Here is a 57,671-nt window from a genome sequence, read left to right on the forward strand (position 1 = left end):
ATCTGCAGCAGTTGACACACAAACATCTCGCCATAACGTCGGCTCCACAATTTCTATCGCCTGCATCTGATTGGCCTGCTGTAAATGATAAAAAGCAGATGTGGGTGACAACAATACCCCATGCCCATCCACCACATAGCGCAGTGTCGTCATTAATTGACCAAAAGCCGGCTTGTGGGGCAACTTAATACCCGTTTTCTCCTCATATTGACTCAAAACATATCCAAGCGAATCACGAGGGCCTGTGACAATCACTTCATGGTGGGCCAGCTCTGAAAATGTAATAGTTTTTGCTCCACTCAATTTTTTATATGATGCCACTTTGGGATCACAACCAACTGCAAGAAACAGCTTTTCTCGAAACAGCTTTATTTGACGTATTTGACTTATATCTGACCCATCAGGCGATGAAATAGCTATATCTATTTCCCCTGATTGCAGTTGATTGGATAAGTTGTAAGACAGCCCAGCATGAAGATCTAACGTAATTTTAGGATAACGTTGCTCGACTAGTGCCAATAATGGCACCGAAATAATATTGCCAATTGGCTGTGTCATTCCAATTGATAAAACACCCGAGGGTTCATGTTCAAACTGATGCACATCGCATTTTGCTTGTTCCATTTGACGCATAATCGATTCTGCATGGGCGAGAAAAATCTGCCCACTCTGCGTCAACACCACACCACGAAAGCTACGATCAAATAAATTAGTACCAAGTTCATGCTCTAAGTTTTCAAGCTGCAAACTAATACTAGGTTGGGCAACATCTAATGCTCTTGCCGCTGCTGCGATGCTATTAAGCTCGGCTGTTTTTAGGAAAAAGGTGAGCTGCTTACTATTCATAATTATTATGGATACATAAAAAGTATTGAGCTATACCATATTTATTTTTGTTTTTTATAGCCAGTTTTTTATTTAGCCTATCAACAAAATAACAACACAAAGAGAGAAGTCATGTCTTCAACAAAGCGATATTTTGAAAAACCTAGTCGATTTAGTGATGCAGAATGGCAAGCTAGACTTGACCTAGCCGCCATGTATCGAATCTTTGCCTACCTAAAATGGGATGAATCCATTTATAACCATATTTCATTGCGAGTACCTGGCGAAGATGCACACTATTTGATTAATCCTTTTGGTTTACATTACAGCGAGATCACCGCTTCCAATTTGGTTAAGGTCGACCTAAAAGGCAATATCGTTGGTCATTCAGATTGGCCGATTAACCCTGCTGGCTTTACCTTTCACAGCGCGATTCATGACAAAGTAGAAGGCGCACATTGCGTTATGCACGTCCACACTACGCCTACTTTAGCTGTTTGCTGTTTAGAAGAAGGGATTTCTTACAGCAATTTCTACTCGGCGCAAATTTACAACAAAGTGGCTTACCATGACTTCGAAGGCATAACACTACACATGGATGAAGGCCAGCGCATTCTTGACAGTGCAGATGGCAAACCTATTTTAATGCTAAGAAACCACGGCCCTGTCGTCATGGGCACAACATTAGCTCAAGCGTTCGCTCTAATGTGGTTAGTCAATCGAGCTTGCGAAGTACAAATGGCGACCATGTCGATGGGGAAAGTAAGAGAAATCCCTGAAGAAATCTGCAACAAATGCACTGCGGACTCTCTACCATTAGACCCCAAATACGGTGCTGGTGAAGACGTATTTGCCGCGATGAAACGTATTATTGAAAAACAGGATCCTTCCTATAAACAGTAAATACCATTCCCACAACTAGTCTTATTATTTGATGTGCCAGTAAATTTAATAAATATCGATAGCGTTCCGTTTTTTACAATACTCATTTACATAATTCTCTTTGAATGAAGGGGGTTACAAATCTTGTAAAAACACACTGGAGCAATCGATGAATAATAAGAAAAATACTATCGTAGCCGCCGCAGTTGCGGCTCTTTCTCTCATTACTAGTAATACTGTAATGGCCCATGGAGGATCCCCCAACTATATAAAAATAGAGGACTCTCTCAAAAATTCTGGCGCCTCTTTTTTCTACGACAAAACAGCAAAAGAAGTGCATATTGCATTAGAAAAAGTGCATGCCTGTATTAAAGTTGGTGCAATGGAAGCCGAAGTAAATGGCAAAAAAATCCACCTTGATGCTCCTATCAAACTTGAGCATGGTAATCTTTTAGTAGAGAGTGGATTTGCTAATGATCTCTTTGAAGAATATGTTCCTCAAACTATTTCTATCAGTGATGCCAAACACCCTTTAGATCCCTTATCTCAAGCAGAAATCACCTTAACTCAGCAAACCGTCCAAGCTTCTAAATACTTCCGCAGCAATCTACGCTTTACTGAAATAAAATTAGCAGAGCCTGAAAAAAACAAAGTGTGGGCGTGGTCATTTGGACAGAAGGAAGACTTTCAGCGTCTGGCGAACTTTACGATTTTAGATGGTAAACAAGTCATTGAAGGCACCATCAATTTAGAAACAAAAATTGTCACTCGCTGGCAGCCAATCAAAGATGTTCACGGAATGGTGATCTTGGACGACTTTGTCGCTGCCCAAGAAATTATTGAAGGCAGTAAAGAGTATGCTGATGCACTTAAAAAACGAGGTATCAGTAATGTTAAGGAAGTCGTTGCAACACCGTTAACCGTCGGCTTTTTTGATGGGGAAGATGGGCTAAAAGAAGACGATCGCCTATTAAAAATAGTTTCTTATTTAGACATTGGTGATGGCAATTTTTGGGCCCATCCTATTGAAGGCCTAGTTGCTGTTGTTAACCTCGAAACCAAATCCATTGAAAAAATTGAAGACAGCGGCGTCATACCTGTTCCAATGAAGCCAAACCCTTATGATGGACGAGATCATAAAAATAAGGCATCCGTAAAACCAATTGCCATTTCAGAACCTAAAGGTACTAATTACAAAATTTCTGGCAACACTATCCATTGGCAAAACTGGGATTTCCACCTAAAACTTGATCCACGTGTTGGCCCTGTTCTCTCTACGATGACGTACAACGACCAAGGCACCAAACGTAAAATCATGTACGAAGGCTCCCTTGGCGGAATGATTGTCCCCTACGGTGACCCTGATATTGGTTGGTATTTTAAAGCGTACCTAGATTCAGGCGATTACGGTATGGGAGGACTTACTTCTCCTCTTGAGTTGGGTACTGACGTTCCACCTAATGCCAAATTATTACCAGCAACCTTAGCTGATAACAGCGGTGCACCTTATACGATCCCTAATGCCATCGCGATATTCGAGCGCTATGCTGGCCCAGAATACAAACATAATGAAATGCTAGGAAGCGGAGCAGGAAATCAAAGCCGTGCGCGCAGAGAGCTTGTGGTTCGCTGGGTAAGTACCATCGGCAACTACGACTACATGTTTGATTGGGTATTGCTAGCAAATGGTACGATCAAACTAGACGTTGGTGCATCGGGTATTGAAGCCGTGAAAGGTGTGAAAACCAAAACCATGCACGATGCTACCGCTAAAGATGACACTCGTTACGGCACTCTGATTGATCACAATATTGTGGGCACTACGCACCAGCACATCTATAACTTCCGTTTAGATCTAGATGTTGACGGTGAGAAAAACTCCTTGGTAGAGCTTAACCCTGCGGTTGAAAAAAATACTTCTGGAGGTCCACGTAAAAGCGTTATGGTCGTGAATCAGCATACCGTGAAAGACGAGCAAGAAGCGTCTCAAAAGTTCGATCCATCCACTATTCGCTTGATGAGCAATGCAAACAAAGAAAACCGTATGGGCAACCCTGTTTCCTACCAAATCATTCCATTTGCTGGGGGAACTCATCCTATCGCCAAAGGTGCTCTCTTTAGCAAGGATGAATGGATATTCAAACGCGTAAACTTTATGGATAAGCAAATTTGGGTCACCAATTACAAACCTGAAGAACGTTTCCCAGAAGGTACTTACCCTAACCGTGCTAAAACAGATACCGGTCTGAAGGTGTTCATTGAAGACAATGAGTCTATTGAAAATAAAGATAACGTATTATGGATAACAACAGGGGCGACACACATAGCTCGTGCAGAAGAGTGGCCAATAATGCCAACTGAGTACGTGCACGCCATGCTCAAACCATGGAACTTCTTTGATCAAACACCAACACTTAATCTGCCAGCAGAAACAATGGAAAAATAGAAATATATCAAAGTAGGGGCGAATAAGAGCGATTTAACAGCTTGTTCGCCTTTTCCTTCTTGATATTTGAGCAATGTTAAAAAAGTGACAGCTGAAATCACAAAGCTAATGGAGTGTAGAATTATATAAACTCACCATTCAAACTAACGTTTAAGTAGGATGTATTAAGTCATCTAGGTAAAGAGCTGGGGTTAGTAAAAAAGAATCATTATTATCTAGCGATCTTTTCTTGATGAGTCACTAGGAAAGGTATTGGCTGTTTGATACTCAGCCAATACCCTACTAATAAATAACTACTTAATAAGGTCAGAAGCATCGTTTCTAGTAAGATTAATATCAAGCATTTTCTCCAAAAAACAACTTGGCGTCATCTGAGTAAAAAATTTAAAATCTTTAATTAAATGAGAATCATCATAGTATGAAAAACCCATAAAATCTGTGTGATTATTTTTTTGAAAACTTTCACCATATAAAACATCACTAATAATATTTTGAAAGCGAACAATGCGACTATATTGCTTTGGCGACATACCAATACTTTTATTGAACTTCTTTCTAAGCAATCGCTCACTTATCCCTATATCATTTGAAATATCTGTAATTCTCTTTGTTCCGTGGCTGTTTATAATTTTATCTATACAATAATCAATCAAATCTACTTTGTAGCCATCTAGCGCACCAGATTCTTTCAGCCAGTTTTCTAAAATTTTAATGCGAGAAGAAAAGCTAACAGCCAACGTTAAATCATCTAATAAACATGAATCGTCTTTAATAACCGCGCCCAATGGAATACCAAGATTTATTATTTCAGCATAAGGTATAAAAGATAATCTTCGGCTAACAGAAGTTGAAATACGAATGCCACAGTACATTTTTTCTTGCTGATAATTAATAGTCGTTGGTGTAATGACAGATCCCCAAAGGATGGCAGATTGGCACCCATCATCACAACAAAACTGAAAATCAGCACAACCGTCTGCAATAACAATAGTTTCGTTAAAAACAGAAGTGCTAAATTGATAGTAAAGAACTGAAATATTGGAGTAATGAACAATACGTTCATTATAATTATTAAAGTCTAGTGCAAAACAATATTGAGCAGGAATCGAATGGTGGGCTTTCATATAAACCTCTTTTTTTAATAGTAGACTCCTTTCTAATGTTGAATAAAAAGCCATTATCAATATTGATAATGGCTTTTTGATATCATCCGCAAAACATCTAGGTGTTACTGACTTAATTCGCTTACATTTTTTCTAAAGTAAGCAAGTGCTGCTTTTGCATCCACTTTACGATCAGATACAGAGTCAATCCACGCCTGATCTATTCCCTCTTCTAATTTGTCCATATCTTTTACGATAGCATCATCTTTAGAAAGATAGACCACGTTCACACCGTTCGCTTTTGCCTCCAAGATGCCGTCTTGATCTTCTTTACCCCAAGCTGCGCCAGCGAGTCTTGAAAGCTTTTCACCTGATACACTCATGATAGCGTCTTGGTCTTTTTTGCTAAGACTGTCTAGCGTATCTGGGTTCATCACAATACTAAATGCGGTGGTATAAAGCCCTTTAGGGAACAAAATAAGGTCAGTCGTCACTTCATTTAATCGCAAGGTCTTTTGCTGCGAAGCCGGTAAAAATGTGCCATCTACCACACCTTGCTGCATCATTTCATAAGATTTAGGTGCAGGAGCAGAAACGGGTGTCACTTCTAAACGTTCAGCAAGAGTATTCACCAAACCACCACCAATACGCATTTTTTTACCTTTTAAATCGTCTAACGATTTGACTGGAAAGTTGGTATTCAACTGACCTGGACCATGTACAAACAAGGCAAGCAATTCAAGACCTCTGAATTCTTGGTCTGCTTTGAAGAATTTTTCATAGGTATGCCACAGCGCCACAGAACCAACTTCTGCATCGGTTATTTCACCTGGGATTTCAGCCACACTGGCTAACTTAAATCGACCTGGCAAATAAGCGTTAACACTAAAACCTACATCATATACACCATCTTCTACGGCATCGAAAATCGTTTTAGGATCACCAGTATAGTTTTCGATAACCACTTCAACACGGCCCTCAGTCGCCTTTTCAACCCACTGCTTCCAAGTTGGCCAAACAATTGAGTTTTGCGAACTCGTTGGCGGTAACCAAGTAGCAACATGTAAAGTCGTCTCTGCAGCTGAAGCCAGTCCGGATGCTAAAATTGATGTACCGCAAACTGCCCAAAGTAGATTTTTTTTAACACTAATCATATTTATTATTCCTATAGTTTATGATTTACATTGATAAAAAATTAGCTCTCTCATAACAATGACTTTATATAAAATCAGTAAAAACCTCATAATTATGTAAAGTCAAAAACACCCTAACCATCAATAAAACACATTTTAAAAATCATTAGTCATATAAAAAATTAGGCAAAAACATCGATACAGGAACGATAAACACAATGATCAAAAGTCGAATAATATCCACACACCAAAACGGTGTAACACCTTTAAAAATAGTGCCCGCTTTTACATCTTTTAATACCGCACTTAATACAAAGACATTCATCCCGACCGGCGGGGTTATTAAGCTAATCTCCGTCACGACGACAACAACAATGCCAAACCAAACAAGGTCGAAGCCCAAGCTAGACACAAGAGGATAAAAAACCGGCACTGTCAGTAGCAACATGGAAAGACTTTCGAACACCATTCCAAGAATGATATAAATGGCGAGGATAACCATAATCACCAGCATAGGACTTAATTCCAAGGCCGTGACAAAACTCAATAAGGCGTCAGGCAAACCAGCTCGGGTAATAAAGTCCGAAAAGATAAACGCCCCGATCACAACACAAAACAACATGGCAGACGTTCGCGCTGTATCCACTAAGGTCTCAACGATTCCTCCAAAGCTCAGACTATGCCGAGCCAAACCAATAATTAGTGCTCCACCTGCACCAATACCAGCCGCTTCAGTCGGTGTAAATACACCTAAATAAATACCGCCCATCACAATAGTGAAAAGCAATAAAACGCCCCAAATACTCTTTAGAGCAACCATTCGTTCTTTAAAACCCATTCGCTCCCCAGCAGGGCCCGCCTTAGGGTTTCGCCATACAACGTAACGAACAGCACACATATAAAGAAAAATGCCCAACATCCCAGGAATAAAGCCAGCCGCAAATAACTCACGAATACTGGTTTGTGTTAGCAAGCCATAAATAACCAGAATAACGCTAGGAGGAATCAAGATGCCCAGTGTTCCACCTGCAGCGATAGATGCCGTTGCCAGACTATCCGCATAACCAAACTTACGCATTGGTGGCATAGCCACTTTTGCCATGGTTGCAGAAGTGGCCAAACTAGAACCACAAATAGCCGAAAAGCCACCACAAGCTAAGACTGTCGACATAGCTAGTCCACCTTTTCGATGCCCTAAAAAAGCATAAGAGGCGTTATATAATTCCTGAGATAAACCAGAACGAGTCACTAAATTCCCCATCAGAATGAACAAGGGAATCACTGATAAATTGTAGTCTTGTACTGTTCCTATCACCCGACTGGACGCCAGTGTCAGCGCTGAAGTCCAACGAAAAGACAGTACATTATCAAAACTTAGACCCTGCAAAATAGCAAAACCTAAAAAGCCAACCACTCCCATTGCAAAAGCGATCGGCATACGAATGATCAGAATTAAAAACAACAGAACGGCAAAGCCGATTAATACAACTGACATGCTACTCTCCAAACTGCTGTGATTCGTTATTGCCTTTCAGTACGCGATACGCACCGTAAGTCAACATACAAGCTGCCGTGATCCAGCTCATAATGGCGATATATTCGGTTAAATATCCAGTTGGTATTTTTAAATACTCGCTAACTTCTCCACGACGCAGAGAGCGCTCAGCCAATTCATAAATACGAATGGCTAAGAAATAAAACGAAGAAGAGATAATAAATACTGAAAATATTCCAAGAACTTTAACGATACGACTGCCTAAAATATGATCCAGCAAATCCACAACCACATGACTACCACGCCATGTAATCAACGGCATTTGAGCAAAAACCATAATAGCCAAGCCCATTTGAGTCAGTTCAAAGGCACCATTAATAGAATTATTAAACAGATAACGGCCCACCACATCCACACAAGTAAGTGCCATCAACAAAAACAAAACCGTTGCAGAAATCCCTTCTAATACCAAACCAACCCAGCGATAGAGGTTTGGTTCTGGGTAATTTTTATCAATCCAGTCTCTTATCGACATAACAACTCCTAAATTCTTTTATTGTTTTAAACTAGGTAAAATGCGCAAGACTTGAAAAAGGGAGAATAACTCCCCCTTGTAATAATCAATCAAATTGCTTTTTAACTAAAGTTAAAATGTCGTAACTGGCAACTAATTCATCATGCTGGTTAGTAACTTGAACGTCCCAAACCACCACACCTTGAGGTTCGCCTTTCGGACTTAACTTGCCTTGGTCAATTTTGCGTTTGCAGGTTAAACGCGCGCGAATGGTGTCTCCAATTGGAACTGGAGTGATAAAGCGCAAGGTATCCAAGCCATAATTTGCCAATACCGGACCTTCTCCAGGAGAAACAAATAAACCCGCGGCAGCCGATAAAACAAAATAACCATGGGCAATACGCTGCTCGAACTGAGAATCGCGTGCAGCTATATCGTCGAAGTGCATATAGAAATGATCACCGGACAAACAACCAAAGTTCACTATGTCGGTTTCCGTAACAGTACGTCGATGAGTAAGCAAAGACTCGCCAATGCGAAGATCTTCGAAATAACGACGGAATGGATGCACATCACTTTCATAGGTTTCGCCACCACGAACATATTCTCCGGTAACCGCAGACAACATCGTTGGAGAACCCTGAATAGCAGCACGTTGCATGTAGTGTTTAACACCACGTATACCGCCTAATTCTTCACCACCACCAGCGCGTCCTGGACCACCATGCTTTAACATTGGCAGCGGAGAGCCATGTCCGGTAGATTCTTTTGAGGATGCTTCGTTCAATATATGCACTCGGCCGTGCCATGCGGCTAAAGCAGGCACCACTTTTCTTGCAATCTCAGGGTCTTGAGTCACTAAAGTTGTTACCAAAGATCCCTTACCACGAGCTGCAAGCGCGATAGCATGGTCGATATCTTTATAAGGCATTAAAGTACTGATTGGACCGAACGCTTCTATGTCATGCGCTCCGCCTTCTGCATCTGGATCATTACTCAGCAGCAAGGTAGGTTGCACAAAAGCGCCTTTTTCAGAGCCTTTACCTAAAAGCTCAAAACTGTCTTCATGCCCATAAACTATGCTACTGCTTTTTAGCAGCTCTTCAAGCTGCCCTAAGACATCCTCTTTCTGTTCAAAAGAGGCCAATGCACCCATGCGAACGGTATCTAAATGCGGATTGCCAATAGACACTTTGGCAAGACGTGCGGTTAGGCGCTCTGAAACCGCCTGGACTTGATTTTCAGGAATCAATACACGACGAATCGCAGTACATTTCTGCCCCGCTTTCACAGTCATTTCACGTGCGACTTCTTTGATGAAAAGCTCAAATTCTGGACTATCGACAGAGACATCTGGCGCTAGGATAGCGCAGTTCAACGAATCTGCTTCGGCATTAAAAGGAATAGAGTTATTGATGATATTCGGTGTGACTTTTAATTTGGCGGCAGTGCTCGCAGAACCCGTAAAAGTCACCACATCTTGACCATCCAAACGATCTAATAAGTCGCCAGTACGTCCAATGATTAACTGCAAACTGCCTTCTGGCAACAAACCAGACTCTTGCATCAAACGCACACAAGCCTCAGTCAAATAAGAGGTAGACGTCGCAGGCTTAACAATACAAGGCATGCCCGCCAAAAAGTTAGCTGCGAATTTTTCTAACATGCCCCAAATTGGGAAGTTAAACGCATTGATATGTACGGCAACACCTTGGCGAGGCACCAAAATATGCGTACCAAAAAACTGCCCATCACGACCCAAAGGAAAGGCATCATCTTCGTGAATCAGGTTGCCGGATGGCAACTCACGTCGGCCTACGCTCGCGTACGCAAATAAAGTACCTGCACCACCTTCTATGTCTACCCAACTGTCATTGCGAGTCGCTCCAGTCAACAGAGAAATGGCGTATAACGACTCTTTATATTCGAGTAAATGTTTGCCTAAGTCGCGTAAACAAGACGCGCGACTTTGAAAGTCCATTGCCATTAAAGAAGCACGACCTTTGGTGCGGGCAAATTCCAGTGAACGGCCAAAATCAATGGTTTCAGCGTGTGTGTGATAAATCGTTTCACCGTTGACAGGGCTAGCTAACGCTTGTCCAGCTTGATTACCTAACCACTCCCCAGCAATAAAGCTTTGTAGAACTGGGCTTTGTAAAATATGGCTTTGGCTCATAGTGCTCTCCATCAGTGACATAAAGCCACCGTCATCTTTGTTGTTTTTATGATGTATCGATCGTATTTTTTATGCTTTAACTTTCTTTATGCTTTCTTTCATGATCAGGCGAGTAATCAAGCAGAATTAGACTTGGTCAAAATCCAATACAACCTTCTTCGACACAGGGTAAGACTGACAAGAAAGCACATAACCCGCTTCCACTTCGTAGTCTTCAAGACCAATACTGATGTCCATGTCCACTTCGCCTTCAACGACCTTGCATTTACAGGTAGAACACACGCCTGCTCGACACGAAAACGGCAGATCTGCACCATGCTCGTTACCCGCATTAAGCAAGTTTTCAGTATTCTGTTTCAGGTCAAAGCTCATTGCATGACCATCACGAATGACGGTAATTTCCGACATATCTGCATTGGCAGCAGCTTGTGCACGCTGCTCTCGTTTGCGCTCATTACCTGCCGCGGCAAACAGTTCAAAATGGATATTTTCTTCTGGTGTACCAGACTCTTTTAATATGTCTCTAACCGTTTCCGTCATGGATTGAGGGCCACAAATAAACGCCTCAGCCAATGTCTTCACATTCACCCAACGTTTAAACAAAGCACGGCATTTATCTTCATCAATGTGGCCGTTGTACAAATCGATATCTTGCTGTTCTCGACTCAAGACGAAAATCAGATTCAAACGATCCATATAAGTGTTTTTTAGATCGGCAAGTTGATCTCGGAACATGGTGGAAGAAGTAGAACGATTACCATATAAAAGCGTGACTTTACTGTACGGCTCAGTGGCCAAAGTCGTTTTTGCAATAGACAGAATTGGGGTAATCCCACTGCCAGCGGCAACCAATAAATAGTCACCATGACGGGAAGGATCAAGCTCTGAATAAAAGTGCCCTAGCGGTGGCATTACCTCAAGAACATCACCAACCTTAATCGAATCATTAGCAAAGGTAGAAAAAAGCCCATCAGGCACACGCTTTATTGCTACTCGCATTTCATTGTCTTGAACGCCACTGCAAATAGAATAAGAACGACGTACTTCTTGGCCATCAATTTGAGTACGTAGTGTCAAAAATTGACCTTGTTTAAATTGATAGCTCTGCGCTAAATCCTCAGGGATATCAAAAGCGAGCGAAATAGAATCACGAGTTTCACGACGTAAATCTGAAACGGTAAGTGAGTGAAATTGATTCATCTGTGTCTCCACGGCCACGTTATTTTTATCTATGGCTCAAATGCATTTAAAATAATCAAACGGTTCTAAACAGGACTTACACCGATACAAGGATTTGCAGGCTGTCGAGCCGAATTCACTTAATTGCTCAGTGTCTTCACTACCACAATTTGGACATTCAACTTGTGTAATTCCCGACAACAAAGAGCGCTTGCTTGAGCTCCCAACTGGAGGCGCAATCCCGTAGGCTTTAAGGCGACTTCGACCCTGTTCGGTAATCCAATCGGTTGTCCAAGCTGGATCTAAACGCTGCGATACTTTCGGGTGTGAAAAGCCCGCATCTTGCAGCGCATCACGTATCGACGTTTCGATATATTCTGTCGCAGGACAACCTGAATACGTTGGTGTGACAACTACATAAAGATGTCCATCCGCCCAACTGACGTCCCGAACAATACCAAGGTCCATCACACTCACCACAGGTACTTCAGGATCCATGACGTCTTCCAGCACGCTATATGCTTGCTGGATATCGGCCTCGCTCCCTGAACGACCTTGTTGGTCGGTGGTAATTAACTCACCAGCTTGCATTGGGATAAGCTCGTTGTAAGAACTGCATTTCTGCCAATAACGTCCCCAAATGTTCTGAATGCATACCTGTTCGAGCACTCAAATAGAAAGTGTTTGGTGCATCAGGAACCGTTAACGTCGCTTTAGCGAATACTTCGTTTACTGTCGCCAGCCATTGTTCCGGCAATTCGGTAAGCGCCGGAATTTGTCCTGATTCAGACAGAGCCAATTCAGCGTCATTTTTTTCAACCAGTTCAAAGGTAAAACGCCAAACGATATCTACTGCTTTTTCCATGCGTTGATGGCTTTCTTCGGTACCGTCACCTAAACGTTCAACCCATTGAGATGAGCGACGCAAATGGTAAGTCACTTCTTTTAATGATTTCGCTGCAATCGCCGCAATACGCTCATCGTTTGCACCTTTTAGCATCGTAAGCAGGTGAAACTGCCAAGCGTCATAGAAAAACTGTTTTGTCATGGTGACGGCAAAGTCACCATTAGGTTGTTCTACCAATAACAAATTACGAAACGCACGCTCATCACGGCGAAAAGCTAACGTATCGGCATCTGTACCGTCGTTAATTCGTTCAGCGGCGTATTCATACCAATTGCGAGCCTGACCGACTAAGTCAAGACCGACGTTCATCATGCCCATTTCTTCTTCAAGAGCTGGAGCACGACCCGTCCACTCGCATAAACGCTGAGCTTGGATCAAGGCACTGTCACCAAGACGCAATAAAAATTCAGTTAATTCATCGTATTTAGTCATAACCACCTCACATATGCCCTACTTCATCAGGCAGCTCATAAAAGCTGGCATGACGATAGACTTTGTCTTCTGATGGATCGAATAAAGGCTCTTTCTCATCACTCGCGGTTGCTGTGATTGATGCAGATGGCACAACCCAAATACTCACGCCTTCATTTCGACGCGTATAAAGGTCTCTGGCATTTTCAATGGCCATTTCAGCATCCACTGCGTGAACACTGCCAACATGCTTGTGATTTAAGCCGTGTTTACTACGGATAAATACTTCAAAAAGTGTCCATTCAGACATGGGAGATACCTCAAAATTAGTTAGGCAGCAGCCTGTTGTTTTTGTTTTTTGTTTGCATGGGCTACCGCCGCTTCACGTACCCAAGCTCCGTCTTGAATCGCATTTCGACGCGTTTCCAAACGCTCTCGATTACAAGGGCCATTGCCTTTGAGAACCTCGTAGAATTCTTCCCACTGAATCTCACCAAAGTCGTAGTGACCACGCTCTTCATTCCATTTCAAATCAGGGTCTGGAACTGTGCAGCCTAATAGCTCTAGCTGCGGAATGGTTTGGTCAATAAAGCGTTGACGCAGTTCGTCATTGGTATGGCGTTTGATTTTCCATGCCATAGATTGAGCCGAGTTAGGAGACTCTGCATCACTTGGGCCAAACATCATCAATGACGGCCACCACAAGCGATTGATGGCATCCTGCACCATGTCTTTTTGTGCTTGGATGCCATGGCGCATCATGTGCAAAAGGATTTCGTAGCCTTGGCGTTGATGAAAGCTTTCTTCTTTACAGACTCGGATCATGGCGCGGGAATAAGGACCGTAAGAGGTACGCTGAAGGGGTACCTGATTGACAATCGCAGCACCATCAACCAACCAACCAACAGCACCCATATCAGCCCAATTAAGTGTTGGGTAGTTAAAAATACTCGAATACTTAGCACGGCCGGAATGAAGCTTTTCAATCTCTTCATCGCGATCCGCACCGAGCGTTTCCATCGCGCTATACAGATACAAACCATGGCCCGCTTCATCCTGAATTTTGGCCATAAGTTGCAACTTACGTTTCAAGGTTGGCGCGCGGGTCACCCAATTACCTTCTGGCAACATACCCACAATTTCAGAATGAGCATGCTGGGAAATTTGACGGATCAAGGTTTTGCGATAGTTATCTGGCATCCAGTTTTTAGCCTCGATTTTAATCTCGGCATCAATTTTTTCCTGAAATGCCCTTTCTTCTGGCCCCATTTCAGCTAGGGATTTTATTGCTTTCGTCCCTGTTTCAACCTGTTGTGCGTACATGAGAACATCTCCAATATCGTAGAAATAAGTCAGCTTCTTTATAAAAGAATAGACTAATGATACATAAATTCAAATTAATTTTTAATTTTATGTATCATTTAATATTCTAATTTTTTGGCAACAGAAAATCCTAGCCCCTTAAAACAAGAGGCTACTCTTTATCAAATAGAAAGATTAATTAAACGGAAATTCGTTCGTCGTAGACGTGTTTAGCCTTGCCCTCTGAACGAGCTATGCTGCCTATTTCTCTGAGCTTAACGTTAATGCTGATCCCTATAGACGACTTCACATGGTGACGCAATTCATTAATGGCACCATTGATTTTTTGCTCATCAAAACCAGCACAATCAGGACGCAGCTCAACATGCACATCCATACTATCCATATTACCTTTGCGATACAGATGTATTTCATAGTTTTCTGAAAAGTGATTTACTTTAATTACTTCTTCTTCAATCTGCGTTGGGAAAACGTTCACACCGCGAATAATCATCATGTCGTCGCTACGGCCAGTAATTTTATCGATGCGACGCATACGGCGAGCGGTTCCCGGCAATAATCGAGTTAAATCCCGCGTACGGTAACGAATCATTGGCAAGGCTTCTTTACTTAGGCTGGTAAACACCAACTCTCCCATCTCACCATCTGGCAGCACATCACCCGTATTCGGATCGACAATTTCAGGATAGAAATGATCTTCCCATACCGTAGGTCCATCCTGACTTTCTGCGCATTCCATTGCCACACCAGGCCCCATGATTTCAGACAAACCATAAATATCCATGGCACGAATACCAGCTCGCTCTTCTACTGAGCGACGTAATTCTTGAGTCCATGGCTCTGCACCAAAAATACCTAAACGCAACTTAAGCCCAAGCGGATCGATGCCTTGTTTTTCCATTTCATCTAGCAAGTTCAACATATAAGATGGCGTCACCATAATAATGTCAGGCTGAAAATCTTGAATCAGACGCACTTGCTTTTCGGTTTGCCCACCAGACATTGGAATAACCGTACAACCAAGACGTTCGGCACCATAATGTGCACCCAAGCCGCCAGTAAACAGGCCGTAACCATAAGCATTATGTAGCATATCGCCTTTGCGCCCGCCCGCAGCACGGATCGAACGAGCCACGATGTTGGCCCAATTATCGATATCATTTTGGGTGTATCCAACGACCGTTGGCTTACCTGTCGTTCCACTTGATGCATGAAGGCGAACCACTTGATTCATCGGTGTCGCAAACATACCGTACGGATAGTTATCTCGTAGGTCCGATTTTGTAGTGAAAGGAAGTTTGGCAAGATCGTCCAACGTTTTAATATCATCAGGGTGCAATCCTAACTGATCAAATCGCTGTTTATACATAGGAACATTGCTATAAGCGTGATTGACTGTCCACTGCAAACGCTCTAATTGATGAGCTCGCAACTCATCAATACTGGCTGTTTCCATTGGGTCAAGTTGATCTGGATTAAACCGACTACGAATATCCATTGCTGCGCTCTCTCTGTTATTATTTTTAGAATTTAGTATTCATGGCTGTATTATTTTTTGGTAACACAACCTTATTATTTTGACTGCTAGGTAAATTGAAACCGTTTTACGACTACAACGCGACGCATGACGCCCCACAACGTCACGACAGCCCACGACGTTACGAGCGAAGCCAAGACAAGGCAAAAACAGACGAAAAAGCAGAGTTTATGGGTTATAAATGAGCATTTTGAGTCTGTTTTTAACACAGTATTGGCGAGCACAGTAGTCGTTAATCAAGTCGCTCAATCACCATTGCTATACCCTGACCCACACCAATACACATAGTGCACAAGGCATACCGCTTATTCTTAATTTCCAATTCATTTAACGCGGTGGTAATCAATCGCGCACCACTCATCCCTAATGGATGACCTAATGCAATGGCACCGCCATTTGGGTTAACTCGAGCATCGTCATCTGCTAAACCAAGCTCGCGCAATACCGCCAAACCTTGTGACGCAAAGGCTTCATTTAATTCAATAACATCCATATCCTCTAAGGTAAGACCCACTTGCTCAAGTACCTTTTTAGACGCTGGAGCAGGACCAATTCCCATAATACGCGGCTCAACACCTGCCGCCGCCATACCCAATACTCGCCCACGCGCTTTTAAACCATATGTCGCTGCAGCTTCTTCGCTTGCCAACAACAAGGCACAAGCGCCGTCGTTAACGCCAGACGCATTACCTGCTGTAACCGATCCTTTGCCATCGCGACGAAAAGGCGTAGCAAGATTCGACAACGTTTCCAAACTGGTGTCTGCACGAGGATGTTCATCCTGACTAACCACGACTGGATCGCCTTTACGTTGCGGAATCACAACTGGGATAATCTCTTTCGATAGACGTCCATTTTCTTGAGCAACAGCGGTTTTCTGCTGGCTACGCAAAGCGAATAGATCTTGATCTGCGCGGGAAATATTAAACTCTTCCGCCACATTTTCAGCGGTTTCGGGCATAGAATGTACGCCAAACTGATCTGCCATCAGTTTATTCACAAAACGCCAGCCGATCGTCGTGTCATACATATCCGCTTGGCGGGAAAAAGCCTGATCTGCTTTTCCCAATACGAATGGCGCTCGTGACATAGACTCAACACCACCCGCAATCATCAACCCCGCTTCACCAGCACGAATAGTTCTAGCTGCCAAGCCAACCGCATCCATACCAGAACCACACAAACGATTGATCGTCGAACCTGGCACACTATGAGGAAGCCCTGATAACAAAGAAGACATTCGAGCCACATTGCGATTATCTTCACCCGCTTGGTTCGCACAGCCATACAAGACATCATCTACTTTTGACCAATCAACCGTCGGGTTTCGATCCATTAGAGATTTAATTGGAATAGCACCCAAATCGTCTGCCCTGACTTTAGAAAGCGCGCCACCGTAACGTCCAATCGGCGTACGGATAGCATCAATAATAAGAGCATCAGTCATTTACGTTTTCCTGTGAAAGTATCTCGCCTTTAACGCGGTAAGATTTGCCGTGAAATATAGCGATCAATTGATCTTGTTGGTTATGAATCTCTACGTCGTAGTTTCCCGTACGTCCACCACGACTTTTCTCACGGCAACTTGCGGTCAGCACATCACCTTGATAAGCAGGTGCGACGTAATCAATAGAACAACCAAGCGCAACAGTCGGTTGGTTGTAGGTATTACAGGCAAACGCAAAAGCCGAATCGGCCAAGGTAAACATATAGCCGCCGTGGCAAGTTTTATGCCCTTGCAACATAAAGTCTTGCACTGTCATGCGAACTTGCGACTGACCCGGCGCAGAAAATAGCAACTCAATACCTAAATGCTGAGTGGCGACATCTCGCTCATACAAAGCTTGCGCGCAACGCTCAGCAAGCTGCACTTTCATCTGTTCTTCAGTAAAGTTATTGGACATGAAAGCTTCCTTCTAACATAGCGATACGACGAATTAACAAAGAAGGACGGTAACGGTCCTCACCATATGACAGCTGCAAGTTACGCAACACCATTTCCACATCAGCAACGCCAATAGAATCAGCCCACGCTAATGGACCTTTTGGGTAGTTCAGGCCAAAACACATGGCCGTATCGACACCTTCTGCCGTTGCGACGCCCTGCAAAACCGCATCAGCGGCCTCGTTCGCCAACATAGCGACCGTTCGCATCACAACCAAGGCCGGCGAATCCGCTACTTCACTTACCTTAATGCTAAGCAGATCAAGACACTGAACAACGTCATTAAACGCAGCTTCGGATGTCGATGCCGAACGACTCAATGCAAGATGAGCTGCACTCTGATAATCCAGCGCCAAGTCCACCAAAACAAGATCGCTTAACAGCTCATCTTTAGCGCGCTCACACGCCATACGTCCGTCGGTTAACGCCAGCAAGGCTCTGCCAATTTTTAGATAGCCTTTCGCCAATCCAGATACTTGTGTTACTTGAACACCAGCCTGAGACAAACGCTCAACCAATCCGGCTAGATGACCAACATCTTCAGATACTTCACACTTGATAGTATTCACATCACTAGAGGATAAGACAGAGACGACTTGAGCCTCAGGCTTTTCGGCACCCTCTTGATAAGAATAAAAACCTTGGCCGGTTTTCCGCCCTAAAAAGCCAGCATCTACTAAGTCTTTTTGAATCAAAGAAGGCTGAAAGCGAAAATCGCCATAATAAGCATCGAATACAGAACAGGTAACCGCATAATTCACGTCGTGACCAATCATGTCCGTCAGCTCGAACGCCCCCATTCGGAAGCCACCCGCCCCTTTCAACAAAGTATCCAAGGTCACACAATCCGCAACCTGCTCTTGCCTTAAACGAAAACTCTCAGCGTAAAAAGGACGTGCTACTCGATTAACAATAAAACCCGGAGTAGAAGCGGCATAAACAGGCTTTTTCCCCCAATTCAACGCGGTTTCATAAACACAGGTCGCCACATCAGAATCGGTTGCCAAACCAGACACCACTTCAACCAACTTCATAATCGGAGCCGGATTAAAGAAATGCATGCCAACCATACGTGCTGGATATTTCATTCCAGCCGCTAAACGAGTAACAGAAATAGAAGAGGTATTACTGGCTAAAATGCAGTCTGCGGCGCAAACCGATTCTAACGTATCAAAAATGACTTTCTTGACGTCGATGTTTTCAACGATGGCTTCCACTACCAACCCAGCATCAGACAAATCATCCAGCGAGTTTGCCACTGACAAGCGAGCTAATATTTGTTGCACTTGCTCAGAAGTAAACTTGTTGCGCTCTACCAATTTAGCCATCTGCTTCGCCATTGCATCGATAGCAGTTTGAGCAACACCTTCTCGATTATCATAAAGCTTAACTTGATGACCCGCTTGGGCAGCTACCTGAGCAATCCCAGCTCCCATTGCGCCAGCACCAATCACCCCAATCACCGCACTTTGATTTAAAGCAGACATAATTATTCCCCTTTAAATTCTGGAGTACGTTTTTCCATAAATGCTTTTACGCCTTCACGGTAATCCTGCGTCTGACCCGCCATTCGCTGTAAATCACGCTCAACATCTAGTTGAGTATTAAAATCGTGATCAAAACTTTGATTGAGTGCACGCTTAACAAAAGACAAACCTTTGGTTGGTTGAGTTGCCAGACGACGCGCCAACGACATTGCCTCTTCGCGCAAATTTTCATCGTCTACGACTTTATAAATCATCCCCCACTCCAGCGCTTTTTCCGCCATAAGTGGTTCTCCTAACAACGTCAATTCTTTGGCCCTTGCCATACCGATCAAACGTGGTAAAAACCAGGTTCCACCTGAGTCAGGTATTAAACCGATCTTACAAAAAGCCTGAATAAATTTGGCAGAACGCGCCGCAATAACCAGGTCGCACGCCAAAGGAATATTCGCCCCAGCACCTGCCGCCACACCATTAACAGCACATATCACTGGCATTGGAAAAGCCTGTAACTGTTTAATCAGTGGATTGTAAAAACGTTCTATTGAAATACCCAGATCAGGTGACGCGGCATTAGGATCAACATTACGATCAGACAAATCTTGCCCAGCACAGAAACCTCGCCCCTCAGCCGTTAAAACCAGCGCCCTAACCTGTTTATCTTTTAGAGCGGACTTTAGTGCTTGCTGCACTTCAAGGTGCATGGCTTCATTAAAGCTATTAAGCGCCTTGGGGCGATTTAAGCTCAGTAATGCCACACCAGAATCAACCGAATATAGAATGTGTTCGAAGCTCATTTACTATTGCCTCTCTAAAAATTGAAAAATAACGCCAGAAAATTAGCGACCAGAAAAGTTGGGCTGACGTTTTTCTTTAAACGCCATAATCCCTTCTTTCCTATCTTCAGTACCTGCCAGCACAGTAAAAGCATGGCGTTCAAAACGCAGGCCTGTTGCTAAGTCAGTATCCATGCCTTTTAGAATGGATTCTTTTGCTAAGCGCACAGCAAGGCTGCCTTTACTCGCAATGACTTTCGCCAAAGCCAAAGCTCTGGCAACAGTAAGTTCAGGTTGGGTTATTTCACTAATGAGACCAGCATCTTTTGCCTGCTGGGCATTGATAGGTTGACCGGTAAGCACCATTTGCATGGTGAGAGATTTACCAACAGCGCGTAACAGTCGTTGGGTTCCGCCTGCTCCAGGCATGATACCTAGATTGATTTCAGGTTGACCAAATTGCGCATCACGACCGGCAATAAGAATATCCGCATGCATGGCCAACTCGCAGCCGCCACCCAAACAGTAACCATTAATGGCAGCAATAACGGGTTTAGAGAAACGCGTTATACGCTGCCAATATTGCTGACGCGGATCATTCAGCATACCAACGAGATCACGTTCTGCCATCTCATTAATATCGGCTCCAGCAGCAAACGCTTTCGAGCTTCCAGTAAGAACCAAAACTCGAATATCATCCGATGCCTCAGCGACATCCATAACATCGGATAATTCTGCCAATAGCTCTGTCGTTAATGCATTCAATGCTTCTGGACGGTTCAACTGTACCAACTGAACCCCACTTTCTGCCTGATGCACCACCAATGATTGGTAATTTTTATTTGTCATTTGATTCAAACACTCGATCTTATTGTTATTAATTCGCTCAGCCAAACACACTCTAGCGAGCTCAATCGCGTTTCACTTAATATAAAGATGAACCATAATTAGATACAAAACAATAATAAATTTAACTTTTTACGTATCCCTTTAGTTAGATAAACAAATAAAACCAACTCATTAACGAAAAATGAATTTAAAAATCAAATACTTAAAATTAAAAACTATGATTTAAAATTCATTAAAGCAAAAATAAATCTTGATAATTTTCGAATTTAACGTAAAAAAACGAAAGAATTTAAAACATATCGACACAAAATAATCTAAAATTAAAGAAATAAAGAACCAAATAAAAAAGGAAAAAACATGCCTTACTACAAAATAGATGGTGTCACTCCTGTCGTACACCCTAGTGCATACGTACACCCAACCGCGACGCTGATTGGCGACGTAATCATTGGAGAAGGCTGTTATGTTGGTCCAGGAGCCTGTTTAAGAGGGGATTTTGGACGCATTACTATGGAAGAAGAGTCAAACATCCAAGACAACTGTGTTGTTCATGGCTTTTCTGATAGCCATACCATCATTCGTAAACATGGGCACATTGGCCATGGCGCCGTTTTACATGGCTGTATCGTTGGAAAAGATGCTCTGATCGGCATGAACAGTGTTGTCATGGATTACGCTGAAATCGGCGAAGGTTCAATCATTGCTGCATCTTCATTTATAAAGAATCGCTTTACTTGTCCACCTAGATCTCTGGTGATGGGCTCGCCAGGAAAAATCGTTAGATCCGTCACAGATGACGAATTAAAATGGAAGCAAACAGGAACACGAGAATACATAGAACTCTCCAAAAGATGCCTAACTTCGATGGTTGAATGTATTCCACTCAATGCCATAGAAGAAGATAGACCAACACTGCAAAGTCGGTTACATCAGCCAAAAGGCTAGTACATTCCTATGTTGCAATGCACTTAGTCTACCCTTTAAGACTATTCCACTTTACTAAGCCGGACAGGTTTAAGAGAATGACCTCTGGCTTAACTCACTGGATCACCAGTCACCAATGAACAGAATTAATACTTTAGATACTTTAATCACTCGTTTTCAACAGCAAAAACCCATTCGAGCATCATCTCTCGTCATCACTTTATACGGTGATACGATTGAACCTCATGGCGGAACCGTTTGGCTAGGCAGTTTAATCAAGCTGCTTGAACCAATGGGCATCAACGAACGATTAATGAGAACCACCATCTTTCGTTTGACTCAGGATGGCTGGCTGACCAGTGACAAGGTGGGAAGAAAAAGTTACTACAGCTTAACAGGTTCTGGTCGACGTAAGTTTGAACAAGCTTTCCGACGCGTGTACAGCGCCAACCAAACCGTATGGGATGGTTCTTGGTGTTTAATCATGACACAACAATTGTCTGCCGAGGAAAGAAAGCAGCTACTAGACGATCTCAACTGGCAAGGTTTTGGCGTACTAACTGGTCAGCTTATTGGTAGTCCAAACACCAATCTAAGTGACGTAAATACCGTCTTAGCCTCATCTGGTTTACAAAGCAAAGTCATTGTATTTAAAACACATCAACAAGAAGAGCTAGCAGGAAGACAGATTCGAATGCTAGTAAGAGACTGTTGGGAACTCGATAAACTTGGCGCTCACTACCAAGAATTCATCAACCTGTTTCGCCCTGTATGGCAAGAACTTGATGAAAAAGACAATCTTGACCCTGAATCCTGCTTCCTAACTCGCACTCTATTAATCCATGAATACAGAAAGCTCTTGCTGCGAGACCCACAACTACCTGAAGAGCTCCTACCGGGAGACTGGGAAGGCAGAGCCGCAAGACAGCTATGTCGAAACATTTACCGCAAAGTCACCCCAGCTGCAGAACACTGGCTAGGGAAAAACCTAGAATCCGCAGATGGGCCACTTCCAGAAGCTTCACAAGCTTTTTATCAAAGATTTGGCGGATTGAACTAATTCGTTTATTTTAGAACTACATAAATAAAAAATGGCTATCACCTTTCGGTGATAGCCATTTTTTATACATCATTTCAGTTAGTTTTAATTGGTTTTAGAAGTACCCCAGTTTTCTATCACCTCAACAAAATGACTCAGAAATAAGTTAGTCTGATATGCATCCAAGGCTCGATGATCGATACTAAGAGACACATAGCATTTTGGTCGGATGACAATAATGTCTTCACCATTCACCTCTTCCACCACGGCTCTTTTTTCAAGTTTCCCGATCCCCAAAATAGCAACCTGAGGCTGGTTGATAATAATCGGCGTAGCAAATAGGCTTCCGCTCACGCCATGATTTGAGATGGTAAATGTACCATCTCTCATGTCTGCGGCAGCCAGTTTACCTTGTCTGGCTTTGTCTGTTTGTTGCTGTAGGGCTGAGGCGATTTCAAACAAGTTCTTCTCTTGAACCTGTTTAACGACTGGGACAATGAGTCCATCATCGCCTAACGCTGTGCCGACACCTATGTTAATGTCTTCAAATATTTCCAAGCAATCATCATGAAAACGCGAATTAACGACAGGAACTTTTTGCATTGCCTTAGCACTGGCAGCCAAGAAATAAGCGGTAAAAGTCAGCTTTACACCCGCTTCTTCAAAGCCCATTTTGCACAATTTTCTATGCTCTATGATTCGCCCCATATCCATTTCAAAGACACTAGTCACATGAGGTGAAGTGTGCAGTAAACTATCAACCATATGATTCGCAATTTTCTTACGCATGGAAGTATGAGGAACCAGCTTACTTTTTAAACCATGCGATTTTTCTGCTGGGATAGAAGTATTTGAGTGACTTTTATCCTCATCAGCTCGGGTATCAATAAAGGCTAAAATATCATCTCGCGTAACACGTCCACCTTTACCTGAGCCATCAATAGAGGACAAGTTCAGGTTATGTTTTCTCAATAACTTTCTGACCGCAGGTCCAATTAAATGGCGTTTTGAGCCATCGTCAGCCACGTCGCATTTAGCAACTGCTACATTTTTCGAAGCGTCATTAGCAACAGGAGATGATGATTTATCTACCGAAACTTTATCTAACTCTGATTGTTCACCACAATTTAAGTAGCCAAGGATGGTCTTTTCATCAACATTATCACCCGATGTCGCCAAGATTTTTCTAATGAAGCCATCATTTTCAGCACACACTTCCATCGATACTTTGTCTGTTTCCAGCTCTAATATGGGATCGCCTTTTCGAACATGATCACCCTCTTCTACCAGCCAAGTAGAAAATACCGCCGCGGTTCCCTCTAAAGCACCCACTGGAAGCGTAATAGTCATTGATTCGTTCATCGTTTCCCCCTCACACTTCAATCAGTTTTTTCATGGCGAGAGCGATCTTTTGCTCACTCGGCACGGCTTTTTCTAACAAGAGAAAATTGTGAGGATTAGGAATGTCAGGCATAGTCAATCGTTGAATCGGCGCATCAAGACTAAAGAACAATTCATCGGCTAACGTCGCCGCGATTTCAGCCCCAAACCCAGCGGTTTTATTATCTTCATGAACAATCAAACAACGTCCGGTTTTCTCGACAGAGGCAAGTATCGCTTCTTTATCCCAAGGCTGAATGGTTCGAAGATCAATCACCTCAATACTCATATCAAGACTCGTTGCTGCATTTTGACAACGCTCCACCATCGCGCCCCAACAAACTACCGTTAATGCGATGCCAGTAAGGATCGTTTTCGCTTTTCCAAATGGGATAACATAGTCATCACCAGGATATGGACGACGCGACCAGCTATTATCCAATAAAGATCTATGCTCAAAGAAAATAGTCGGATTATTGTCTCTTAGGGCAAAACGCAGCAAACCAACAGCGTCTTCAGCGTTTGAAGGCATAGCCAATTGCCAACCGACTTTATGCGCCCACTCCACTTCGTCACTCATGGAATGCCATGGATCACCTCGACGGGCAAACCCGCCCGGAATTCTTACAACCATGGGCGCAGCAAATTGGTTATTAGTGCGCCAGCGCATAATGCCGGTATCAGAAAGTTGTTCAGCTGCAGGCTCAGCATATTTGCGGAACTGTATTTCTGGCACTGGCATCAAGCCACTCAACGCCATCCCCACAGAACGACCAATAATCCCTTCTTCAGATAAGCTAGTATCAAATACTCGATTACCGCCAAACTTTTCATTTAGCCCAAGCGTTGCTCCGTGAACACCGCCTTTCGGTCCAACATCTTCGCCGAATACAACCACTTTAGGGTTCGTTTCTAGTTCGTAATCAAGTGTCTTGCGGATCGCCGTTAGCATGTTAAGACGAGAACCTTCAGGCTTAGGCTGATCGCTTTGAGCTGGAAATACATGACCACTTGCCGCTAATCCACCCCGAAGCTGAACCTGATCTTTTTCGGCATAAACAAAGCGTGTAAGATTTTCTGGATCGGGTTGCTGACGCTCCTTCGCTTTATCAACCGCATTACGGATATTACGATAACTTTCGTCTTCCAAATCTTGCCATTCATCTGCGGTCATTAAGCCATTATTTAATAGATAGCTTTTTAGCTTAGGAAGCGGATCTCTGGATTGCTCATCGGCAATAAAGTCAGCATCTTTGTAAGTTTGAGTGTCTTGGAATGTGTGACCACATAAACGCGGGACTTTTAGTCGAAGTAAACAAGTACCTTGTCCAGATCGGACATAGTCGACAGCCTCTTGTATAAGTGCTGGAGTCAATTCCGGGTCGGTTCCGTCGCCATCAATAATCTTCAGATTTTTATAGGCTTTAAGATTCGCCACCTGGTCACCGCCAGGCGTTTGCACTTCCTGAGGTACTGAAATGCCATAACCATTATCTTCAATGTAAAATAAATGCGGTAAGTTGTTGGTCGTTGATATGTTTAATGCCGCCCAAAAACCACTGGTAGACATGGAAGAATCGCCACCCATTGAAACAGCAATAGCGCCCGTATAGCTTGAGTCGTTCAACTGATTTTTGTGATAAAGAATGGATTGCGCCCAACCAGAAATAGGCGAATATTGTGCGCCAACACCGCCACACATAGGGAATAACATAGCGCCTTTTCTATCGGTATTAGGATAGTTACATACTACGCCGATGTCTCTACCATCACTGTAGCCGCCCGCTTTCGCCATAGGCGATGCAACCACTTCATCCAAATCGATCCCAAGACTCATGACAAAAGGTCTAGAACGATAATAGCCACTTGCAGCATCGTGAGGATGTGTCAGCAAAGAACCTAAAATAATCTGAGCAAAGTCATGTCCACGAGCAGAAAACTGGTTAAACACTAACTTTTCTGGCACTAACTCTTTTTCTTCTATCTCATCCAGAGCACGAGATAAAAGCATTAATTGACTAACTTGAAGCCAATTAAATTCAGGCTTTTGACGTATGAAATTTGTGACGTGATTACTTTTTTCTAGCAATTGATTCATAGAGGTACACCATCTTCAGCTGCTTTTCAGCTTTATTGTTATAAGTATGATGTAGTTAATCTTATCTATGATTCAGCGAAATTATCTTTCTTAATTGCCGAGTCTTTGACAGACTGAGCAACAAAGTTTCTTCAAATAACAAAAAATGGAAACACTTTCATGCTCGACAAATTTGACATCAGTATTCTTGCCGCCTTACAAAAAGACGGTCGTTTAAGTAATAGAGATTTAGCAGATAAGATTGGCCTTTCAACCGCACCTTGCTGGCGGCGCTTAAAACGCCTAGAAGAAGAAGGCTATATCAATTGCTATACAGCAGAGTTGAATCCGAAGAAGGTGAACTTAAATGTGATCGCCTTCGCGCAAGTCTCAATGGATAACCATCACCCAGAAACACTGGAACCTTTCCTTTCCATCGTACGCAACTGCCCTGAAATACAGGAATGTCATTCTGTCAGTGGTGATTGTGACTACCTGCTAAAGATCATCACCAGAGACCTAGATAGTTATGATGAGCTTTTGAGCAAACAACTTTTGCAAGCAAAAGGCGTTCGCTCGGTAAACACCATGTTTTCAATGAGACAGCCAAAAATAACAAGGGAATTCCCGTTAAGTGAATTCCCTCTAAGCGACTACTCGTAATATAAAAAAACGGCGCAAAGAGAAACATTTATTAGCCTCTCTTTGCGCCGCAGTCTAGTCTTAAGCCAACACAAACTCTTCTGTCTGTTTGCTCACACGCTTATCTTCTGGCAAGTATTTCTCCATTGCTACCATAAGTTCACGGTGTTGCAAAATAGCGAGACACTCTTTTTCACTGAGATGATCTAACAGGCTTTGAATATTGTTACTGTTAAGGATTTGCCATTCGGCACAAATCCACGCGCGACAAAATTCTTTGTTTGGTTCATCTATTGGCATTTGAGCAAGGTGCCAATAAAAAAGTGTCGCATCAGATGACAAACGTTTTAAAGAAGACAAAGCACCATCAAAATCTAGCTCGCTTTGCGCTTCATCATAGCGACTTTGCATGTTAATAATTGGGTGTGGACGCTTTTCTTCTGGTGCGCGCATAAGGCCCAAGTAATGAATCACATTGCCACGTTTTGCACCGCCACTGATCCAAGATAACGGAATAGACAAAATTAAACCAAAGCTAATTGGCAAAGACCAATAAAACAACTCGATACTTAAAAATAGCGCCCCACTCGCCAATCCTAAGCCCAATAAAGTATGACTACAGTGCGCACGAGCAGCGACTTTCCACGACGTTGCGCCATCGTCACGAGATTGAGGTTTCCAGCCGCTGTCGCGGCCCTTGAAGACATCATAGACAACTTGGAATTGAGACAACATCAGAATCGGCGCGTACAAAGCCGATAGCACGGTCTCTACCAAGGTACTTAAGGTTAGTAATATCGGACCGCCAAATTGCATGCAACGACGGAAGTTCAACATAGCCGACAACCAACCATACACTTTAGGCGCTAATACCAACGCCATAGACAGGATGAATAAAGAACGCGCTTTTTCGAAATCAAACACTGGCCATGTTGGAAACAACGATGGATTAGCAAAATATTCCGGACGAACAAAATACGCCTGAACTGCCAAGGCGAAACCCACCACGATCAGCATCAACCAAAAAACCGCGCTTAGGTAAGACATGATGCCAGATATCAAGTGCAAGCGAGTCGCAAAATGAAAACCTCTAGCAAATACAAAGGCTTTGTGCTGCAAGTTGCCCTGACACCAACGACGATCACGTACAATCACATCCACCAGCGACGGTGGCGCTTCTTCGTAAGACGCTTTCAGATCCGTATCAAAACGCACACCCCAACCTGAACGACGCAATAACGCGGCCTCCATAAAGTCGTGGCTCATCACATGACCACCGAAAGGTGCTTTACCTTCTAAAACTGGCAAGCCACAAGCATCGGCAAATGCTTTGGTACGAATAATGGCATTATGTCCCCAAAAGTTAGAAGAATAACCATGCCACGCCGCCAAACCAGAAGCATAAATAGGACCAAAACAATGGTTGGCAAACTGCTGAATACGGCTATATAAAGTGTTCGCACGAATGATAGTTGGCAAAGTTTGAATCAATCCTAAACCCGGTTCGGCTGCCATACGACGAGTCAGAGAAATAAGGCAATCCGCCCCCATCAAACTGTCGGCATCCAACACAATCATGCATTCATAATCGCCGCCGTAACCCGTTACCCATTCTGCAATGTTGCCAGCTTTACGCTCGGCATTATTGTAACGACGACGGTAATAAATAGGACAAGCCGCAGCGTCATCATTAAGCAAAGGACGAAACGCTTGTTCCTCGGCAATCCATGCATCCGCTCTGTTGGTATCACTTAAAATGAAGAATGCAAACTTGCCCGGAGCTTGTTTCATTAGGTCTTCATGCATGGCTTGGATATTGGCACGAATACGCAGAGGATCTTCATTATAAACAGGTAACAAAATAGCCGTAACGCCTCCTACGTCTTGTTCTTTTCGAGTGCGAGAAAATGGCCACAGCTGGAAAATCAAGCCAAGCGTTGCCTGGGAAAACGCAAAAGAAATCCACGTAAAGTTAATACAAAATAAAACCAAGAACGCCCACTGCAAGCCTGCAATCGCATTGGTATTCAGCACACTGTACATTTCAGTCGCACCGTACCAAGACAACCCAGCAGTGCAAAATAAAACAAACAAACGCGAAAGAAATGTCGTAACGGCAAAACCTTGTAATCTTTTCTTACGAGCTTGGGGAGCTTCATCAACGGTATGACGCGGCATATCCAAAGGCGAAGCTTGCGGCAATGCTAGTTTTGTTGCGCTATCCTTTAACATGATTATTCCTTCATCCAACGATACAGCCAAGTAGGAGCAACGGCGGTATCTCCTTGTTTAAGTTGCACTCTTAACTCTGCCAAGTTGACATCCTCAGGATCAAAAGAAACGTAAACACGGACACCATTTTTATGGGGATTCTTGACGGCTATCGCTTCGAGTATTTTTCCTTTGCTAATGCTGGCGTCAATCGTCAGATCATCAACATTTACATCCGGCATTTTATTGAAATCAATCACTACTTCTGGGTTTGTCTTAAATAGCTTTACGCCTTTTGCACTGCGCACAACACGAGGGTAATCCAATGAAACAGGCGTGTCGTTAGACCAAGTCATCAAATATTGATAAGTATATGATTGGTCTTTTTTAAGCCCATCTTTAGGCTGCCAATACGCAACGATGTTGTCATTGGTCTCAGAATTTGATGGAATCTCTACTAGTTCAACGTGCCCAGCCCCCCAATCATTCATCGGTTTAATCCAAGCAGAAGGACGAGTGTGATAGCTGGCTTCTAAATCCTGATAGTCTTCAAACTTACGATGACGTTGGATTAGGCCAAAGCCTTTTGGCGAGGTATCACTAAAGGCGCTAACTTGCAGTGATTTTGGGTTATTCAGAGGTCGCCAAAGCATCTCGTCTTTACCGGTTAAAATCTGTAAACCATCAGAGTCGTGAACAGCAGTACGGTAATCAGGCACATCCGAAACATCCAGTGAGCTGTTGTACATGAACATCGATGTCAACGGAGCAATACCCACATTTTTCAAATCAACTCGTGGAAACAACGTCGCTTTTACATCGATACGAGTCGGCTTTCCTGGATAGATGCCGAAACGATAAGCTCCAGTAACACTCTTACTGTCCAATAAAGCATGAACAACAATCGCATCTTGGCTTGATGATGGACGTTCAATCCAAAACTGCTTGAACATTGGGAACTCTTCACCCTTTGGCTGGGCAACATCTACAGCAAGGCCTCGGGCTGACAAGCCATAAGACTGACCTTTAGAAACTGCACGAAAATAACTAGCGCCTTGAAAAACAGCAAATTCATCATTCGTGTTCGCATCATTAATTGGGTAATGCAAACGTAATCCGGCATATTTTCCAACCTGAGAAATCAGCTTACTAATCTCTGCATTCGGTGTGGTAAAAGAATCTGACGATACATTCAAGGGAAAAGCACGGCCATTTTCCACGACATCAATAGAGACTAAATCTTTAAATATAAAACCAGGAGCAAAAAGCTGAACTGAAAATTTTGTTAGCGTGTTTCCCCAAACCGCTTGGTTTTGCTGGAAATTAATTTGTCGATAGGTAGGATAATCCATCTCAGTCAGCGCTTGCGGTGCTTTCTCCGCAGGCTTCATTGGAGATTGAGCCAACTCTTTCGCCAAATCGATAACCGTTTGATTTGAAAAAGCATACCCTTTTGACTCTTGCTCTAATTGAACGCTTTCAGCCACAGGAACAGAATCCACCTTAATATCAGACTCTTCAGCTTGTGCATGACCTATTAAGTTAATTAATAAGGATGTTAATAAAGATCTTTTTATAAGCCAAAACGAATTGGCGCGCATGTGAGATAAAGAAGTAAAAAATAATTTCAAAAGAAGCTCTCTCGTTGCTTAATTGGACTTAACCAATCCTCAACATAAGGATGACGTCATAAATTTGACACTCATGATATAAGTAAACTCGCGCGAGATTAAGGCAGCAAAGTCGGAGGAATTCATAAGAATTAAGGAGAGATTGTGCTTAAGGAAGTTTAATGATGCTTATTATCATTAAACTACATCTCTCAACCGACTAATGCGCACAACTAATTCACTTACTCGACTGATATTGAACAATATATTAAACAAGCCTTCGTATTCAATAGAGATAAAATAATGTTCAAACAACTCAATAATTGGCTGGAAAAACGGCGAATCAAAGCAATGGGATTTACCATAGAACAATGGGAATCCGCCATTGCTGATTGGCCCGTTATGAACCGTTACCAAGGCGCTGAACGTGACACACTTCGTGATATGAGCTTTCATTTCCTTGCTCGTAAAGGTGTTACTCCTGGTGCCGAATTTCAATTCACTGAAGCGATGTGCCTAAAACTTGCCACTATGGCGTGTGTGCCTATTTTGCATCTCGGTTTAGATTGGTACGACCACTGCAAAACCATCATTTTGTACGAAGGAGACTTTATCACCAACCACCCTTATCAAAGTGAAGATGGTGTCGTACACGCGGAAGGTCGAGGGTTAAGCGGCGAAGCATGGCAGAGAGGCCCCTTGATTCTTTCGTGGGAATCCATCCTAGAAACGGGCGCTCATGCACGTCATGGCAAAGCCAGTAATGTGGTCATTCATGAATTCGCACATAAATTAGACATGCTTCGTGATGGCGCTAATGGCGCACCGCCGATGCACCCGGATATGAAGCCCGGGGAATGGCATGACATATTCACCGCTGCCTTCCAACGCCTACAAAATGACTGGCAGCATCACAAACACTTACCACTGGATGAATATGCACTAACCAACCCTGCCGAGTTCTTCGCGGTGTGCAGTGAAACCTTTTTTGAAGATCCTAAAATGATGAAAAAAGAGATGCCTGATGTTTACCGACTACTGTGCCAATTTTATCGTCAGCAGCCGGCGCCCTGACTAGGTCATAGGTCCAATTCAAATGTCGATACAGTGTCGTCCAGTGTTTGCATAAAACCACGAATCAATTCATGAACTTTCATGCACTCAGGGCGCTCCAAATTATCAACTCTTGACCAAAGCGCGATGTCTCGCCTTGGTCCTTTTGGTCCTGGCACCTTGATCAATTGATCGATTTCAACCGCTCCAGTCATTAAGGCTAAACGAGCAGGTAGACGAACCAATACATCGGACGTATTTAAAAGGTGTAAAACCGAGCGAATACTTCCCGTAAACGCCATGCTGGCAGCTTTGAGCCCGATAATCTCACTAGGCCGATCAAGAAAGCCGGCATTTGCTCCTGCCGCTATCCAATGTTGCTTCTCCAAAATCTCTTGAGAAATAACGGTATCCCTTCCTCTCAGAGCCGATTTTTTCCCAACAAAAACACCGGAGCGATCTCGAAACAACAACTGTCTATCGAGCGCCCCTTGCTTAACTGTAAGGTGCGCAGGCGCCAATAAAAAATCGAGTTCACCCTTTTGTAATAACTCAATCTGCGCGGCCGCGGAGCCCGTCCTAAAGTGAAAGACATAACGCTTTTCTTGCATAAAATAGGCGGTCATTTGCTCTACCGTGGCAAATTCCCAAAGCGGATCAATACCAATCACAAATTCATTATGATAGCCGCTATGAAACTGTCGAATGACCTCTTCACCTTGTTCTGTTTCAGCCAAAATCCTTTCGCCAATTTGCGCTAATCTTGCACCAATTTCGGTAGGCTGTACGCCATAACGCGTTCGAACAAGCACTGGTGCACCGACTCTCATTTCCAACTGCTGAATACTACGCGTCAATGTTGGCTGAGTTATATACAGCTGCTCACAAGCTCGACTAAGAGAGCCCTGCTTCACAACGATGGCTAATTGCTTCAATAAGTTAGGATTCATCTATGCGTTTTCTATTAGTCTTGAGATAAAAATCTATTTTTACTTATACCTTGAATACATTAAAGTCATTTCTATTCCAGACAGCAAATATTTTAATTTCTAATAGCCAGCCACAGACAATAATAAGAGGACAATCCATGCAATTTTATCAACAAGGCTTTCACCCAGGCGATCCTAAAATTACAGATCCTGCAGATCGAGTCATCGCTCCGCCTTTAAAACATCCACTGCCATCAGAAGTAGATGTAATGATCGTGGGTTGTGGTCCTGCAGGGCTCAATCTCGCCGCGCAGTTGTCCAAATTTGCCTCTATTTCTACCTGTATTGTCGAACAAAAAGACGATCGTTTATTAGTAGGTCAAGCTGATGGTATTGCTTGTCGTACCATGGAAATGTTTGAAGCCTATGACTTCGCAGATCAAATTAAGCAAGAAGCCTACTGGGTAAACGAAACCGCTTTTTGGAAACCTAATACTGAACAACCAAAGCAAATTGCACGCAGTAGCAAAATTCAAGACGTGGAAGATGACTTATCTGAAATGCCTCATGTCATCATCAACCAAGCCAGAGTGCATGATGCCTTTCTTGATGTGATGCGCCACGGGCCAGGAAAAGTCGTTCCTCATTACTCCCGCCAACTACTCAATCTTGAAGTCGATTCAACAGTCACAGACTACCCGGTGACACTGACGTTTGAACGCTTAGACTCTCAACATCTTGGCATGATCGAGACGGTTAAAGCCAAATACGTGGTTGGGTGTGACGGTGCTCGGAGCACAGTACGTAAATCCATTGGCCGTGAATTGGTCGGCGACTCTATCAATCAAGGATGGGGCGTTATGGATGTATTGGCAGTAACCGACTTTCCTGATATTCGCCTAAAATCAGCGATTCATTCCAGTAATGAAGGCAACATGCTGATCATTCCGCGCGAAGGCGGTTACATGGTGCGCTTGTATATTGAGCTGGACAAACTAAAAAATAATGAACGACTCAGCAAGCAATCAATCACAACCGATTACCTTATTGCTGCAGCAAACCGCATCATGCATCCGTACACCATTGAAGTGAAAGAAATCGCTTGGTGGAGCGTGTATGAAATCGGCCAGCGGCTTACTACCGCATTTGATGACGCCGAAGATGGTCGATTACCTCATGTATTTTTAGCTGGCGACGCTTGTCACACTCACAGCCCAAAAGCGGGGCAAGGACTGAATACTTCAGTCAATGACACATGGAATTTGGGCTGGAAACTTGCCCATGTGCTAACAGGAAGAGCAAATGCAGAATTACTGCAGTCTTATTCTTTCGAAAGACAAACTGTGGCTCAGCAATTAATCGATTTCGATCGCGAGTTTTCGAAAATGTTCAGCGCCAAACCTAAATCTGCGACCAATCCGGATGGTGTTGATCCAACCGCCTTTCAGCAATACTTTGTTCAATTTGGTCGCTTCACCGCTGGTACCGCCATTCACTATCCGCAGTCAGACTTGGTATCGTCTGGACAACATCAAGGTTTAGCAACAGGACAAACCATTGGTATGCGTTTTCATTCTGCCAAAGTAACTCGCCATGCTGATGCGAAACCAGTACACCTTGGTCACAGCATGAAAGCTGATGGTCGTTGGCACATTCTCGCCTTTGCAGGAGAGCAAAACTTCATGAGCGATACTTGCAAAGTTAAAGCGCTATGCGAGTTTTTACAAAACAATCCGTCATCCCCTATCCAGCGTTTTACACCAAAAGATGCAGATATCGATGCCATAATCAATGTGCAAGCTGTCTTCCAAGTACCTCATCGGGAAATAGAAGTAGCCGATATTCATTCGCTTTTACAGCCATCAAAAGGCTGCCTCGGATTAAAAGATTATGAAAAAGTCTACAGCGCTCTTTGTGAAGAGAACTCGTTCTATGACAAACGAGGAATCGACAAGAAAAACGGCTGCATAATCATCGTTCGACCTGACCAATATGTGGCAGACGTTCTGCCATTAGACGATCATGATGGTTTAACAAGCTTCTTTGAGAAGGTATTACTTAACATAGCTTCCTAGTCTAGGAATTTAAGCAGAAACAAAAAGCCGGACAATAGTTCGGCTTTCTTGATTTACACTCTGTTTAAGGAAAGCAGTAAGCATAAACAATGGTAGGCCTATACATTAATATTATGTAGACAAAATATTTCTCATGCTGATACCAGTATAAACAACAGCCAATAGGATACGATAAAATACTAATAGTTTCATTTTATGTATCTTATTGTGCTACATTTTTGTAAGTGGAGTTCAAAAATAAATTTCTAAAAATAAAAATATATGAATTCAATGAGGTCTAGATGGAACCACTTATTCAATCTCATCATAACCTGTTACCAGTAGAAATTTTCACCTCAGAAATCCGTAAAGTGTGCGGACAATTCGATGTCGAACCCAAGTCAAGAACAGGTATGATTGATGGAGGAGTAACTACCAAACGCTTCGGGGCTTTTGATACAGCAATTGTAGACATTAATTCTGTTCAAATAAAAAGGGATAAAAAAGCCATACGCCAAGACCCTGGAGAATACTTTTTCCTTTTAGTGCAAGACTTAGGGTGCAGCCATGTCCAACAAGAAGAAAATATAACAAAATTGCGACCAGGCGATATGTTTCTTGTCGATTCAGTGAAACCATCATCATTCCGATATGACAATAACAGATCTCGCCAAATATCCTTTCACATCCCTCGAGATGAAGCGATGCATCGCTTTGGCAATATTGGCTATGGTGGCATTAGCATATCGCGAGATGACCCCCTCTGGTTAGCAATACATTCTGTCTTGAGAAAAATGATTACATCTGACGATACGCACCAACAGTCTTTAGGTGATGCTTTTCTTAGTTTAATCAGTGCATACCTTCACACCACATATAATGTTAGCCATATAGAGCCAAGCGAACAGCTACTTTCAAGAGCGTTAGCGCTTATCGATAAACACTGTTTAAACTCAAGCTTTTCTCCACGTGATGTTGCATATCATTTAAATATTTCTGAACGAACCCTACAAAGGCACTTTCAAATTTTAGGCGAAACACCAAGACATAGGATTATTAATACGAGACTTGAACACGCTCACACTAGACTATGTTTACGAAAAGAAGGGGTATTAAATGAAAGTGTGACCGATATTGCACTTAGCTCAGGATTCAACGATTTATCTTATTTTTATCGCGAATTCAGAAAAAAATACCATATAACACCGGGGTCAACGCAATAGTGACGTAATTGTCCAATAGCGTTGTCGGATAAGTCCAAGTCCCCACGGTTAAAATTTTTTTATCATCCTTGTTACTCGCTATTTGTTAACGCACCGAGCAACTATGGAGAATAAAAATAATGAACAGTTCCATTTCAAATAGAGCAGATGATGCAAGTTTCGATGTCCTAAACCCTTCTACAGGCCAAATTGTTGGTCATACAGCAAATATGGGAAATGAAGAATTAAATATAGCGGTGGAATCCGCTAAAACCGCTTTCCTATCTTGGTCTTCGCTGGCTGATGACGAACTTAAAAAGAGATGCCTTGCAATAACTAAGAAAATAGAAGATCACTCCGAAGAACTGGCAAAACTAATAACCCTTGAACAAGGAAAACCATTAAATGGTTTAGGTTCTCGCTGGGAGATAGGAGCCGCTGTAGCTTGGGCTGGATATACATCTAATCTATCTATTCCCGTCAAAGTATTACAAGACACCGAAGATGGAAAAGTGGAACTACACCGAAAACCACTTGGCGTTATCGGCTCGATCACACCATGGAACTTTCCTGTATTAATCGCAATTTGGCATGTAATACCGGCACTAAGAACAGGTAATACTGTTGTGATTAAACCCTCACCAAATACCCCTCTATCTACAATTCGTCTAATAGAAATAATGCAGGAAGTATTACCTCCCGGTGTTGTTAATGTCGTAACAGGTGACGATAAAGAATTCAACTTAGGCGCAGCAATGTCTGCACACCCTGATATAAGAAAAATTGTTTTCACTGGCTCATGTGCAACAGGTAAAAAAGTAATGAAGTCCGCTGCCGACAGCATGAAAAGACTCACCTTAGAGCTAGGTGGTAATGATGCTGGCATTGTTTTACCGGATGTCGATCCTAATGCCATTGCAGAAGGCTTATTCTGGGGGGCGTTCATTAACAATGGACAAACCTGTGCTGCAATGAAGCGACTATATGTTCATGAGTCAGTGTATGACGCTGTATGTGAATCACTTGTTGAATTTGCTAAAAAAATACCCGTTGGTGACGGTATGAATGAATCAAGCATATTAGGCCCAATCCAAAATAAAGCACAGTTTGATAAAGTTTCACGCTTGATTTCAGAAGCCAAAGAGCAAGGAAAGGTGCTATTAGGAGGCGAGCCTGGAAAAGGTCTTTTCTACCCTCCAACAATTATTTCCGATTTGAAAAATGGAGATTCCTTGGTTGATGAGGAACAATTCGGACCAGTATTACCTATTGTAAAGTATTCCAATCTAGATGAAGCGATTCGTCTTGCCAATGACTCACCTAATGGCTTAGGTGGGTCTATTTGGTCATCAAATATCGAAGCGGCGAAAAGCATTGCTAACCGATTAGAATGCGGCTCAGTTTGGATTAATAAGCATGGTGCTATTCAACCGAATGCCCCCTTCGGAGGCGTTAAATCATCTGGTATCGGTGTAGAGTTTTCAGATGAAGGCTTAATGGAATATACCGATATTCAGGTTATTTTTAGCTAATTCTTACTAGTCAATGCTCAAAATTGGAATGGCCTCAGTCATAACACTATATGAGAACCATTCCCCTGAAATAGTCTACTAAATAATAGTGAGTTAATTATGACGGATAAAAAAACAAAAAAAATCGACTTATCACGACGCAGCTTTATTGGGCATACTATGGTGGCATCTGGAGTATTAGCTCTAGGTGGTGGCCTTTTAGGAGCTAGTATTAATTTGGCTAATGCTGCTGAGAATTCATATGATTACATCATTTGTGGAGCAGGCTCCGCAGGATGCGTACTTGCAAATAGATTAACAGAAAACGGCGCTAGCGTGCTCCTTATTGAAGCTGGCGGACCTGACAATAGTGAAAAAATATCTACTCCTATGCGTTTAATAGAACTATGGGGGACAGCGTACGATTGGGGTTATTCAACGGTGCCACAAGAACATGCCCATGGTCGTTCACTTTATTGGCCAAGGGGTAAAGTACTCGGTGGCTCATCTTCTCTAAATGGCATGATTTATGTAAGAGGTAACGCCTCAGATTATAACCAGTGGGCAAGCGAATTCGGTTGTACCGGTTGGGACTACGACTCGATTTTGCCCTACTTTAAAAAATCAGAAGATTTTTCTGGTGGAGAAAACCACTACCATGGTGTAGGTGGTCTACTTCATGTTACTAGCGAATTCACACCTCACCCTGTTACAAAAGCAATTGTAGAAGCCGCTCAACAAGCAGGACTAGCATATAACAATGATACCAATGGAGCTTCTCAAGAAGGGGTTGCATTTACCGACCTTAATACTAGGAATGGGAAACGTGATTCAACGGCAGTCGCTTTTTTACGCCCTGCTCTTGAACGTCAAAACTTGGCACTAATAACCAATGCTCGAGTTCATAAAGTAGAGATAGAGAAAGGCAGAGCGACAGGTGTAACATATATGCAAGAAGGTAAGAAACAAACCGTCTCTGCTAAAAAAGAAGTCATAGTATGTGGTGGGGCAATTGAGAGTCCACGTATTTTAATGCTCTCAGGAATAGGTCCAAAGCAAGAACTTGAAAAGCTTGGGATTGCAGTAAAAGTTGACCTACCAGGTGTAGGTAAAAATTTACACGATCACACCCTATGCCCTGTAATTTATGAAGGAGCAAAAGAAATACCGCCACCAACAGACATGTCAATCCAGATTCTTCATGGACATTGCTTCGTAAAATCAAAAGAAAGCTTACCTGGACCTGATATGCAACCACTATTTTTTCATGTTCCCTACTACGCACCAGAACAAGAAAAACCAACAATGAACGCATATTCTTTGTGTGCCGCAGGAGTTCGACCAACAGCTCGTGGCAGCATCACTCTGCGTTCGTCAAACCCAGAAGATGAAATGAACATCGATCCTCAGGTTCTACAAACGAAGAATGATGTTGATATTCTAGTCCAATCAATTAAACAAATGCGGGAAATCAACTCACAGCCTGCACTAGATGAATGGAGAGGACGAGAAATTTATCCTGGACCATCCGTTCAAACGGACGAGCAGCTGGCTGAATATGCGCGTTCGGCAGTATTATCTTACCACCACCAAAATGGCTCTTGTAAAATGGGTATTGATGCAATGTCGGTTGTAGATCCTCAATTAAGAGTAAAAGGCATCAAAGGACTAAGAGTAGCAGACGCCTCTATATTCCCTTATGTCATGGCTGGCAATACAAATGCACCTGTCATCATGGTCGCAGAGAAAGCGGCCGACATGATTAAAGCGAGCTAAACTCATTTAAGCTATCACCAATATAAGTCGTCGAACCACCCCAAAGCCGTATTTAGAGCATAAATCTAAATACGGCTTTTAAGTCAAAATCAAACTAGAATCTGATCAACTCCATAAAAAACATCTAAAAGTCAAGTTGATAATATCGACAGATAACATCGCTATTATCAACTTAATGATACTACCTTTTTTCCTTACTATTGAATGATAAAAATTGAATAGCTGTCATTTGGCTACGACACAATAATAAAAAGAGGTATAGATACATGAAACCATCCAGCACCCGACGTATTGTCGACTTATCCGTCACTTTGGATAACAATCCTTATACCGATCCACCACCGCTATTACCTAAAATTGATTACACCGATCACCAACAAGGCTGGCCTGAAATGGCGGGTATGTTCCCAGGTCTTAAAAAAGAAGACATGCCAGGTAACGAGGCTTGGGCCGTCGAAAAAATGGTGATGAGCGCCCATAATGGCACTCATATGGACGCTCCTTGGCATTATGCGTCCACAACCGATGGCGGAAAACCCGCTTATGGCATTGACAGGTTACCTTTAGATTGGTGCTTACAAGCTGGGGTAAAATTGGATTTTCGCAATTTCCCTGATGGCCATATCATTACTGCCGCAGAAGTAGAAGCAGAGCTAAAGCGCATTAAACACGAGCTACAACCACTCGATATCGTATTGGTAAATACTCGTGCTGGCGCTATTTACGGTGAAGCGGGCTATTTAGAGGCTGGCATAGGGATGGGACGTGAAGCCACCATGTATTTATTAGAGCGTGGCGTTCGTGTGGTCGGGACCGACGCATGGAGCTGGGATGCGCCATTCAAATACACTCGTGAAAAGTTCGCTGAATCGGGTGATGCATCCATCATTTGGGAAGGCCATAAAGCTGGTCGAGATATTGGCTATGGCCAAATGGAAAAACTGTCTAACCTAGAAAGCTTACCTGCCAACGGTTTTATAGTGTCTTGCTTCCCTTACAAGATCAAAAATGGTTCCGCCGGTTTCATCCGTGCTGTCGCTATTTTTGATTAACTAGAAATTAGATTTAATCATACTAAAATAGAATGCTCAGTTTAGAGCATTCTATTTTTCTTTAATAACGGTCCATAAAAGAGACTTGTTCTTTTCGTATCGTTCCTAAAGTCGTTCAAACCGATAAGGAGTTGGGTCAATAATAGGCTCCATGTTTGAGATTAGGTCTGCCGCTAATTGTCCTGCCGCTGGCCCTGTTCCAAAACCATGCCCTGAAAAACCTGTTGCGACAGTCAAACCCGGTATGGATTTAACATGATCAATCACCGGATTTGAGTCAGGTGTGACGTCAATAATTCCTGCCCATGCTTCAGCAATTTCTGCTTTTTCAAAAATAGGCCAAGCCTGTCTAAGATTGTTTAAAGCCTGCTGATTCAAGTCTGCATTAAATTGGGGGTCATTCGTTCTGATTTTTTCGAAAGGCGTACAACTTTTTCCATTCCAGCGGCGAGATAACCCTAAATCCTTGAAGAAATAACTTCCCATTGAGACATTCAGAAAACTACGCTGAGTACGAAGCTGATCAAGATATTTATGACCAATCAACATATGATCAAGTGTAATCGGAGCATCCAATTTCCCCCGTTGCGTAATGATATAGCCGCCATCTTGATGTTTACGGAAAGAGAAGTCTGGGCCACCAATGGCAATATTGGTAGGGCCTTCCATTGGTTTGGTACGCAGAACGGAACAAATTAAAGGAAGTGTTGGGAATGAAATACCAAGGTTACCTAAGAAGCGTCTTGACCAAGCGCCACCCGCTAGCAAAACTTGTTCGCAGCGAATTTCGCCTTTTTCAGTAACGACTCCGCTGATTTTTCCACCTTCGGTCGACAAAGTTCGAACAGCACACTGCTGAACGATAACAGCACCCTTTTCAATCGCGGCATTAGCAATGGCTGAAGCGGCAATTGAAGGTTCGGCATTACCATCTGAAGGGGTATAAATACCGCCAAGCCAGTTACCTTTTCCGCCCGGAGCCAATTCATCAATCTCTTGAGGAGTCACCATTCTAGAATCCAATGAAAGCGATTCTACAGACTTCAACCAGCTCTTATGCATCTCAAGTTGTGGTTCTGTTTTCGCTAGAAACATAATGCCAGCTTGTTTATAACCGACATCACGCCCGACTCGACTTGGCATCTCAGCCCAGAGTTTATCAGCAGCTTGCGCCAAGGGAACATCATGTAAGTGACGGTTAGTTTTACGAATCCAGCCTAAATTGCGTGAAGATTGTTCGCCAGCAATATGACCTTTTTCCAAAAGCACAACAGGTATATTTCGTTCAGCTAAAGCAAGAGCGGCAGTCACTCCAACAATGCCACCTCCAATGATAACAACGCGGGTTGAATCAGGAAGTTGATCTGGAGTCTCAACCTTTTCGAGTGTTTTTGTCATAACTTTTTTCCTGAAGGCATAGAAAGGTTAAAGTTCGTTCTAACCTCCCTTAATAAGCTGTTATTGGCCGATGATAATTTCTTCAACATTCGCGGTAGATGCACCACGATACGCAGTAACTTCGATCTCAACTTTGTAGACAGTTGAACCTAATGGAGGGCAAGTCGCTGTCGACGCAGGGTTAATCCCTTTGAATTTGGTGCCAATAAAGCCCATCACATCATGAATGTGTGCTGGGTCTTGAATAAACACGCGAGACATAACCACGTCTGCTAAAGTTGCGCCAACAGAAGCAAGAGCACGTTCGATGTTTTTAAATACTTGTTCTGTTTGCTCAATTACATCTTCAGGTATTTCTTGTGTATCAGGATTACGGCCAGCAGTATTGGAAACATAAATCCAATTATCTACTGCAACCAAACGTGAGTAGCTTGCACTTTCTTCGAATTTTGAGCCTGTTTTAACTTTTACGATCTTAGTCATATGCTTTACCTAACATTAAATCTAAATAATATGGTTTGGGAAAATGAGGGTATCTGGTGAATCAGCAACAGAGCCCAATAAACTTAAACGGCTTAACGCAATACAGGGACATCCCATAAGTTCAGCTTCACACCAATGCCTTTTTCAAGGGCATTACGGTAGACAACCGTTGCCCATGCCACGTCTTCAACTGGCATGCCGCCCACAGAAAGAATGATAATTTCCTCCTCGTTCTCACGAGCAGGCGAGTCACCTGAAATAATTTTGCCAAGGTCTTCGATATCGTCATGGGTTAACTTGCCTTCTGCAATCATGTCCATGCAGCGAACACCCACAAGCGGAATCACACAATGAGCAGGTTTAGGCACTTCCTCGTACCAAGCCTCATACAAACCAGTGTTATCAAGGACTTTACGAACGTCTTTTTGCTCCATGCCATCATCTAAACTACAGCTCGCAGGCATAGCTAAGAACGCACCGGGTTTCACCCACTCACGCTTAACAATTGGGTAAGTAGTTGGATCGCCAACCTCTCCAGAATTACAGTAGGAAACTAAATCTGAATCACGAACAACTGCCTCAACACTATCGACGATTTCAATAGTCGTTACTTGCGGAAAGGTTTCTTTAACCCAATCAATAAAGCTGTCTAGGTTCTTTTGGCCACGACCTTTAACTTTAATCGTATCGACTTTAGGACAGGCCGCAATGAAGGCCGCTACGGTCGTCTTACCCATTACACCGGGACCAAGAAGACCAATGACTTTTGAGTCTTTACGAGCAAGATAACGTGCACCAACACCGGGAATAGCACCGGTTCGGTAAGCGGACAGCAAATTAGCTGACATATAAGCCAAAGGTGCTCCGGTATCGATGTCATTCAAAATCATCATCAAGATAGAACGAGGTAAACCTTTCTCTCGGTTGGCGATGTTTGAGCCATACCATTTCACCCCAGAGGTTTGGAAATTCCCGCCAAGATAAGCTGGCATCGCCATCAAACGACGATCTGCGGTTGGTTTTGGCATGGTAGGAAAAGGAGATTCATCAGGAAAGGTAATCATGGCACCATGAGAATCATTATTGGGGCCTGCCATACGGTAATCGCCTGTATACAAAAGCCCAAACATCTCTTCCATGGTATCCACACAACTCGGCATATCCGTTACACCAGCTTTGATCATGTCTGGCTCAGAAAGGTAAATAAAATCGATTTTCGTATTCTCGGTCATGGGTATACCTATTAAAATTTAGTTTATATTTTTATATTAATAATTATTTTTTCGAATAATAAATAAACACACAATTAAAATATTAATATTAAATTTTTCTGACATATTTATTATGTATGACGTAAATTATTTTTAACTCTCTTACTAATAAAAGAAATTAAAATGAAAGACCCCTCATCCTATATATAAAAAAACACCATTAACATATCCCTTTAGGGACATTTATAGCGCGTCATAGACAAGCTAAGCACTTTTCTAAGATCAACTTTGATCTAGGGACAGGCATGAGATGGATACTTGTAGTAAGAACAAATAAACGACCGTATAAAAAAGATTGGAGATTCAATAGACATTTGGAGTTGAGAAACAACACTTCCACTATCTATAGCCATCAAGGGCAATAAATATAACTCCCCCGCGCTAATCAACTAACGCAACATGGAGCTAAATCTACAGTACGTGTAGACACCACAACGCAATGACTTGAACGGTTGAATAAGTCAGCAGTTTGCTTGCTAAAACAGCTATATAAAAAATATGGAGTGCCACCATAGTTATTTTAGTTTTTTGTATTAGGATATTTATTTAACATGTTAATAATATCGATAATAAAAGGTAACTATATGACTTTCGCTCCTCGCAACTATGAACATCCTGCTCGCTTCAATAACGCTGAATGGAAAACTCGTGTCGACTTAGCGGCTATGTATCGCATTTTTGCCTACTTAAAATGGGATGAGTCTATCTATAACCATATTTCATTGCGCGTACCCGGTGAAGACAACCACTTTTTGATCAACCCATTTGGCCTTCACTATAGCGAAGTCAACGCTTCAAACTTGGTAAAAGTAGATCTACAAGGCAACGTTATTGGCCATTCAGACTGGCCCATTAACCCTGCTGGTTTCACTTTTCACAGTGCGATACATGACAAAGTAGATAATGCTCATTGTGTTATGCATGTTCATACAACAGCAACACTTGCGGTATGTTGCTTAGAAGAAGGGCTTTCTTACAGTAATTTCTACTCAGCGCAACTATGGGATAAAGTCGCCTATCATGATTTTGAAGGCATCACTCTGCATATGGATGAAGGTCAGCGTATTTTGGACAGTGCTGGCGGCAAACCCTTATTAATGCTTCGTAATCATGGTCCTGTTGTAATGGGCTCAACATTGGCTCAAGCCTTTTCATTAATGTGGTTAGTAAACCGTGCCTGTGAAGTTCAAATGGCGTCGATGTCGATGGGGACAGTTCGTGAAATCCCTGAAGATATTTGTAAAAAATGCACCGCTCAATCGCTTAACTTTGATCCTAAATTTGGCGCAGGAGAAGACGTATTCGCAGCAATGAAGCGCATTGTTGAAAAACAGGATCCGTCATTCAAAAACTAAACGTTCGCTTATTGTCTGAATTTAGGCATAACAATTAAAAAATAGCCCCAAGGATATTCCAAGGGCTATTTTTACTTCTATCAGAATCAAAGTCACGACCAGTCTTTCAATAAAAATCTATGAGCAGCAATATAATATTTTTAGTGTTTTGTTATAGCTGAAAATTAATTAGCATGTTAACAATAATATAAAGATCATTATACGAAGTAGCGAGGACAGTAGTCGTATAAAGGTCGTCTTTTAGAGAATGCATAGACCAAAAAGGAATACAAAATGAACATATGTATCGTAGGTGTCGGCGCTATTGGTGGTTTCATTGGTGCTCGCCTTGCAACAAACCACAACTTTATCGTAAACGCATTAGCGCGAGGTAAAAGTTTAGCGGTTCTAAATAAACATGGCTGGCGCTTAGAACAAGAAGGAGAGCTGATTCAACGCCCATGTGTTGCCGTAGAATCTGCTAGCGATCTAGGCGTCCAAGATATAGTAGTCATTGCTTTAAAGACGCCTTCATTATCACAAGTCTTGCCAACTTTAGCGCCACTCATTGATGAGAATACACTGGTTATTTCAGCGATGAATGGTATTCCTTGGTGGTTTTTCCGAGACCTTGAAACACAATCTAATCACCCATTTCAATCAGTCAATCCTAAAGGAGCCAATGGACGGGCTATTCCTTACAAAAATATTATTGGCCTAGTAGTACATGCAGCAGCAGTTCGTTCTGAGCCTGGTATAATTCAACATAAAGCAGGAAACAGACTGCTTATTGGAGAACCTGAGGGCGGAAAATCAGACAGAGTTCAGGCACTAACAGACATTCTTAATAAAGTAGGTTTTGACTGTAATCACTCTTCTAGTATTCGTTCCGAAATCTGGTACAAGCTATGGGGAAACATGACAATGAACCCTATCAGTGCTATCACAGGTGCGACTGTAGATAACATTCTTCAAGACCCACTTGTTAGAAAATATTGCTCTGCCGTTATGAATGAAGCCGCTATATTAGGCGAAAAAATCGGCTGTCAGATAACTGAAGACCCTGAAAGTCGACACAAAGTAACTGAAAAGCTAGGTGCTATCAAAACATCTATGTTACAAGACGTCGAAAACGGAAATGCTATAGAATTGGATTCCATCTTAGGTATTATCTACGAACTCACCCAAAGACTTGAAATAGAGTCACCTAATATTGAATCTTTGTTTGGGCTGACAAGATTATTTGCCACTACGAAAGGTTTATATGGAAGAAAAGAAACATAATTCATATCTAATAATCTTTTAAAAAAAGCGCTCAATGCATATACATCGAGCGCTTTTTAATGGAATATCAAAAAATATAAATCAAATAAAATAAAATATTATATTTTTTACGATTACTTTTTACTATTTATCGTATTTACATATTTTCTAAAATCAGCCAAAGCCGCTTTAGCATCAATACCACGATCAGAAACTGAGTTAACCCAAAGTTGATCAATACCTTCAGACAATTTGTTTAAATCTTTTACTCGCTGATCACTCTCAGAAAGGAAAACCACGTTCACGCCTTTTTCTTTCGCTTCTAGAATTCCGTCGTCATCAGCTTTCCCCCAAGCAGCACCAGCGAGTTGCGACAATCTTTCACCTGAAACGCTCATAATAGCCTCTTGATCTTTCTTACTAAGGCTTTCAAATACATCTTGGTTCATTACTATGCTAAACGCTGTGGTATATAAGCCTTTAGGAAACAAAGTAAGATCAGAACTAACTTCGCTTAAACGGAAGAATCTCTGCTCTTGCGCTGGTAAGAAAGTGCCATCAACAACGCCCTGCTGCATCATTTCATAAGACTTAGGTGATGGTGCAGAAACAGGGGTTACTTCAAGACGTTCAGCAAGGTCGTTAATCAATCCACCGCCAACCCGCATTTTCTTGCCTTTTAAGTCATCCAACGAATTCACTGGAAACTTAGTATGGAGCTGCCCTGGGCCATGCACAAATAAACCTAACAACTGAAAACCGTTATATTCGTCTGCTGGCTCAAAGTAGTCTTTATAGGTTCTCCACAAAGCTACAGACCCTGTCTCTGCATCTGTAATTTCACCCGGAATTTCAGCGACGCCTGATAATTTGAAACGACCAGGTAAATAAGCCTCAACACTAAAGCCAACATCATATATACCATCTTCAACCGCATCATAGATTGTTTTTGGATGTCCTGTGTAGTTTTCAACAACCACTTCAACACGACCTTCTGTGGCTTCCTCTACCCATTTTTTCCAAGTTGGCCACACAGTGGCATTTTGTGGATTTGTAGGTGGTAACCAAGTCGCTATACGTAAGGTTGTTTCAGCCGCAGCAGCTGAAAGAGAAAGTGCAGCGCCAGTTGTAACACAAAGTAGGCTTTTCTTAAAATTCATCATTTTTATTATTCCTATTATTTATGAATTATATTTTCGTCACCACCGTTCGAAGTGAGGTTAGTGACAACTCTTGCTAAAACATACGTTATCTATAAAGCAGCTCGGGTAAAAACATCGACACTTGAAAGACAAAGACAATGATCAGAAGTCGAATAATATCAACACACCAAAATGGCGTTACTCCCTTAAATATTGTTCCCGCTTTAACATCTTTTAACACCGCGCTAAGTACAAAGACATTCATCCCCACTGGTGGCGTAATTAAACTAATCTCAGTTACCACCACCACAACAATACCGAACCAGACAAGGTCAAAACCTAAACTTGCTACCAAAGGATAGAAAACAGGCACAGTAAGTAACAGCATCGAAAGGCTTTCGAAAACCATGCCCAAAACGATGTAAATACATAAAATAATGAGGATTACCACAATCGGCGCGACATCTAATGACGTGACAAAATTTAATAACGCATCAGGTAAGCCTGCGCGATTAATAAAATCTGAGAAAATAAGCGCACCAATTACCACACTAAACAGCATAGCCGAGGTCCTTACTGTATCTATCAGAGTTTCGTATAGACCTGAAAAGCTTAAGCTACGACGTGCAAATCCAATCAATAACGCGCCTCCCGCACCGATACCCGCCGCTTCTGTTGGCGTAAAAATACCTAAATAAATACCGCCCATGACGATGGTAAACAGCATCAAGACACCCCAAATTCCTCTTAGGGCAATCATGCGTTCTTTAAAAGTCATGCGTTCACCTGCAGGACCTTCAGCTGGATTACGCCAAACTACATAACGCACTGCGGCCATATACAGCAAAATGCCTAACATGCCAGGTATAAAGCCTGCCGCAAACAACTCTCGAATACTGGACTCTGTTAGTAAGCCGTAAATAACTAAGATGACGCTCGGTGGAATCAAAATACCTAAAGTTCCGCCCGCCGCTATAGACGCTGTCGCTAAGCTATCGGAATAGCCAAACTTGCGCATCGGTGGCATTGCCACTTTTGCCATGGTTGCGGATGTTGCCAAACTAGAACCACAAATAGCGGAAAAACCACCACAAGCCAGGACAGTAGACATAGCAAGACCACCTTTGCGATGACCTAAAAAAGCATAAGATGCGTTATACAATTCTTGCGAAAGGCCGGATCGAGTGACTATATTGCCCATCAAAATAAACAAAGGTATTACTGATAGGCTATATTCCTGCACGGTTTCAACAACTCTACTGGACGCCAAAGTAAGAGACGCGGTCCAGCGAAACGAAAATAAATTGTCAAAACCAAGCCCTTGCAACATAGCGAAACCGAAGAAACCAACGATTCCCATCGCAAAGGCAATTGGCATACGTAAAATTAAAATCAAAAAGAGCAGTACGGCAAAACCAATAAATACAACTGACACGTTATTCTCCAACCGACTGTGAAACGTTTTTATCTTTCAATACGCAATAAGCACCATAGGTCAGCATGCATGCAGCCGTCACCCAACTCATTAGCGCAATATATTGAGCGATATAACCTGCTGGTAATCCAAGATACTCAGTAAGCTCGCCGCGACTAAGAGAGCGTTCGGCTAACTGATAAATGCGAACAGCTAGAAAATAAAACGAAGTAGAAATAATAAAAACGGAGAAAATAGCGAGAATTTTGATTATACGATTTCCTAAGACTTGATCCAAAAGATCAACAACAACATGACTACCTCGCCAAGTAATAATAGGCATTTGAGCAAATACCATAATAGCTAAACCAATTTGCGTCAGCTCGACAGCGCCATCAATAGAATTATTAAAAAGATAGCGGCCAACCACATCAAAACAAGTCAGCAGTACGAGCAATAACAATACCGTTGCAGCAACTCCTTCTAATGTTAAACCAATCCATCGGTAGACATTGGGTTCCGGATATTGCTTCTTCATCCATCCACTTAATTGCATGGAAACTCCTAATTGATACTCTAATTATTATTTTTATTTAGTTATCATGTTAACTAAATGATCGTAAAAATAAAATCGCTTTTGATTAAAAAATTAATCTACACAGCGATAATTAAATCACCTATAAAACTTCAAAGATTTGCAGCTCAACCAAGTTCGGTCGACGTATTCCAGTACCGACAAAAACACGTTCAGTTATCCATTGCATCGATGGCGAACTTGTTTCAAAAACAGGATGGCAACGAAAATAAATCAACTCTGGGGCTACCGGCTCACCAATTTTTATCTTTTGCGTTATTTCCGCAGATGCCACACGAATGGCTTTATTATGAATATAAATCAATTCACCGTTATCTAACTCGATGGCATATTGCGCATCGAGATGAGTTAATCTAGGAGTCAATATTAATTGATAGTCTGCCCCACCTCGCAGCACTTTTCCTTGCCAACCATTACCTTGTACCGTTCCTCCAGTAATAGGAATGATTCGGCGTTCACCATGAACTGAAACACCCACTTCCTGAGGCGCATCAATCTCCACTTTTAACGTCGCAAAATATTTTAACTCTGGGGCATGTATCATGAATGTCTCCTAACCTCTCAAATTACAAACGGCTTTTACCATAGGTAAAAGTGCCATTCTCGACCGATGCTTGAGGCTTAGGAACAGCAGCACCAGTTTGTGGCGAAACAGGGAAGATTGCATTGATTTGTCCAGTACCGGATGCACCAAAGTAAGGAGTCAGCACTTCCACTTTCTCATCATATTCAGACCACCCTAGCGCACCAAGCAACATAGCGGTATCGTGCATAAAACCTTCACCGTGACCTTTGGCTGCGTATTCAGGCAACATCTCGCAGAAAGTATTCCACTCAGCGTTTTCCCACATTCTCACCACAGATTCATCTAAAGACTCTAAGAAAGGGCTCCAAATTTTATGGGCAAAATCGGGGGCACTGCCATTTTGAGCAAATCGATGAGACAAAGAACCACTTGCTAAAATAGCAACATTGCCATCGTAATGTTTTTCAATAGCTTCACGCAGCGCCCAACCAAAACGAGCGGAATCGTTAAGATAATGTACGGTTAATAAGGCAGAAACAGAAATAACTTTGAAATGCAGGTCTTGGTTCATATAGCGCATTGGCACTAGTGTGCCGTATTCTGGTGCAAGCGTGGTGTCATCATGAGCGAGAGTTTCAACACCTTGCTCATTACAAACTTGAGCAATAATTTTACCCAGCTCAGGGTTTCCATTCACTTCATAAGGCATATTCTTAATAAAATGCGGTAACTCGTTACTAGTGTAAGTGCCTTTAAAATGCGGCGCACAATTGATGTGGTAATTGGCATTTACCAACCAGTGCGTATCAAAAACAATAATAGTATCGACATTTAATTCTTTGCAACGGCGTGCAATTTCATAATGTCCATCAATAGCAGACTGTCGAGTCCCTTTACGAGGGCCGTCTAGTTCTGAAAGATACATGGAAGGAACATGTGTAATTTTTGCGGCTAATGCTAACTTACCCATTGGTAAAACCTCTTTACTTCTCACACTCTACTTAAAAAGAGCGTGGATATTATTTTTATTGAATTTAAGAACTGGATCCAACTCTGTCAGTTCAAAAGAAATCTGACAATAGCTGTTATCTGTGATCGGCTTCATCCATTCGCAAAAGATAGAAAATACCTTTTCTGCAACCTCTTGACGCACTTCCATACTGCGTCCGTGACCTATTTTTAGGTTCAAATTTATCAACGCGAAATCATCGCGCCCATCCGCCACACGAAAATGATCACAACAAATCGCTCGGCTACGCACACCACCAAGAGGAAAGTGCCCTGTTGAGACAATGTATTCATGCAGTGCTTTAAACACTGGCTGAAAATCTAATCGATCTTCTAAATTTGCAGAATATTCAAAAACAAAATGAGGCATATAAATGCTCCAACAAGAACGAGGGAATAACTCCCTCGCCAATATTTAAACTACACACCCCATTTAGGGATGTGATGAGAGCCTAGGCTAATACATACATTTTTAGGCTCACAAAACACTTCAAAGCTATAATCACCGCCTTCACGGCCAGTTCCAGACCCTTTCACACCACCAAAAGGTGTACGAAGATCTCGAACGTTTTGGCTATTTACAAACAACATGCCTGCTTCGATATTACGACCAATGCGGTGTACCTTACTGACATCTTGAGTCCATAGGTAAGAAGCAAGACCGTAGTCGTTGTCATTTGCCATGCGAACCACATCAGCTTCATCTTTAAAAGGAATCAATACTGCAACCGGGCCAAAGATTTCTTCACGAGCAATACGCATATTATTAGTAACATCACGGAAAACCGTTGGACGAACAAAATGGCCATTTTTAAGGTGAGCAGGGAGCTCATTAACCGGTTTATCTGGACCACCAGCAATTAATTTAGCGCCTTCTTCCATGCCGATGCGGATGTAACCCGTCACTTTTTCCCAATGCTGCTGACTGATCAAAGCCCCTACTTGAGTGTTCATATCAGATGGATCACCCACCTTGATAGCATCAGCACGTTTCGCAAAGTCTTCACAGAATCGATCGTAGATAGACTCTTGAACGAAGATACGAGAGCCCGCAGTACAACGCTCGCCATTGATAGAGAAGATGCCAAATACAGCGGCATCCAAAGCACGATCGTAATCGCAATCATCAAAAATCATCACTGGAGATTTGCCGCCAAGTTCCATGGAGAATTTCTTAAGACCGGCACTAGCGATGATGTGTTTACCAGTAGACGTACCACCAGTGAAGGAAATTGCACTCACATCATCATTGGTAATTAATGCGTTACCCGTTGTTGAACCAAAGCCATGCACAATATTAAATACACCGGCAGGAATGCCCGCTTCTAGTGCGAGTCTGCCAAGAAAGTCTGTCGTCAAAGGCGACAATTCAGATTGTTTCATCACGGCAGTATTACCTAACGCTAAACAAGGTGCCGTTTTCCACGTACCAGTCATGAAAGGTACGTTCCAAGGCGAAATAAGCGCGCAAACACCTGTTGGAGAATACAAGGTGTAGTTAAGCATTTGGTCATCTACTGGATAAGTATGACCATTCATTTGCTTCGCTTTTTCTGCAAAGAAATAAAAATTATTAGACGAGCGTGGTACCAAGGCATTTTGCGTTTGATAAATAGGCAAACCTGTGTCGGCAGTTTCTAATTGCGCAATTTCTTCAACGTTTTGAGCAATCAAATCGCCTAGTTTTTCAATAATTTTAGAACGTTTAGCAACCGGCATGTTTGCCCAAGCTGGAAAAGCATCTTTAGCTGCCTGAACCGCAGCAGCAACTTGTTCTGGTGACGCATGAGCGACTTCCGCCAACACTTCGCCGGTGGCCGGATTAAAAGTTTGAAAGGTCTCTTTACTTTCAACCCATTTACCGTTTATCAAGTTCTTAATCATTTTTCTTTACTCTCCTGACAAGGAACCGAACGAGAATGCCTCGACATCGATTTAGTTAACATGTTAAATAAATTAAACTTAACATGTATAGTATGTCAAGCACACTTATCATCAATGGAATGCATTTATTTAAAAGGTATGGATATAGAAAAAATTGGAATATTTATTGCATAAATTGACATTTGTCATAGATGTGAAATTATCACGGACGTGCCCTATCAAATAACCGACAATAAACGGGAGCGCATTAAAATGGTAAACACTAGCCTGAATAAAATTTTGCCGTCGCTTATTAATAGCATTGGTCAGCGTCATTTCTATGACCAAGTTGTTTACTCAATAAAAGCCTTAGACCCTATATCCAATATAAGAATTGTTAGCTATTCAAAAACAGATCACCCCGTTTTCCTAGGTGACTATCCGATGTCAGAAATTGACAAAGTGTACTGCGAATCAGCGTACTTACTGGATCCTATCTATGACACAATTTACGGCAAAAACCAGAAAGAACTCGTTACCTTAGATAGTCTCGTCAATGATGATTTTCGTAATTCCATTTACTATGACACTTTTTATCAACGCCTTGATTGGTGCAATGAAACTAACATTGTTATTGGCACTAACGACGACACTAAAATCTGTATCGCTTACTCGACTAAGGACAATGATTTATCCCTAAAAGCTGTCCATAAAGAACTCACGCCTTGTATAAACTCTATCAAAGCGGCCATCTTGACCCATGAACGTGTTGGAAGTCTGCTACAGCAAAGCCAACCTATAGAACATGAAAGCCTCACTCATAAAAGTCGTCACTCTCATCTTGATGAACTCAATCTGACCAAACGAGAGAAAGAGATTGTTGGGTTAATTTTGGAAGGCATGTCTTCCGTTTCGATTGCAGAAAAATGTTTTGTTTCAGAAGGAACAGTCAAAAACCACCGCAAAAATATCTATCGAAAGCTGAATATCAAATCACAAGCGGAACTATTTCGTAACTTCATCCAATAAATCAACACCCACATTGCAAAGCTATGTATTGACAAGAAGCGTTTTTTACGAAAGTATAGTTAACATGTTAACTATAATTGGTGAAAATAAACATGTTTCATTACAGACAAAAAGAATCAAATGACGTGGTATCAAAAACAGCAGATGCCAGCTATGAAATCAGGTTAGACGACACCATGCTTCCACCAACATCTGGAAGTGTAATTGGCGTAGCTCTAAATAATAAAGCCTTAGCTAAATCTTTAGAGCAAGTCTTCAACGAAAAGCCACACGTTCAACCACCCAAAACCCCTGTTTTACATATTAAAACAGACAATACTCACATTGGTTATGCTAACAGCATCAAGGTACCAAGCGATAAAGGTGCGATTTATGCGGGCCCATCATTAGGTATCGTTATTGGTAAAAAAGCCACTCGTGTTGATGCCAGCAACGCCTTAGATTTCGTTGCAGGTTTTACTGTTGTAAACGAAGTAAGCCTAGCTGAAACATCTTTCTACCGACCAGCAGTAAAAGCAAAATGCCGCGACACTTTCTGCCCTATTGGCCCATGGACAGTAGACAAAGAAACCGTCAGAAAACCTAATAATTTGAGCATCAAGACATTTGTTAATGACGCTTTAGTGCACAAGACAAATACTGATCAATTGATTTACTCAGTTGAAGAAGTAATAAGCTACATCAGCAGTTTCATGACGCTAGAAGCTGGAGACATCATCATCGCAGGCACGCCTGAACGCACACCAGATTTAGAAATTAAACCAGGTGATAGTGTCATGATCGACATCGAAGGCGTCGGCCGCCTAGTCAACCCAGTAGAACAAGAATAGGAAGCAGTCATGAAAAGCGCTCGTATACTTTTTAAGAATGAAACATTAGCAGTCACGGTTAACGAACAAGATCAAGCGGTTACTCAGCAAGGTAAGATTCTAGAAGAAGGGTCTTTCACTTGGTTACCACCTTGCGAAGGCAAAATGTTTGTATTAGCCATCAATTATGCCGATCATGCTGCTGAACTTTCTTTCGCAGCACCAGAAGAACCATTGGTATTTTTGAAAAGCAAAAATTCACTCATTGGTCACGATCAAAAAACCTACCGCCCCGACAATATTGATTACATGCACTATGAATGTGAGCTCGTTGTGGTCATCGGCAAAGAAGCAAAAAATGTCTCTAAAGAAGACGCAATGGACTATGTAGGCGGCTATACCGTTGGTAATGACTACGCCATTCGTGACTACTTAGAAAACTATTACCGCCCTAACCTACGCGTAAAAAGCCGTGATACTTGTACTCCAATTGGCCCATACATTATTGACGCAAAAGATATCAAAGACCCTCATAACCTAATGCTACGCACCTATATCAACGGTGAGCTAAAGCAAGAAGGTAATACTAAAGATTTGGTGTTCAACATCCCTCATTTGATCGCCTATTTAAGTGACATTATGACGTTAACACCTGGCGATATGATCTTTACAGGTACACCAGAAGGACTAGCCGATGTTAAACCTGGAGATGTGGTAATAACGGAAGTAGAAGGCGTTGGTATCCTCAAAAACACCATTATTACTGAATCAGAATACCTAAACAATTTAAATAATTAAGGGTGCGATATGCTTTCAAACGACATTATTACTTCTTGTGCGAACAGACTTAATCAGGCAGAAAAAGAACGTGTTCAAATTCGTCAAATTTCACTGGATTACCCAGATATCACGATTGACGATGCCTATGCCATCCAACGCGAATGGGTACAAATGAAGCTGAATGAAGGCCGTAAAGTTATTGGTCATAAAATTGGCCTAACCTCACGAGCGATGCAAATGAGTTCACAAATAGATGAGCCAGATTACGGCACCTTGCTTGATGACATGCTGTACTACGATGGCTGTGAAATCGAAACAGACAAGTTCATTGTTCCGCGTATCGAGGTCGAACTGGCGTTCGTTTTAAAAAAACCGTTGAGAGGGCCAAACTGTACAATTTTCGATGTTTATAACGCAACGGATTACGTTATTCCTGCACTTGAGCTAATTGACGCCCGCAGCCAATCGATAGACCCTGAAAGCAAACGTCCCCGCAAAGTCTTTGATACCATCGCAGACAACGCGGCCAATGCGGCTATCATTTTAGGTGGACGTCCAATAAAAATCAGTGAAATGGATTTACGTTGGGTATCAGCCATTATGCAACGCAACGGCATTATTGAAGAAACAGGTGTTGCTGCAGGCGTATTAAACCATCCTGCCAACGGTGTTTCATGGCTTGCTAATAAACTTGCGCCCTTTGATATTGAGCTTGAGCCGGGACAAATTATTCTTGGTGGTTCTTTTACTCGCCCAATAGCTGCCCGCAAAGGCGATACGTTCAACGTGGACTATGGCCCACTTGGTTCAGTATCTTGTCATTTTGCTTAGGAGATAGACATGTCTGCGCCTAAAAATATTTTCAAATTAGCGCTCAAAAACCGTCAGCCACAGATTGGTCTGTGGCTAGGTTTGGCCAACAACTATACCGCTGAGCTAATTGCGAGTGCAGGATTTGATTGGCTATTAATCGACGGTGAACACGCACCAAACACCCTGCAAACCATGATAGGACAGCTGCAAGCCATCGCGCCTTTTGCTAGCCACCCAATTGTGCGCCCAGCTTGGGCCGATCATGTTGCGCTTAAGCAAATACTTGATCTTGGCGTGCAAACGGTATTGGCTCCTATGGTCGACAACGCAGCGCAAGCGGCTCAAATAGTCAAAGCAACTCGCTATCCACCAGCGGGAATTCGTGGGGTTGGTAGTGCTTTAGCACGTGCTTCTCAGTTCAATCGAACCCCTGACTACTTGACTACCGCCAATGATGAAATTTGTGTGTTGGTTCAAATCGAATCTCTTCAAGCAGTCAAAGAACTGGATAACATTCTTGCTGTAGATGGTGTTGATGGTGTCTTTATTGGACCAGCTGACCTAAGCGCATCGCTTGGATACATTGGACAGCCTAACCATCCAGAGGTCGTCAAAGTGATTGAGCAAAGTATTGCTAAAATCATTGCGGCTGGAAAAGCGCCTGGCATTCTCATGGCAGACAAAACACAAGCGAAACATTACTTGTCGCTTGGCGCATTATTTGTCGCTGTAGGCAGTGATACAGGCTTGCTGATGAACAGCACTAAGGCTTTGGTGAATGAGTTCAAACCTGAACAAAATTCCCAAGAAAAAACAACAGCATCCGTCTACTAAAGTGCTGATTGTAATCTGAGTATGTCTGCCTCCCAGTTAACCTACTCAGATATTTGATCTTTTGATCACCCTTACTTTCCCCAGTGTCACGTTTATTCGTGCGCTGGGATTTTTTTGACACTACTGTGATAATCTCTAAAAAAATAAAACCAACAAAGAACATAGCATGATGAAAAAAGAATGGATCCCCAACATTACCATTGGACAAGACTATGATGTCGCTTACAAGGACGCCACTATCCATTTTGACGTACTTGGCAAAATGGCCGATTTTTTTGGTCGTGATATGCCAATGCATCTGCATGCAGAATATTGCCAAATCCACCTTATCCTATCCGGCAAAACCTTGTTTAATATTGACCAAAATATTTATGAAACCCAAGATTGCGCCGCATTTTATACGCCACCGGCAACGCCACACGCTTTTTTAACCGAGCCAACGGCACCAGGTTATGTGATTACTATCCATAACACACATTTACAAAAAATCATGGCCGAATTAAATGCGTACAGCAATCACAACTCGTTGCTGATGCCCTTTCATATAGACAAGCAAAAAGACACCAAGCCAGACCAGCAACACTGGGAACAACTATTAAACCTATTTAAAATGCTCAAGCTAGAATGGAACCAATCTGCACTTTATCAACGAGACAGTATTGAG

General features: G+C 42.4%; 51 protein-coding genes (1 of these 51 running past the window's edge). 19 read left to right on the plus strand and 32 right to left on the minus strand.

Annotated elements, in window-relative coordinates:
- Positions 1-846: LysR family transcriptional regulator (locus tag TY87_RS09745; protein WP_100186939.1), on the minus strand; the 846-nt coding region annotated here is incomplete at its 3' end.
- A gap of 111 nt (positions 847-957) precedes the next feature.
- Here TY87_RS09745 and TY87_RS09750 point away from each other — a divergent pair.
- Both TY87_RS09750 and TY87_RS09755 read left to right on the plus strand, forming a co-directional pair.
- Positions 958-1,728 carry a class II aldolase/adducin family protein gene (locus TY87_RS09750; RefSeq protein ID WP_100186940.1) on the plus strand — a complete coding sequence of 257 codons (771 nt, stop codon included), beginning with the start codon at positions 958-960 and terminating at the stop codon, positions 1,726-1,728.
- Between the two features lie 148 nt (positions 1,729-1,876).
- Positions 1,877-4,153, plus strand: coding sequence for a copper amine oxidase (locus tag TY87_RS09755; RefSeq protein ID WP_100186941.1), 2,277 nt, complete (start codon positions 1,877-1,879; stop codon positions 4,151-4,153).
- A 293-nt stretch (positions 4,154-4,446) separates the two neighbouring features.
- Here TY87_RS09755 and TY87_RS09760 read toward each other — a convergent pair whose 3' ends face one another.
- From TY87_RS09760 to paaF, 16 genes are all read right to left on the minus strand, one after another.
- Positions 4,447-5,277: a helix-turn-helix domain-containing protein gene (locus TY87_RS09760; RefSeq protein ID WP_157789890.1), complete on the minus strand. Its 831-nt coding sequence runs from the start codon at positions 5,275-5,277 to the stop codon at positions 4,447-4,449.
- A gap of 104 nt (positions 5,278-5,381) precedes the next feature.
- Entirely contained in the window at positions 5,382-6,410 is a 1,029-nt protein-coding gene (locus tag TY87_RS09765; protein WP_072838257.1) for a TRAP transporter substrate-binding protein, read from the minus strand.
- Positions 6,411-6,555: 145 nt separating this feature from the next.
- Positions 6,556-7,884: a TRAP transporter large permease gene (locus TY87_RS09770; protein WP_072838258.1), complete on the minus strand. Its 1,329-nt coding sequence runs from the start codon at positions 7,882-7,884 to the stop codon at positions 6,556-6,558.
- A 1-nt stretch (position 7,885) separates the two neighbouring features.
- Entirely contained in the window at positions 7,886-8,419 is a 534-nt protein-coding gene (locus TY87_RS09775) for a TRAP transporter small permease (RefSeq protein ID WP_072838259.1), read from the minus strand.
- Positions 8,420-8,504: 85 nt separating this feature from the next.
- Positions 8,505-10,574, minus strand: a complete 2,070-nt coding sequence (gene paaZ / locus TY87_RS09780) for a phenylacetic acid degradation bifunctional protein PaaZ (RefSeq protein WP_100186943.1) — start codon at positions 10,572-10,574, stop codon at positions 8,505-8,507.
- A gap of 126 nt (positions 10,575-10,700) precedes the next feature.
- Entirely contained in the window at positions 10,701-11,774 is a 1,074-nt protein-coding gene (gene paaE / locus TY87_RS09785) for a 1,2-phenylacetyl-CoA epoxidase subunit PaaE (RefSeq protein WP_100186944.1), read from the minus strand.
- A 36-nt stretch (positions 11,775-11,810) separates the two neighbouring features.
- Positions 11,811-12,344, minus strand: a complete 534-nt coding sequence (paaD, locus tag TY87_RS09790; protein ID WP_100186945.1) for a 1,2-phenylacetyl-CoA epoxidase subunit PaaD — start codon at positions 12,342-12,344, stop codon at positions 11,811-11,813.
- Positions 12,331-13,092, minus strand: a complete 762-nt coding sequence (paaC, locus tag TY87_RS09795; protein ID WP_100186946.1) for a 1,2-phenylacetyl-CoA epoxidase subunit PaaC — start codon at positions 13,090-13,092, stop codon at positions 12,331-12,333. The genes paaD and paaC overlap by 14 nt, the downstream gene beginning before the upstream one ends.
- Before the next feature lie 7 nt (positions 13,093-13,099).
- A complete protein-coding gene (gene paaB / locus TY87_RS09800) occupies positions 13,100-13,381 on the minus strand; it encodes a 1,2-phenylacetyl-CoA epoxidase subunit PaaB (RefSeq protein WP_072838264.1) in 282 nt (93 codons plus the stop codon).
- Between the two features lie 20 nt (positions 13,382-13,401).
- A complete protein-coding gene (gene paaA / locus TY87_RS09805) occupies positions 13,402-14,394 on the minus strand; it encodes a 1,2-phenylacetyl-CoA epoxidase subunit PaaA (RefSeq protein WP_072838265.1) in 993 nt (330 codons plus the stop codon).
- Positions 14,395-14,572: 178 nt separating this feature from the next.
- Positions 14,573-15,892 (minus strand): phenylacetate--CoA ligase PaaK, encoded by a 1,320-nt coding sequence (paaK, locus tag TY87_RS09810; protein WP_072838266.1) that lies wholly within the window; start codon positions 15,890-15,892, stop codon positions 14,573-14,575.
- 271 nt (positions 15,893-16,163) lie between these two features.
- Positions 16,164-17,378: a 3-oxoadipyl-CoA thiolase gene (gene pcaF, locus TY87_RS09815; protein WP_100186947.1), complete on the minus strand. Its 1,215-nt coding sequence runs from the start codon at positions 17,376-17,378 to the stop codon at positions 16,164-16,166.
- A complete protein-coding gene (gene paaI / locus TY87_RS09820) occupies positions 17,371-17,835 on the minus strand; it encodes a hydroxyphenylacetyl-CoA thioesterase PaaI (RefSeq protein WP_100186948.1) in 465 nt (154 codons plus the stop codon). The genes pcaF and paaI overlap by 8 nt, the downstream gene beginning before the upstream one ends.
- Positions 17,825-19,363 carry a 3-hydroxyacyl-CoA dehydrogenase PaaH gene (gene paaH, locus TY87_RS09825; RefSeq protein ID WP_100186949.1) on the minus strand — a complete coding sequence of 513 codons (1,539 nt, stop codon included), beginning with the start codon at positions 19,361-19,363 and terminating at the stop codon, positions 17,825-17,827. The genes paaI and paaH overlap by 11 nt, the downstream gene beginning before the upstream one ends.
- Positions 19,364-19,365: 2 nt before the next feature.
- Entirely contained in the window at positions 19,366-20,157 is a 792-nt protein-coding gene (gene paaG, locus TY87_RS09830; RefSeq protein ID WP_100186950.1) for a 2-(1,2-epoxy-1,2-dihydrophenyl)acetyl-CoA isomerase PaaG, read from the minus strand.
- A 42-nt stretch (positions 20,158-20,199) separates the two neighbouring features.
- Complete coding sequence (gene paaF, locus TY87_RS09835) at positions 20,200-20,985, minus strand: 2,3-dehydroadipyl-CoA hydratase PaaF (protein WP_100187060.1); 786 nt, start codon at positions 20,983-20,985, stop codon at positions 20,200-20,202.
- 357 nt (positions 20,986-21,342) lie between these two features.
- On the opposite strand from paaF, the gene TY87_RS09840 reads away from it, so the two are divergent.
- Both TY87_RS09840 and paaX read left to right on the plus strand, forming a co-directional pair.
- Positions 21,343-21,930 carry a phenylacetic acid degradation protein PaaY gene (locus TY87_RS09840; RefSeq protein ID WP_072838271.1) on the plus strand — a complete coding sequence of 196 codons (588 nt, stop codon included), beginning with the start codon at positions 21,343-21,345 and terminating at the stop codon, positions 21,928-21,930.
- A 115-nt stretch (positions 21,931-22,045) separates the two neighbouring features.
- Positions 22,046-22,969 (plus strand): phenylacetic acid degradation operon negative regulatory protein PaaX, encoded by a 924-nt coding sequence (paaX, locus tag TY87_RS09845; protein ID WP_072838272.1) that lies wholly within the window; start codon positions 22,046-22,048, stop codon positions 22,967-22,969.
- A gap of 84 nt (positions 22,970-23,053) precedes the next feature.
- On the opposite strand, the gene TY87_RS09850 is transcribed toward paaX, so the two are convergent.
- The gene (locus TY87_RS09850; protein WP_100186951.1) at positions 23,054-24,310 is read right to left on the minus strand and encodes a 2-oxo acid dehydrogenase subunit E2; all 1,257 of its coding nucleotides are present in this window, start codon (positions 24,308-24,310) and stop codon (positions 23,054-23,056) included.
- Between the two features lie 10 nt (positions 24,311-24,320).
- On the minus strand, positions 24,321-26,426 hold the full coding sequence (locus TY87_RS09855) for an alpha-ketoacid dehydrogenase subunit alpha/beta (RefSeq protein ID WP_100186952.1): 2,106 nt from the start codon (positions 26,424-26,426) through the stop codon (positions 24,321-24,323).
- A 159-nt stretch (positions 26,427-26,585) separates the two neighbouring features.
- On the opposite strand from TY87_RS09855, the gene TY87_RS09860 reads away from it, so the two are divergent.
- Entirely contained in the window at positions 26,586-27,068 is a 483-nt protein-coding gene (locus tag TY87_RS09860) for an Lrp/AsnC family transcriptional regulator (protein ID WP_072838303.1), read from the plus strand.
- 60 nt (positions 27,069-27,128) lie between these two features.
- On the opposite strand, the gene mdoH is transcribed toward TY87_RS09860, so the two are convergent.
- Both mdoH and TY87_RS09870 read right to left on the minus strand, forming a co-directional pair.
- Entirely contained in the window at positions 27,129-29,279 is a 2,151-nt protein-coding gene (mdoH, locus tag TY87_RS09865; RefSeq protein WP_100186953.1) for a glucans biosynthesis glucosyltransferase MdoH, read from the minus strand.
- 2 nt (positions 29,280-29,281) lie between these two features.
- Positions 29,282-30,889: a glucan biosynthesis protein G gene (locus TY87_RS09870; protein WP_232617104.1), complete on the minus strand. Its 1,608-nt coding sequence runs from the start codon at positions 30,887-30,889 to the stop codon at positions 29,282-29,284.
- Positions 30,890-31,171: 282 nt separating this feature from the next.
- On the opposite strand from TY87_RS09870, the gene TY87_RS09875 reads away from it, so the two are divergent.
- On the plus strand, positions 31,172-31,942 hold the full coding sequence (locus tag TY87_RS09875; RefSeq protein ID WP_100186954.1) for a M90 family metallopeptidase: 771 nt from the start codon (positions 31,172-31,174) through the stop codon (positions 31,940-31,942).
- Positions 31,943-31,947: 5 nt separating this feature from the next.
- Here TY87_RS09875 and TY87_RS09880 read toward each other — a convergent pair whose 3' ends face one another.
- On the minus strand, positions 31,948-32,871 hold the full coding sequence (locus TY87_RS09880) for a LysR family transcriptional regulator (RefSeq protein ID WP_100186955.1): 924 nt from the start codon (positions 32,869-32,871) through the stop codon (positions 31,948-31,950).
- A gap of 137 nt (positions 32,872-33,008) precedes the next feature.
- Between TY87_RS09880 and TY87_RS09885 the strand changes: the two genes are divergently transcribed.
- The 5 genes from TY87_RS09885 (at position 33,009) to TY87_RS09905 (ending at position 40,445) form a co-directional block, all read left to right on the plus strand.
- Entirely contained in the window at positions 33,009-34,925 is a 1,917-nt protein-coding gene (locus tag TY87_RS09885; protein ID WP_100186956.1) for an FAD-binding monooxygenase, read from the plus strand.
- 281 nt (positions 34,926-35,206) lie between these two features.
- Positions 35,207-36,127 (plus strand): helix-turn-helix domain-containing protein, encoded by a 921-nt coding sequence (locus TY87_RS09890; protein ID WP_100186957.1) that lies wholly within the window; start codon positions 35,207-35,209, stop codon positions 36,125-36,127.
- 119 nt (positions 36,128-36,246) lie between these two features.
- On the plus strand, positions 36,247-37,638 hold the full coding sequence (locus TY87_RS09895; RefSeq protein ID WP_100186958.1) for an aldehyde dehydrogenase family protein: 1,392 nt from the start codon (positions 36,247-36,249) through the stop codon (positions 37,636-37,638).
- 159 nt (positions 37,639-37,797) lie between these two features.
- Positions 37,798-39,393, plus strand: coding sequence for a GMC family oxidoreductase (locus tag TY87_RS09900; RefSeq protein WP_100187062.1), 1,596 nt, complete (start codon positions 37,798-37,800; stop codon positions 39,391-39,393).
- Between the two features lie 266 nt (positions 39,394-39,659).
- Entirely contained in the window at positions 39,660-40,445 is a 786-nt protein-coding gene (locus TY87_RS09905) for a cyclase family protein (RefSeq protein ID WP_100186959.1), read from the plus strand.
- Between the two features lie 105 nt (positions 40,446-40,550).
- Here TY87_RS09905 and TY87_RS09910 read toward each other — a convergent pair whose 3' ends face one another.
- The 3 genes from TY87_RS09910 to TY87_RS09920 form a co-directional block, all read right to left on the minus strand.
- Entirely contained in the window at positions 40,551-41,843 is a 1,293-nt protein-coding gene (locus tag TY87_RS09910) for an NAD(P)/FAD-dependent oxidoreductase (RefSeq protein ID WP_100186960.1), read from the minus strand.
- Positions 41,844-41,903: 60 nt separating this feature from the next.
- Positions 41,904-42,326 carry a RidA family protein gene (locus TY87_RS09915; protein WP_100186961.1) on the minus strand — a complete coding sequence of 141 codons (423 nt, stop codon included), beginning with the start codon at positions 42,324-42,326 and terminating at the stop codon, positions 41,904-41,906.
- Positions 42,327-42,418: 92 nt separating this feature from the next.
- Positions 42,419-43,558, minus strand: coding sequence for an ornithine cyclodeaminase family protein (locus TY87_RS09920; protein ID WP_100186962.1), 1,140 nt, complete (start codon positions 43,556-43,558; stop codon positions 42,419-42,421).
- Between the two features lie 623 nt (positions 43,559-44,181).
- Between TY87_RS09920 and TY87_RS09925 the strand changes: the two genes are divergently transcribed.
- Complete coding sequence (locus TY87_RS09925; protein ID WP_100186963.1) at positions 44,182-44,952, plus strand: class II aldolase/adducin family protein; 771 nt, start codon at positions 44,182-44,184, stop codon at positions 44,950-44,952.
- A gap of 273 nt (positions 44,953-45,225) precedes the next feature.
- Positions 45,226-46,215 (plus strand): 2-dehydropantoate 2-reductase, encoded by a 990-nt coding sequence (locus TY87_RS09930; RefSeq protein ID WP_100186964.1) that lies wholly within the window; start codon positions 45,226-45,228, stop codon positions 46,213-46,215.
- Positions 46,216-46,328: 113 nt separating this feature from the next.
- Here TY87_RS09930 and TY87_RS09935 read toward each other — a convergent pair whose 3' ends face one another.
- The 7 genes from TY87_RS09935 to hpaE all read right to left on the minus strand — a co-directional run bounded on the left by TY87_RS09935 (position 46,329) and on the right by hpaE (position 52,763).
- Positions 46,329-47,357 carry a TRAP transporter substrate-binding protein gene (locus tag TY87_RS09935; protein ID WP_100186965.1) on the minus strand — a complete coding sequence of 343 codons (1,029 nt, stop codon included), beginning with the start codon at positions 47,355-47,357 and terminating at the stop codon, positions 46,329-46,331.
- Between the two features lie 85 nt (positions 47,358-47,442).
- The gene (locus TY87_RS09940) at positions 47,443-48,771 is read right to left on the minus strand and encodes a TRAP transporter large permease (protein ID WP_072838316.1); all 1,329 of its coding nucleotides are present in this window, start codon (positions 48,769-48,771) and stop codon (positions 47,443-47,445) included.
- Between the two features lies 1 nt (position 48,772).
- Positions 48,773-49,306 (minus strand): TRAP transporter small permease, encoded by a 534-nt coding sequence (locus TY87_RS09945; RefSeq protein ID WP_072838317.1) that lies wholly within the window; start codon positions 49,304-49,306, stop codon positions 48,773-48,775.
- 121 nt (positions 49,307-49,427) lie between these two features.
- Positions 49,428-49,889 (minus strand): DUF3237 domain-containing protein, encoded by a 462-nt coding sequence (locus tag TY87_RS09950; RefSeq protein WP_100186966.1) that lies wholly within the window; start codon positions 49,887-49,889, stop codon positions 49,428-49,430.
- A gap of 22 nt (positions 49,890-49,911) precedes the next feature.
- Positions 49,912-50,841, minus strand: a complete 930-nt coding sequence (gene hpaD / locus TY87_RS09955; RefSeq protein ID WP_072838319.1) for a 3,4-dihydroxyphenylacetate 2,3-dioxygenase — start codon at positions 50,839-50,841, stop codon at positions 49,912-49,914.
- 27 nt (positions 50,842-50,868) lie between these two features.
- Positions 50,869-51,249, minus strand: a complete 381-nt coding sequence (locus tag TY87_RS09960) for a 5-carboxymethyl-2-hydroxymuconate Delta-isomerase (protein WP_072838320.1) — start codon at positions 51,247-51,249, stop codon at positions 50,869-50,871.
- Positions 51,250-51,299: 50 nt separating this feature from the next.
- A complete protein-coding gene (gene hpaE / locus TY87_RS09965) occupies positions 51,300-52,763 on the minus strand; it encodes a 5-carboxymethyl-2-hydroxymuconate semialdehyde dehydrogenase (RefSeq protein WP_072838321.1) in 1,464 nt (487 codons plus the stop codon).
- A 252-nt stretch (positions 52,764-53,015) separates the two neighbouring features.
- Between hpaE and TY87_RS09970 the strand changes: the two genes are divergently transcribed.
- From TY87_RS09970 to TY87_RS09995, 6 genes are all read left to right on the plus strand, one after another.
- Positions 53,016-53,771, plus strand: coding sequence for a helix-turn-helix domain-containing protein (locus tag TY87_RS09970; protein WP_072838322.1), 756 nt, complete (start codon positions 53,016-53,018; stop codon positions 53,769-53,771).
- A gap of 92 nt (positions 53,772-53,863) precedes the next feature.
- Positions 53,864-54,601, plus strand: coding sequence for a fumarylacetoacetate hydrolase family protein (locus TY87_RS09975; RefSeq protein ID WP_100186967.1), 738 nt, complete (start codon positions 53,864-53,866; stop codon positions 54,599-54,601).
- Positions 54,602-54,610: 9 nt separating this feature from the next.
- Entirely contained in the window at positions 54,611-55,378 is a 768-nt protein-coding gene (locus TY87_RS09980) for a fumarylacetoacetate hydrolase family protein (RefSeq protein ID WP_100186968.1), read from the plus strand.
- 9 nt (positions 55,379-55,387) lie between these two features.
- Positions 55,388-56,191 carry a 2-oxo-hept-4-ene-1,7-dioate hydratase gene (hpaH, locus tag TY87_RS09985; protein ID WP_072838324.1) on the plus strand — a complete coding sequence of 268 codons (804 nt, stop codon included), beginning with the start codon at positions 55,388-55,390 and terminating at the stop codon, positions 56,189-56,191.
- A gap of 9 nt (positions 56,192-56,200) precedes the next feature.
- Entirely contained in the window at positions 56,201-57,007 is an 807-nt protein-coding gene (hpaI, locus tag TY87_RS09990) for a 4-hydroxy-2-oxoheptanedioate aldolase (RefSeq protein WP_100186969.1), read from the plus strand.
- A gap of 166 nt (positions 57,008-57,173) precedes the next feature.
- Positions 57,174-57,671: the 5' portion of a helix-turn-helix domain-containing protein gene (locus tag TY87_RS09995; RefSeq protein ID WP_100186970.1), read on the plus strand. Its footprint extends 408 nt past the window's final position; 498 of the gene's 906 nt are visible here — the first part of the coding sequence; the start codon lies at positions 57,174-57,176; its stop codon lies off the right edge, out of view.

The organism is Marinomonas sp. BSi20584 (genome assembly GCF_002792415.1).
Lineage (GTDB): Bacteria > Pseudomonadota > Gammaproteobacteria > Pseudomonadales > Marinomonadaceae > Marinomonas > Marinomonas polaris.

Coding starts and splice junctions, on each gene's coding strand:
- paaI (WP_100186948.1), bottom strand. CDS start 17,835: ATGTCCAATAACTTTACTGAAGAACAGATGAAAGTGCAGCTTGCTGAG.
- TY87_RS09935 (WP_100186965.1), bottom strand. CDS start 47,357: ATGATGAATTTTAAGAAAAGCCTACTTTGTGTTACAACTGGCGCTGCA.
- TY87_RS09915 (WP_100186961.1), bottom strand. CDS start 42,326: ATGACTAAGATCGTAAAAGTTAAAACAGGCTCAAAATTCGAAGAAAGT.
- paaC (WP_100186946.1), bottom strand. CDS start 13,092: ATGACTAAATACGATGAATTAACTGAATTTTTATTGCGTCTTGGTGAC.
- TY87_RS09970 (WP_072838322.1), top strand. CDS start 53,016: ATGGTAAACACTAGCCTGAATAAAATTTTGCCGTCGCTTATTAATAGC.
- TY87_RS09880 (WP_100186955.1), bottom strand. CDS start 32,871: ATGAATCCTAACTTATTGAAGCAATTAGCCATCGTTGTGAAGCAGGGC.
- paaB (WP_072838264.1), bottom strand. CDS start 13,381: ATGTCTGAATGGACACTTTTTGAAGTATTTATCCGTAGTAAACACGGC.
- TY87_RS09950 (WP_100186966.1), bottom strand. CDS start 49,889: ATGATACATGCCCCAGAGTTAAAATATTTTGCGACGTTAAAAGTGGAG.
- TY87_RS09980 (WP_100186968.1), top strand. CDS start 54,611: ATGAAAAGCGCTCGTATACTTTTTAAGAATGAAACATTAGCAGTCACG.
- TY87_RS09930 (WP_100186964.1), top strand. CDS start 45,226: ATGAACATATGTATCGTAGGTGTCGGCGCTATTGGTGGTTTCATTGGT.
- hpaE (WP_072838321.1), bottom strand. CDS start 52,763: ATGATTAAGAACTTGATAAACGGTAAATGGGTTGAAAGTAAAGAGACC.
- TY87_RS09925 (WP_100186963.1), top strand. CDS start 44,182: ATGACTTTCGCTCCTCGCAACTATGAACATCCTGCTCGCTTCAATAAC.
- TY87_RS09775 (WP_072838259.1), bottom strand. CDS start 8,419: ATGTCGATAAGAGACTGGATTGATAAAAATTACCCAGAACCAAACCTC.
- paaX (WP_072838272.1), top strand. CDS start 22,046: ATGAACAGAATTAATACTTTAGATACTTTAATCACTCGTTTTCAACAG.
- TY87_RS09920 (WP_100186962.1), bottom strand. CDS start 43,558: ATGACCGAGAATACGAAAATCGATTTTATTTACCTTTCTGAGCCAGAC.
- TY87_RS09890 (WP_100186957.1), top strand. CDS start 35,207: ATGGAACCACTTATTCAATCTCATCATAACCTGTTACCAGTAGAAATT.
- TY87_RS09905 (WP_100186959.1), top strand. CDS start 39,660: ATGAAACCATCCAGCACCCGACGTATTGTCGACTTATCCGTCACTTTG.
- TY87_RS09860 (WP_072838303.1), top strand. CDS start 26,586: ATGCTCGACAAATTTGACATCAGTATTCTTGCCGCCTTACAAAAAGAC.
- TY87_RS09960 (WP_072838320.1), bottom strand. CDS start 51,249: ATGCCTCATTTTGTTTTTGAATATTCTGCAAATTTAGAAGATCGATTA.
- mdoH (WP_100186953.1), bottom strand. CDS start 29,279: ATGTTAAAGGATAGCGCAACAAAACTAGCATTGCCGCAAGCTTCGCCT.
- paaG (WP_100186950.1), bottom strand. CDS start 20,157: ATGAGCTTCGAACACATTCTATATTCGGTTGATTCTGGTGTGGCATTA.
- TY87_RS09855 (WP_100186952.1), bottom strand. CDS start 26,426: ATGAATCAATTGCTAGAAAAAAGTAATCACGTCACAAATTTCATACGT.
- hpaH (WP_072838324.1), top strand. CDS start 55,388: ATGCTTTCAAACGACATTATTACTTCTTGTGCGAACAGACTTAATCAG.
- paaK (WP_072838266.1), bottom strand. CDS start 15,892: ATGGATATTCGTAGTCGGTTTAATCCAGATCAACTTGACCCAATGGAA.
- paaF (WP_100187060.1), bottom strand. CDS start 20,985: ATGACAAATAAAAATTACCAATCATTGGTGGTGCATCAGGCAGAAAGT.
- TY87_RS09975 (WP_100186967.1), top strand. CDS start 53,864: ATGTTTCATTACAGACAAAAAGAATCAAATGACGTGGTATCAAAAACA.
- paaH (WP_100186949.1), bottom strand. CDS start 19,363: ATGTCTGCTTTAAATCAAAGTGCGGTGATTGGGGTGATTGGTGCTGGC.
- hpaD (WP_072838319.1), bottom strand. CDS start 50,841: ATGGGTAAGTTAGCATTAGCCGCAAAAATTACACATGTTCCTTCCATG.
- paaD (WP_100186945.1), bottom strand. CDS start 12,344: ATGCAAGCTGGTGAGTTAATTACCACCGACCAACAAGGTCGTTCAGGG.
- TY87_RS09900 (WP_100187062.1), top strand. CDS start 37,798: ATGGTGGCATCTGGAGTATTAGCTCTAGGTGGTGGCCTTTTAGGAGCT.
- TY87_RS09850 (WP_100186951.1), bottom strand. CDS start 24,310: ATGAACGAATCAATGACTATTACGCTTCCAGTGGGTGCTTTAGAGGGA.
- TY87_RS09895 (WP_100186958.1), top strand. CDS start 36,247: ATGAACAGTTCCATTTCAAATAGAGCAGATGATGCAAGTTTCGATGTC.
- pcaF (WP_100186947.1), bottom strand. CDS start 17,378: ATGACTGATGCTCTTATTATTGATGCTATCCGTACGCCGATTGGACGT.
- TY87_RS09875 (WP_100186954.1), top strand. CDS start 31,172: ATGTTCAAACAACTCAATAATTGGCTGGAAAAACGGCGAATCAAAGCA.
- paaA (WP_072838265.1), bottom strand. CDS start 14,394: ATGTACGCACAACAGGTTGAAACAGGGACGAAAGCAATAAAATCCCTA.
- TY87_RS09910 (WP_100186960.1), bottom strand. CDS start 41,843: ATGACAAAAACACTCGAAAAGGTTGAGACTCCAGATCAACTTCCTGAT.
- TY87_RS09945 (WP_072838317.1), bottom strand. CDS start 49,306: ATGCAATTAAGTGGATGGATGAAGAAGCAATATCCGGAACCCAATGTC.
- TY87_RS09760 (WP_157789890.1), bottom strand. CDS start 5,277: ATGAAAGCCCACCATTCGATTCCTGCTCAATATTGTTTTGCACTAGAC.
- TY87_RS09840 (WP_072838271.1), top strand. CDS start 21,343: ATGCCTTACTACAAAATAGATGGTGTCACTCCTGTCGTACACCCTAGT.
- TY87_RS09770 (WP_072838258.1), bottom strand. CDS start 7,884: ATGTCAGTTGTATTAATCGGCTTTGCCGTTCTGTTGTTTTTAATTCTG.
- hpaI (WP_100186969.1), top strand. CDS start 56,201: ATGTCTGCGCCTAAAAATATTTTCAAATTAGCGCTCAAAAACCGTCAG.
- TY87_RS09755 (WP_100186941.1), top strand. CDS start 1,877: ATGAATAATAAGAAAAATACTATCGTAGCCGCCGCAGTTGCGGCTCTT.
- paaE (WP_100186944.1), bottom strand. CDS start 11,774: ATGAATCAATTTCACTCACTTACCGTTTCAGATTTACGTCGTGAAACT.
- TY87_RS09885 (WP_100186956.1), top strand. CDS start 33,009: ATGCAATTTTATCAACAAGGCTTTCACCCAGGCGATCCTAAAATTACA.
- paaZ (WP_100186943.1), bottom strand. CDS start 10,574: ATGAGCCAAAGCCATATTTTACAAAGCCCAGTTCTACAAAGCTTTATT.
- TY87_RS09750 (WP_100186940.1), top strand. CDS start 958: ATGTCTTCAACAAAGCGATATTTTGAAAAACCTAGTCGATTTAGTGAT.
- TY87_RS09765 (WP_072838257.1), bottom strand. CDS start 6,410: ATGATTAGTGTTAAAAAAAATCTACTTTGGGCAGTTTGCGGTACATCA.